Genomic DNA, 57671 nt, shown 5'->3' with positions numbered 1-57671 from the left:
ATGTACTTGATCAACGGACAACTTCACGCCGATTGCAACCTCGACAGTGCTCTGCACTTGCTCCAGCGAACGCTGGCGCACCATCTCGATACGCCACTGGAAAGTGCCACCGTCATTACCGCTGCGCAGATTTTTGCCCAGCAGTTGGAAAGCAACACAGCAGCGGTGAATGTGGATGACGAACAACGCCGAGCGCTACGCGACTTCTGTCAGCCTCAAGCGTTACGAATAAAGCTTGAACGAGAACTCGGCAAACAACCCCATTCCTTGCGGCGCATCAACTATCGACAAGCACATTTTGAAAGCTGGCGCCCGTTGGGATTGGTCGTGCACATCACGCCCGCAAACGCACCACTATTGGGGTTCTGCGCAATGATCGAAAGCCTGTTGGCCGGTAACGTTAACTGGTTGCGTCCCAGCAGCAGCGACCAAGGCCTGACAGCGCACTTGCTCAACGCATTTCTGATGTGTGACCCCAGCGGTCAACTGTGTCACTACGTTGCGGTATTACCAGTGGCGACGTCGCAGATCGGTGTACTTTGCAGTTTGGCCAACGGCGTTGCGGCTTGGGGTGGAGAAACGGCGCTGCAAGCCATTCGCCAGCAGATCCCGCCCGGATGCCGCTGGATCGATTGGGGTCACCGCATCAGTTTTGTCTACCTGACACCGGATGCTGCATCGGACCAGGTTCTGGACGCGCTGGCCGATGAAGTCTGTCGCCTCGATCAGCAAGCGTGCTCCAGCCCGCAGTGGTTACTGGTGGACAGCGACAACCCGGCCATCCTCAGCGACATCGGAGCAGCCTTGGCTAACGCTTTCGAACGTCGGGCCGGGCAATGGCCTGCCCTGACGCCGACGCTACAGGAGTGGTCGCAAATCACCACGCATGTGGCGATGACACGTTTGGACAAGAGTTTTTCCGGACAGAGCGCAGAAATCTGGAGCGGCGCGCGATGGCGTGTAATCTGGAGCCACGACCAGGAACTGACGCCCTCGCCGCTGTTTCGCACGCTACTGCTCAAACCGCTGCCGCGTGCTCAGATCACCCAAACCCTGCTGCCGTGGCGCAACGTCCTGCAGAGCTGCGCACTGACATGTAGTGCATCGCAGACGGGCGAGCTGTCGCGAGCGCTGATCGCCGCGGGGGTTACGCGCATCGCGCCGCTGAATGCAATCCACTGCGGCTACGACGGCGAACCCCATGACGGGGTCTACGCGTTGCAACGCCTGAGCCGTCGCGTATCGGTGAGTGTCTCGGCGACACAATTGCACACCCACATGACGCTTGATCGACCGCGCTGCGCCCCGCCGCTGGCGGACCTTTCGATCATCGATAAGCAGACGCTTATCAAGCAGCCTGTCGCCCCGACGGCGCAGTTGTTTTTCCGCTCTGGTGGCAGCAGCGGCACACCGACACTGTCGGCCTTCAGCTATCACGACTTCGAGCGGCAGATGCGGGCAGCGGCCGATGGTTTGTTCGCCGCAGGCCTGAACCCGAATCGAGACAAGGTGATGAATCTGTTTTACAGCGGCGGGCTGTACGGCGGCTTCTTCAGCTTCTCCAAAGTACTGGAAATACTGGGCGCCACACACCTGCCAATGGGTGCACCCGGCGACGATGACTACAGCGAAATTACGAAAATGATCGTCGAACAACGCGTCAACGTACTGATCGGTATGCCGAGCACGCTGCATCGATTGTTCCTCAACGAACAGCAAACACTGCGCTGCTATGGGGGACTCGAGAAAGTCTTCCTCGGTGGCGAGCACCTCAGCGAACACACTCGCGAACTGCTGCAAAGTTGCGGCGTTACCTGCATTCGCTCGGCGCTTTACGGCAGCGTCGATGCAGGGCCGTTTGGGCATGCCTGCGCATCAACCGCCGATGGCGAGTTTCATTTGATGAGCGAAATCCAGCATCTGGAAATCGTCTCTTTCACGGCTGACATACCGGTCACAGGCCGTGAAGTCGGACGGCTGTTGTTCACCTCGACAGCACGCGAGGCCCAACAAATTCAGCGCTACGACGTCGGCGACAGCGGACGCTGGTTGACCGGTGAGTGTGCCTGCGGGCTGAAAACTCCGCGCTTTGAGTTACGGCAGCGGCACGGCAGGCTGGTGCGTATCGGCACTGACTTTATTTGTCTCGATGAACTGGCCCGGCACCTGCAAGTCCCGTTTCAGTTATTCCTTGATCACGCCGCCGATGGCTTGGAGCGCCTGCGATTGCGCACTCCCGATCAACCAATGCTGATCAATGCACGACTGCAGAACTATCCAAAGTTGGCCGAATTGATCCTGGCCCGGTTACTCACTATTGAAGTTGAAGTGTGCCAGCCCGCGCAGTTCTGCAAAAACAAGCACAGCGGAAAAACGCCACTGTTAATCGACTCCCGCCGTTGATCCCTGTCACATTTCAAGAGTTACGTATGAACATCACCCAAGAATTAAATAAGTTGGTCAGTTTTGTCCGACTGCACTCCAGTTATTACGCCAGGCTTTACCAGAACGTTGCACAACACCTAACAACACTTGAAGAACTGCCTTTGGTTGATCCGACAGCGTATTGGCAAACAAGCCAGAACATCAATCAATGGCCCGTACTCACCGCTGCGGTAGAGAGTGCACTGGTATTTAAAACAGGTGGAACAACTACCGCCGGCAAACTCTCCGTCTTCACCCGTAAGGAGTGGCAGACATTCGTGAGCGACTTTGGAAGTTTTCTCACCACGCAACTCAATTCAGGAGATCGGTTCGCCAACCTTTTTTTTGTCGGGGATCTGTATGCCAGTTTCATATTCATACACGACGCATTGGCCCACGAAATAGCAGGCGTCACCGAGTTCCCTTTTACGGGCAATGTCGATTCTGCCGTATTGGCCGATTCGATCGTGCAGCACCAGATCAACGTTCTGGCCGGGGTGCCCGCGCATCTGCTGACGTTTGCCAATTGGCTGGAGAGCCAGTCACGCACCCTCGACGGTGTCGAAACCCTGCTTTATGGCGGTGAAAGCCTATTCAGCGGACAACTGCAGACGCTACGCCGGGTATTTCCCAATGCCCGGATCGCCTCAATCGGTTATGCCAGCGTCGACGCGGGGCTCATCGGAGGCACGGCTCGCGACTGTGCGCTGGGTGAACACCGCATGCTGGAACAGCACAGCGTGTTGGAGATCCTTGATGAGCACACCGGCAAAGTGATCGACGACTGCGGCCGTACCGGCCGGTTAGTGATCACCAACCTCACACGCTACCTCATGCCCCTGATCCGCTATCCGGTAGGCGACCTTGCCTGCTGGCAAGAACCCGACAAGACACCGATGCGCAAGTTTGCCCTGATGGGACGATGCGCGAACAGCCAACGTGTCCGGGTGGGCATTCTGACACTGATGATGGATGACATAGACGCGATCGTACAGCCCATCACTGGTAGCCATGACTGGCAATTGGTAATCGACCAGTCTGCAAGCCGGGACGTTTTGAACCTCAAATGGCTGCCTGATGCGCCAGACCGCGAGACAGCCCGGAAAAACACAACGCTGCGCGCGGCACTTGTCCGGCGCTACCCGTTGATCGAGCAACTCGCCGCTGATCACCTGCTCGATCTGCACGTTGTCGATTGCACGGCCGATGACCTGATCCGCCATCCGCGCTCCGGCAAGCGTCAGCGGATAGCGGACCTTCGCCGCTACGACATTCCCAACCCGGAGCAACGTCCATGGACGACCTGACGCTGCGCAGTTATCGCAATACCGATGCTGGCGCCGTCAGTCGTCTGTTCCGGGAAATCTACGGTGACCACTACGTTCAACCCCACGTGTATCTGCCGCTGATGATCAGCCAGAATCATCACGACGGCCGCTGGCACTCGCTGGTAGCCGTGTCGGGTAAAAAACTGGTAGGGCATGCGACACTGTTCAGGAGTGCGGGAGCAGACACCGCCGAGTTGGCGTTGAGCGTGGTTCATCCGACGACCCGAGGACAGAACGTCGCTACACGACTGGGCAGGCATTTGCTGATTCATGCGCAGGCACTGGGTTGCCGAGGTGTGACAATCAAGCAAGTCACGCAACACCCCTACACTCAGCGCATGGCAGACACGCTTGGTTTCTGTAGCACCGGTGTGTTGCTTGACTATGTGCCTTCACCTTTTGGCGAACCACTGCCCGAGTCGATCATCATCGGCTATACCCCCATCAATGACTACCATCGGCCACTTCCGGCTCTGGAATGGCCAGAGAGCAACCGCGTCTTCATGCAGCATTTGTGCAGTATTTTCGGAACCCAGGAAAAGGAAGTTCGCTGGATTGGCCCAGCGCTACGTTTTGAACATGTGATGGGACGTTATGACGTGGTTCTTGAGAAACTCGACAGGCAACTGGTAAGACAGCTGCGCCAATTGCCGCGACACTGGATGATTTCACTCAAGCTCAGGCTGGCTCAAGGTCTTGCGAGCGCGATGCAGGATTTGTCGACGATGGGGTTCGTCTTCACCGGCATTGCCCCGGATGACCGATGCGAAGGATGGGTGGCGCTGTTTCATCGGGGTTACCGCCCGCGCAAGCTGACATTGCACTGCCCACACATGCAGCGGCTGCATGATCAGGCTCAACAACATGAGCGTTGACTGAGTGCAACACTCAATCCCGTGCGACAAACGAATGTGGCCCGCTCGACTGTGTAGCGGGCCTCTATATCCGCCTCTCATCAAGCCTTGGTCTGGAAAGCGCCGTCGTTCGCAATCGGCGCGTTACCTTCGCCGTAAGTCTTCAGATTCTGAAGAACGTAAATGGCTTTTTTATATTCAGGGATCAAATTCTTGCCGTAAGCGTTGCCATTGAGGCCGTTATTCTGAATGGCGTCGAGTTGAGTGGCGAAGTACTCCAGTGCGTTGAATTTGGCATCAACGTCGTTTGTCACGCCAAAACGATCGAACTTGTCACCGGCATTCATCAGCGTGAAGGACGTGATCTCGGAGATCAATCCTCGACCGCGCAAGAAAGCGCTCAGGTTGCCCAACTGCTTCGCCGAAACGTTTGCAGGGTCGAAGCCCTTGATCTGCTTACGCAGATTCTGCTTGTCCATTTCAGCCGTGTTCAGCGCGTTCGGATCGTTGCCGACCATGGTCAACATCTGCTGCACCTTGACGCTCTGGGACACCTGCTTTTTTGCGCCCGTATTGCGTACCAGAACCCCAGCCTTACTTTCCCAGCCGCCGGCAAACCCGATTGTCATGAGAAAACTCCCTGCAAAATGACCATGAAATGTCCCTGTTGAACGATTTGAGTGGAGCAAGTATCCCCCTGACAACTAATGGCACCAAGCTTTTAAATCCATGCACTTACAATTTATGTACATTTTCGATACAACCCGGAATAGGCCTACAGCGATTTGACTTGGCTACGTACGTCGAATCTTGGCGAATGGTTTTTTGCTCGAATTATTAGGTTCGCCAGCTTCTTTGTATCTCACCTGATACTTGCCGCTGGTCGATTCAGGTTTTTCTTGCACGAAAGTACCTAAAGCTTCGCAACTCGCCGACGATACGCTGGAATAGCCCCGCCACTTTTCCGCCCCCACAACAAGAAACGCAGCTCAAGGACCGGTCTCCATGCCCGCATTGCGCACTATTCAGGCCCGCTACACACTGTTTCTGGTTCTATTCATTCTGGCGTTATCGATACTGACCGTGGTCGGCATCAGTCAACTGGTCGCCCCCAAACTGCGTCATACCGAAGAACAGGTTGTGCTCAACCGTATCGCCGAAGTCGCCGAGCAGATTCAGGGCGAGTTGAACAAGGTTCAGGCGCAACAGCGCAGCATCACCCAAACCATCCCGTTGCTCGACAGCGCTGCCATCGATACGGTATTGCCAGGCCTGGTGGATCAATACGGCGAGCCGAAAGTCTTCGGCGGCGGGATCTGGCCGCTGCCGGGGCTGCGTGAGGCCGCGCGCAACAAATTCAGCACCTTCTGGCACCGCGATGCCTCGGGCAAACTGGCGGTCAACACCTTCTGGAACAGCGACGCCGCGCCCAACTATTACGACCAGAGCTGGTACAAGGGCGGCATGCAGACCCCGCGCGGTCAGTGCGCCTGGGCCGCGGCCTATAAAGACGACGCCAGCGCCGAACCGCGCACCAACTGCGCCATGGCCATCCAGAAAAACGGCAGTGCCTGGGGCGTGTCGACCATCGACGTGACCCTCGGCTTCTTCAATGATCTGGTCGCCCGCAAGGAAAAAGACCTCAACGCCGAGATGCTAATCGTTGAGGCCGACGGCAAGATCATCAGCAACAGCTCGCGCATCAGCGGGCCGATCGTGCTGAAAAACATCAGTGAACTGGCCGCCAGTTCGACCTTCGCCAGCCAGGTCAAGGCTGGCCTGCAAAACCGCGATCAGGCGCAGCGCGTCGAGTTCGACAACAACGGTCAGGACAGCACCTTCTTCATGCGGCCGATCGAAGGCACCCCTTGGTTCCTCGCCACCGCCCTGCCGACCAAAATGCTGACCGCCCAGCGTGATGACGTACTCAGCACACTGAGCCTGCTGCAGATTCCGCTGGTGCTGCTGCTGGTGCTCTTGCAGGTTTATGCCATCCGCCAACTGGTTTCGCGCTTGAAGGCGTTGAAAGCCAACATCGACTTGCTGTCCAGCGGCGATGCCGACCTGACTCGCCGCATCACCATCCGCGCCGAAGACGAACTGGGTGCCATCGGCCACGCGGTCAACACCTTCATTGCCTATCTGCAAAACATGATCGGGGAAGTCACGCAGGCCACAGGGGCCATGGCCTCAAGCCTCGACAACCTGCAACGTACCTCGGCGCATACCAGCCAGATCCTGCTGCGCCATGCCTCGGAAACCGATCAAACCGTCACCGCTATCACCGAGATGAGTTCCACCGCGGAAAGTGTGGCGCAAAATGCCGCCGAAACCGCAGCGTTTACACAGCGTGCCAACGAAAACGCCGATCGCTCTCGCGTAGTGGTGGGCGAAGCGACCAACAGCGTGGTTGCACTGATTGACGAAGTGGCCAGTGCCACACACAAAGTTGAAAACATGCAGCAGGATGCTCAACGCATCACCGAGATTCTCGGGGTCATCGGAGCGATTGCCGGTCAGACCAACCTGCTGGCGCTAAACGCCGCGATTGAAGCGGCCCGCGCCGGCGAGCAGGGTCGTGGTTTTTCAGTGGTCGCTGACGAGGTACGCGCCCTCGCCGCCCGTACCCAAGCCAGTACCTCGGAAATCAACGAAATGTTGGCCCGTCTGACCCAAGGGGTGAGCTCATCGGTCAGCGCGATGGAAAACACTCAGGCCAGTTGCCAGTCCGCCGCTGACGCTACGGCGCGGGTCAACTCCGGGCTGGACGAAATGGCTGGCTCGGTCAGCCACATCAACAGCCTCAGCACTCAGATCGCCACTGCCGCCGAACAGCAAAGCGCAGTGACCGAAGAGATCAACCGCAGCATGGTGCAGATCCGTCACATGGTCGATGAACTGGTGAAAAGCGGCCAGGCCAGCGAACTCAACACCCGTCAGTTGCTGGAAGCCAACAGCCAGGTGAGTGCGATCATGGGGCGGTTCAAGGTGCGCTGACAGGCCTGTGGCGAGGGCGATTGCGGCCTCGCCACCTCGGGTGTCTACCGCCCTTGCCCGGCGGCTCAACTGACAGATTTGTAATCTCTCGCTCATCGGGCTGTCAGCCTTGATCTACGATCATGCTGACGGCCTGCCTCGTAGCAACTGGAAACAATCCGTTGATGCCTGCCAGGAAAAACCGGTCAAAATGCGTTCTTTTTTGACCGTCAATCCGAGTCGAGAAGCCATCATGCGAACCCCTTTGCGTCTGGTCGCCCTGAGCGCCCTGTTCATCTCCTCCCTCGCCCAGGCTGGCGACCTGATCCCGATCGAAGTCCATCGCGACGCCAACTGTGGCTGCTGCAAAAAATGGATCAGCCACCTGGAAGCCAACGGCTTCAAGGTCGAAGATCACGTCGAAAGCGACATGAGCAGTTTCAAGCAACAGCATGGCGTGCCGCCGCGTCTGGCGTCGTGTCACACCGCGATCATCAACGGCAAGTTCGTCGAGGGCCATGTGCCGGCCGAACAAGTGCTGGCTCTGAGCAAGCGTGACGACTTGCTCGGTGTCGCTGCGCCGGGCATGCCGATGGGCTCGCCGGGCATGGAAATGGACGGCATGAGCGATGCTTATCAAATCATCGGCCTGAACAAGGACGGCGCTGACGTGGTGGTGGCAGACTACCCGGCCCATTGATGGGCGCGGCGTATATCGGGCTGTTCTTCGCCGCATTCGGCGCCGCAACATTGCTGCCGTTGCAGTCAGAGGCGTTACTGGTTGGCCTGATCGTCAGCGATCGTCATTGGCTCTGGGGGTTGCTGGCGGTCGCCACGCTGGGCAACGTCCTCGGTTCACTGGTCAACTGGTGGTTGGGATGTCGACTTGAACGGTTTGAGCATCGGCGCTGGTTTGCGGTCAGCCCCAAACACATGGCCACGGCGCGCAAGCACTACGAACGTTACGGGCATTGGTCGCTGTTGCTCAGTTGGCTGCCGATCATCGGTGATCCGTTGACCCTGATTGCCGGCGTGATGCGCGAGCCTCTGGGGCGGTTTCTGGTGATCGTCAGCCTCGCCAAGGGCGCCCGCTATGCCGTGCTGGCAATGCTGACACTGGGCTGGCTCGGTTGAACGTTCGGGCCTGGGCATTGCCTGTGTTTAACATCGCCCTAATCCGGTCGTTCCAGCATCAGCCGATTTTCACTGGAGTTTGCACCCATGTCCGTTACGTTTTCCCGCTGGCTGCCCAGCCTGCTTTTGAGCGCTGCGCTGCCACTGCTCGCCCAGGCCGAAACAGCACCTGCGCCAGAAGGCCCCGAATACGGCCCGCAACTGGAAGGCTTCGAATACCCTTACACGCTTAAACACTTCGCCTTCCAGTCCCAGGGTAAATCCCTGCAGATGGGATATATGGACGTCGCCGCCCACGGCAAGGCCAACGGTCGCACCGTGGTGTTGATGCACGGCAAGAATTTTTGCGGCGCCACCTGGGATAGCTCGATCAAGGCTTTGAGCGAGGCGGGTTATCGGGTGGTCGCGCCGGATCAGATCGGTTTCTGCACGTCCAGCAAACCCGACAACTATCAGTACAGTTTCCAGCAACTGGCGACCAACACTCACCAATTGCTCAAAGCGCTGGGCATCCAGAAAGCCACCCTGCTTGGCCATTCCACCGGCGGCATGCTCGCCACCCGTTATGCGCTGCAGTTCCCGGAACAGGTCGATCAACTGGCGCTGGTCAACCCGATTGGCCTGGAAGACTGGAAAGCCCTCGGCGTGCCCTATCGCACTGTAGATCAGTGGTACCAGCGCGAACTGAACGTCAGTGCCCAAGGCATCCGCGAGTACGAACGCAAGACCTATTACGAGGGTCGCTGGAAACCCGAGTTCGACCGTTGGGTGGACATGCTCGCCGGTCTGAACAAAGGCCCGGGCAAAACCCAAGTGGCGTGGAACTCGGCGCTGATCTACGACATGATTTTCACCCAGCCGGTGTACTACGAATTCAAAAACCTGAAGATGCCGACCCTGTTGCTGATCGGCACCAGCGACACCACCGCCATTGGCAAGGACATCGCGCCGCCCGAAGTGAAAGCGAAAATCGGCCACTATGAGGTGCTCGGCAAACAGGTGGCCAAGCTGATCCCGCAGTCGACGCTGGTGGAGTTTCCCGGCATGGGCCACGCGCCGCAAATGGAAGAACCCGCGCAGTTTCACAAAGCGCTGTTGAGCTGGCTGGGCAAAAACAATCCCGTTCGTTGATGAGGTATGGCTGATGGCGGTGCAGATTGCAGTGATCGATGACTGGCAGGACGTAGCCCGAGACGTGGTCGACTGGTCCGCCCTCGATAGCGTCGGTGAGGTGACGTTCGAGCATGAGTATCCGGCGGACAACGCCACGCTGGCCGAACGTCTGGGCAAGTACCAGGTGATTTGCGTGATGCGCGAACGCACCCGGTTCGACGAAGACTTGCTCAAGCGATTGCCCAATCTCAAGTTGCTGGTCACTGGCGGCCTGCGCAACGCGGCGCTGGACATGCAGGCGGCAGCAAAACTGGGTATCAAGGTTTGTGGCACCGACAGCTATAAACACGCGGCACCGGAACTGACCTGGGCGCTGATCATGGCGGCGACCCGTAACCTGGTGAACGAGGCGAACTCGTTGCGCGCCGGCACCTGGCAAAAAGGGCTGGGTGGCGATCTGCATGGCAAGACCCTGGGCATTCTCGGCCTGGGCAGCATCGGCCTGCGTGTGGCGCAGTTCGGCCAGGTGTTTGGCATGCGGGTCATCGCCTGGAGCGAAAACCTCACCGCCGAGCGCGCCGAACAGGCGGGCGTGACGTATGTCAGCAAGCAGCAACTGTTCGAACAGGCCGATGTGCTGTCGGTGCACCTGGTGCTCAGCGACCGCAGTCGCGGGCTGGTCGATGCGCAAGCGTTGGCGTGGATGAAACCGACAGCACTGTTGGTGAACACCGCACGCGGGCCGATCGTCGACGAGTCAGCGTTGATCAAAGCCTTGCACAAGCGACAGATCGCCGGGGCCGCGCTGGATGTGTTCGAGCAAGAACCGTTACCGGCGTTGCACCCGTTTCGCACGCTGGACAATGTGCTCGCCACGCCCCATGTGGGGTATGTCAGTCGGCAGAACTATGAGCGGTTTTTTTCACAGATGATCGAGGATATTCAGGGCTGGGCGGCAGGAGCGCCCCTTCGATTACTGAATTGAGTCCGAGGGCTGCGTTGCTCCAGCCTGCGTCTTCGCGAGCAAGCCTGCGCCCACAATGATGCGTGTCCGACTGATCACCAGTGGAGCGCTTGCTCGCGAAGGGGCCATGAAAGCCCCTGCTACAAATTGCCCGCACCACAACAGTGCGTCCCGCCTTTCCGCTAGCACACATCCGTGACCGACCAGTCACTGTTTTGGCTCTTCCCCGCAAAAAAACCTGCACTTCGTCGGTGCGTTTACCCTGCCTGATCACGGTTTTCATTAAAGGAAACCGATTGTCGAACAATTTAGCCATTTGTTGTGGCCCGCTCTAGGATCTGGCCTAGACTGGTTTTCGCGGGTCAAAACCTGCCGGTCACACACCCGCAAAATAATCGAAACTTTTGCTGACGGCGGTGGGTCATCTGAAAGGCAGGGGAACGCGGCTGGTTCATTCCTTGCAATGGCCTCTTCACCCATTCTGCTTGCGCGTGTCGGGTAGCGTTTGCTCAGCGATGCGTGGTGCGTTTGCGCCCGGCCACAGGACGTTGGCCATGGACATCGCCTGCTAAAGACAAGAATCAGATCAACAAAACGGGAGTTTCATATGATCAGTGCGGCATTGGATATTCAGGGAGAACGTGCTCAGCAATCGATAGGTGAATCGAGCACCGTCAGCGTTCCCGGCAGCCGATCGATCAACGCCCCCGGCACCAAGACGCTGGCTCCGGTAGCGAGTCAGAATCCCAACAAGAAAAAAGTGTTGTTCGTGACCTCGGAAATCGCCGACCTGGTGAAGACCGGCGGTCTGGGTGACGTTTCCGCCGCCCTGCCCCGCGCCATGGCACATCTGCACGATGTGCGCGTGCTGATCCCCGGCTACCCGCAAGTGATGCACAGCGAAAACCCGATTCACATCATTGGCGAACTGGGTGGCTATGCCGCACTGCCACCGTGCAAGATCGGTCGCATGGACATGCCTGACGGGCTGGTGATCTATGTGTTGATCTGCCCCGAACTTTACGAGCGCGAAGGTTCGCCTTACGGCGCCAACAACGGCCGCGACTGGCCGGACAACCACATTCGCTTCGCCCGCTTGGGTCTGGCCGCTGCGGACATCGCCGCCAACCTCGCGCAAATCCACTGGCGCCCGGATCTGGTGCACGCCCATGACTGGCCGGCCGGACTGGCACCCGCTTATATGCATTGGCGCGGGCAACGCACGCCGACGCTGTTCACCATTCACAACCTTGCCTACCAAGGCGTAACCAGCCTGGGTTCCTGCCCGGAACTGGGCATTCCCAACCATGCCCTGCAACAGGAAGGCATGGAGTTCTACGGCAAGATGTCGTTCCTCAAGGCCGGTATGGCGTATTCGAGCCACATCACCACGGTCAGCGCCACTTACGCGCAGGAAATCACCACCCCGGATTTCGGTTGCGGTCTCGACGGATTTCTTGCCGCCAAGACCCAGCAAGGTTTGCTCAGCGGCATCCCCAACGGCATTGACGAGAGCTGGGATGCGGCCACCGATCCGCACCTGTTTGCACCTTTCGCCATTGGCGATTGGGAAGGCAAAGCGGTCAATGCCGCGCATGTTCGCGAGCTGTTCGGTCTGGACCACTCCGAAGGGCCGCTGTTCGCGGTCGTATCGCGCCTGGTTTACCAGAAAGGTCTGGACCTGACCGAAGCCGTCTCGGAGTTCATCGTGCAGAACGGCGGCCAGATCGCGATCATCGGTCGTGGCGAACCGGAGGAAGAACAAGCCATGCGCGAACTGGCACTGCGCTTTCCCGGCCAGATCGGCGTGCGGATCGGCTTTAACGAAACCGACGCCCGCCGGATGTTTGCCGGCAGTGATTTCCTGCTGATGCCATCACGGTACGAACCGTGCGGCCTGAGCCAGATGTACGCCCAACGCTTCGGCTCGCTGCCGGTGGCGCGCAACACTGGCGGACTGGCCGACACCATCGAGAACGGCGTCACCGGTTTCCTCTTCGACGAATCCACACCAGACAGCTATCGCGAGGCCCTGAGCCGCGCGTTCAAGGTGTTCGCCTTCCCGGAACTGCTCAATGCCATGCGTTGCCGAGCCATGGCCGCGCCTTTCAACTGGTGCAAAGCGGTTGAACCCTACGCTGAACTGTATGAACAACTGGTCGCCAAGGCGCTGGGTAAAGCCGTCCACAAATAATCAGGGAGTTTCAACGATGCCGTTACGGACCCAAGAAACCTGGCCCCACGGCGCAATCATGCTGGATGCCGAACACACGCAGTTCGCGCTATGGGCGCCGGATGCGTTTTACGTCAGTGTCGAACTCGAAGACGGACGTTCTGTGCCGATGCTGCCTCAGGCCGATGGCTGGTTTGTGATCCAGACCCACTGCCCGGCAGGCAGCCGTTACCGCTACAACATCGATGGCGAACTGGAGGTGCCGGACCCGGCCTCCAGAGCGCAGGATGGCGACCTTGATCGCCAGAGCGTGGTAGTCGACCCCCTCGCCTACCCATGGCAACACAGCACCTGGCACGGCCGGCCCTGGAGCGAGGCGGTGATCTACGAGTTGCACGTCGGTGCGCTCGGCGGTTTCGCTGAAGTCGAGCAACATCTGGAGCGCCTCGCCGCGCTGGGCATCACGGCCATTGAACTGATGCCGCTGGCGCAATTCCCCGGTGCGCGAAACTGGGGGTATGACGGTGTCCTGCCCTACGCGCCGCAAGCCTCCTACGGCACCCCGGAACAACTCAAACATTTGATCGACAGCGCTCACGGCCATGGCTTGGCTGTGATTCTGGATGTGGTTTACAACCACTTTGGCCCGGACGGCAATTACCTGCACCGCTACGCCAAAGGATTCTTTCGCGAAGACAAACACACGCCATGGGGCGCAGCGATCGACTTTCGCCGTACCGAGGTCCGTGATTTCTTTATCGAAAACGCCTTGATGTGGCTGCTCGAATACCGTTTCGACGGCTTGCGTCTGGACGCGGTACACGCCATAGACAGTCCGGATTTCCTCCCCGAACTGGCCCAGCAGGTACGCCAGCAAATCGACCCGAGTCGCCATGTCTGGCTGACCGTCGAAAACGAGCTGAATCAGTCCAGCCTGCTGGAAGAAAATTACGATGCGCAGTGGAATGACGACGGCCATAACGCCCTGCATGTGCTGCTGACCGGCGAAACCGACGCCTATTACGCCGACTACGCCCAACAACCCACCGAGCAACTGGTGCGTTGTCTGAGCCAGGGTTTCGTGTTCCAGGGGCATATCACTCGCCATGGCGAACCCCGGGGTGAGCCGAGCGAACATTTGCCTTCCACCGCGTTCGTGCTGTTTTTGCAGAACCACGACCAGATCGGCAACCGCGCCTTCGGCGAACGTCTGCATCAGCTCGCCGATCCGCGTGCACTGCAAGCGGCAACGGTGTTGCTGCTGTTGTCACCGATGATTCCACTGATGTTCATGGGCGACGAGTTTGCCGCCGAGCAGCCGTTCCTGTTCTTTACCAGCCATCACGACGAACTCGCGCAGTTGGTGCGCGAAGGCCGGCGCAACGAGTTTGCCGCGTTCAGCGCCTTCACCGACCCACACAAGCGCGAGCAAATTCCCGATCCCAACGCCTTGCAAACCTTCCACGCTTCACAGCCACGTTTGACAGGCAACGGTACTGCCAAACAGCAGGAAACCCTCGCGCTGTATCGGCAACTCCTGCAATTGCGCCATCAGCACATCATTCCCCACCTTCCCGGGACGCAAGCGTTGGGCGCGCACCTGCTCGGCCACGGCGCCGTCAGCGCACGCTGGCGCCTGGGCAATGGCAGCGAACTGCGAATTGACCTGAACCTCAGCAATACGGCGGTGGTCAACCCTCCACGAACCGACGCGGTGTGGCTGTTTCAACAGCCCGGTGCCGTCGAGTTATCGGATGAGGGCCTGTTGCCCCCGTATTGCGCGCTCGTCAGCCTCACGGCCGCAACCCCTTTGCAACCTCTGGATGGAGAGCGCCTATGAGCGATGCGCAACTGGAAATTCTTGCAAGCCGCGCCGGCCTTGCCGTCGACTGGATCGACGCCAACGGCCGCCCGCAAAAAGTCGCTCCGGCGGTGTTGCGCAATGTCCTGATCGGGCTCGGCCACCCTGCCAGTACGACGCAGGAAATCGACGCCAGCCTGCTTGAACTGCAACAAGTCCAGCAAGACCGTCACCTGCCCCCGTTGCTGACCAGCGATGTCGGCGCTGGCGTTGATCTGGCGCGCTATTTCGCACCTTTAACGCCTTGTGAGATTCACCTCGAAGACGGTTCGCGACTGAACCTGAAACTGGATGCGCAAGCGATACTGCCCGGGCTGATTCCGGTCGGTTATCAGCAAGTGCACATCGGCGATCAATATTTCACGCTGGCCGTCGCCCCCGAACGCTGCTTCAGCGTCGGCGATGCGGTGGACAACCCGATCCCGCGTGTGTGGGGCCTGAGCGTGCAACTGTATTCGTTGCGCCGCCCAGGTGACGGCGGCTTCGGCGACACGCAAGCCTTGGAAGCACTCGCTCGCGTAGCCGGTGAACGGGGCGCCGAAGCCTTGGCGATCAGCCCGCTGCACGCGATGTTCAGCGCCGACACCGGACGCTACAGTCCTTATTCGCCATCCAGTCGCCTGTTCCTTAACGCCCTGTACGCCGCACCGGGGGCGATTCTCGGCGAGCGCGCCGTGCGTGATGCCATCGACGCCGCAGGTCTGGCAGAGCAATTTACGCAACTGCAAGACCTGAAACTGATCGACTGGCCAGCCGCCGCCGACGCCAAACAGCAATTGCTGCAAGCGCTGTACGAAGGCTTTGTCGCCGGCGAGCACCCCTTGCATCCGGACTTTGCCAGTTTCCGTCATGCCGGTGGCGAAGCGCTGGAAAACCACTGCCGCTTTGAAGCGATCCAGGAAATGCGCGCCGCCCGTGGCGAAAGCCTCGACTGGCGCGAATGGCCCGAGCACTGGCACGACCCGCGTGGCGCTGCCCTGGAAGCCTTTGCCGAGGAATACGCCGAACGCATCGCCTACTTCGCCTTCTGCCAATGGCTGATCCACCGCTCGCTTGAGCGCGCACAAAGCGCCGCCCGCAGCGCCGGTATGGGCATTGGCCTGATCGCTGACCTTGCGGTGGGTGCCGACGGCGCCGGCAGCCAAGCCTGGAGTTTTCAGGATGAACTGCTCGCTTCACTGACCGTGGGTGCGCCGCCCGATATCCTCAATCGCGCAGGACAAGGCTGGGGGATTTCCGCGTTTTCCCCCGAAGGCCTGATCCGCAATGGTTTTCGTGCGTTCATCGAAATGCTGCGCACCAACTTTGCCCACGCTGGCGGCCTGCGCATCGATCATGTCATGGGCCTGCAACGTCTTTGGGTCATCCCCAACGGCGCGGCGCCGGCCGACGGCGCGTACCTGTATTACCCGGTCGACGACCTGCTGCGCCTGCTGACCCTCGAATCCCATCGCCATCAAGCCATCGTGCTCGGTGAAGACCTCGGCACCGTACCGGAGGGGCTTCAGGAAAAACTCATCGCTCGCTCGATTCTGGGCATGCGCGTGCTGCTGTTCGAACAGGACAACACCCGTTTCAAACCGATCCTCGACTGGCCGGACAATGCGCTGGCCACTACCAGCACCCATGACCTGCCGACACTCAATGGCTGGTGGCATGGTCGCGACATCGACTGGAATGCGCGTTTGGGTTTTGTCGATGCCAATGGCGAAATCGAATGGCGTCATCACCGTCAACGTGAACGCGAAGGCCTGCGCAGCGCGTTGAGCCAGGACCCGCAGAATTTTCGAGAGGAGTCCCACGAGGCCGACCAAGTGATCGATGCCAGTGTGCGTTTCCTCGGCCATACCCGCGCACCGCTGGTGTTGCTGCCTCTGGAAGATGCGCTGGGCATCAATGAGCAGGCGAACTTGCCCGGCACGATCGATACCCACCCCAACTGGTCGCGGCGCTTGCCGGGCAACAGCGAAACGTTGCTCGATGGCGCAGATGCCGCGCGACGTCTGGAACTCCTGGCGTGTGCACGTCTTCAGGCTGCCGAGCGTGACCAATGAATCAAACGCTCATCCAACCGCTACGCGCCACCCTGCGACTGCAATTTCACAAAGGTTTTACCCTTGAACACGCGGTGCCCCTGGTGCCGTATTTCGCCCGGCTCGGCATCAGCCATATTTACGCTTCGCCGCTGCTCGCCGCGCGGGCAGGCTCCATGCACGGTTACGACGTGGTCGACCCGACTCAAGTGAACCCGGAACTGGGCGGCGAACCAGCCCTGCGGCACCTGGTCAGCACCTTGCGTGAACACAAGATGGGCTTGATCCTCGACATCGTGTCCAATCACATGGCCGTCGGTGGCAGCGACAACCCGTGGTGGCTCGACCTGCTGGAATGGGGGCGATTGAGTCCCTATGGGGAATTTTTCGACATTCAATGGCACTCGCCTGACCCGCTGATGGAAGGCCAGTTGCTGCTGCCGTTTCTGGGCAGCGATTACGGCGTCGCGTTGCAGGAAGGCACCCTGAAGCTGCATTTCAACGCACAAACCGGCAGCTTCCACGTCGAGCATTACGACCATCACTTCCCGATCTGCCCGAATGATTACGGCGAGCTGCTCAAGCCTGATGAAACACTGAAAACCCTCGCGGATCGTTTCAGTGCCCTCAGCTATCAAACCGACGCCCATTCGCTGGCGGCTCCACTTAAGGAAGAGTTGCAACAGCGAGCGAGTGATCCGCGGACACTGGCAGCCATCCACAGCCATCTGGCGCATTACGACTCCACCACCGAAGAAGGCTTTCACAAGCTGCATGAGTTGCTGGAGCGCCAGAGTTATCGCCTGGCCAGTTGGCGCACCGCCGCGGATGACATCAACTGGCGGCGTTTTTTCGACATCAACGAGCTCGGTGGTTTGCGTGTCGAACGGCCGGCCGTGTTCGAGGCCACCCACGGCAAAATCTTCCAGTTGGTCGCCGAGGGGTTGGTCGACGGCTTGCGCATCGACCACATCGACGGCCTCGCCGACCCACGCGGTTATTGCCGCAAGCTGCGCCGACGTCTGGATCGGTTGGCGCCGGGAAGGCATTTGCCAATCTACGTCGAGAAAATCCTGGGTGCCGGCGAAACCCTGCGCCGCGACTGGGCAGTGGACGGCACCACCGGTTATGAGTTCATGAATCAGTTGTCCCTGCTGCAACACGATCCGGATGGCGAACACGTGCTCGGTGAGCTGTGGCAGCGGCGCACCGAACGCCCGGCTGCGTTTATCGAAGAGGCGCAGCTTGCCCGTCAGCAGATCCTCAACGGTTCGCTGGCCAGCGATTGCGAAAGCGTCGCTCAGGCGTTGCTGCAAGTGGCCCGCGATGACCTGATGACCCGCGACTTGACCCTCGGCGCAATCCGCCGGGTCTTGCAGGCGTTGATCGTGCATTTCCCGGTGTATCGCACCTACATCAGCGCGATGGGTCGTTCGGCGCAAGACGATGAAATTTTCCAGCATGCCATGGACGGTGCCCGGCAGACGCTGGGCGAAGGCGACTGGCCGGTGCTCGACTGCGTGGCGGCCTGGCTCGGTGGCACGCCGTGGCGACGCAAGCCCCGCGGGCGCTCGCGCAAAATCCTAAAGCATGCCTGCGTACGCTTTCAGCAACTGACGTCACCGGCGGCCGCCAAAGCCGTGGAAGACACTGCGCTGTACCGCTCGGCCGTGCTGCTGTCGCGCAATGATGTGGGCTACAACACCGAACAGTTCAGCGCACCGGTCAGTGATTTCCATGCGGTCAATCAGCAACGCCTGACCGAGTTTCCCGACAACCTGCTGGCCACCGCCACCCACGATCACAAACGCGGCGAAGACACCCGCGCACGCCTCGCGGTGCTGAGCGAGCGCAGCCACTGGTACGCCGAACAGATCGAGTTGTGGCGCGCCCTCGCCCGCCCGGTGCGCCTTGATGATCAAATGCCGTCGACCGGCGACGAACTGATCCTCTACCAGGCGCTGATCGGTAGCTGGCCGCTGGATTTACAGGATGACGATCAGGCCGGTTTCGCCGACTACGCCAAACGCATCTGGCAGTGGCAACAGAAAGCCCTGCGCGAGGCCAAGCTGCAAAGCAGTTGGAGCGCGCCCAACGAAGCCTATGAAAACGCCACGCAGGCGTTCACCGAAAAACTGCTGACCGGCGATGAAGGTGAGTTGCTGCGCGCTGCACTGAGCAAGACCGTCAACAGCATCGCTGCTGCCGGCGCGCTCAACGGCTTGGCGCAAACCTTGCTGCACATGACGGTACCGGGGGTGCCGGATCTGTATCAAGGCAACGAGTTCTGGGACTTCAGCCTGGTTGATCCGGACAACCGCCGGCCGGTGGATTACGCCGCTCGCGAGCAGGCCTTGCCGGCACCCGCGCCGACCTCGGCGCTGCTGACCGATTGGCGTGACGGGCGTATCAAGCAAGCCTTGATCGCTCAAGTGCTGAACCTGCGCGCTGAACACGCGGAGCTGTTTCGGCGTGGCGCGTACCAGGCCCTTGAGGTACTGGGCAGCCAGGCGCACAACGTACTCGCGTTTGCCCGCGAGCATGAGGACAGGCAGGCCATCGTGATCGTGCCGATCCGTTGCGCAACACTGCTGGAAAACAGTGCTGTACCTCAGGTCGATGCGCTGCGCTGGGGCGACACTCGGGTGGTTTTACCGTTCGCCGCCTCTGACGCAAACCTGAAGGGACTTTTTTCAAGCAGCGCAGTCACAAAAAACAGGGAGCTGAATGTCAGCGACGCGCTGGGGGATGTCCCGGTGAATCTCTTTATCCAACACTTAACGTAAGCACGAGTTCAGTTCAGGAGCATTACGATGAGCACCGACGATAAACGCATCCGCGAATTCGCCTATCAGATCTGGGAATCCGAAGGTAAACCCGAAGGTCAGGAAGCGCGTCACTGGGAGATGGCGCGTAAATTGGCCGAGGCTGAAGCGCTGGCACCGAAGAAATCGCCGAAGGCTGCCGGCAGCAAGACTGCTGCCAAGACCGCCGAGGTGAAAGCGCCGGCAGCCAAGCCCAAAACCCCGGCCAAAGCCAAGCCAGCGAGCGCCGCAAAAGTCGTACCGCCGGGCGAAAAAACCGCCGAGAAAAAGCCGCGCGCACCGCGCAAGCCTCCGGCGAACTGACGCTCTCGCGATTATTGAACTCAATGATCCTGTGGCGGGCTTGCTCGCCACAGAGGGGGCGTTCGCCCTCAAGAAACATGCACAACCCCGCGTGTCAGCCCAGAATTCATCCGTTTTGCAGGAGCAATCATGACCCATCCAAAGAAAGCCGAGCCCACACAGCACGCCGAACCCTCGAGAATCCGCGAAGGCCTGCCCTTCCCGCTCGGCGCGACCTGGGATGGCTTGGGGGTGAACTTTGCCCTGTTCTCCGCCAACGCCACCAAAGTTGAACTGTGCATTTTCGATGATGCCGGTGAAGTCGAGCTCGAACGCATCGAACTGCCGGAATACACCGACGAGATCTACCACGGCTACCTGCCCGACGCACATCCGGGGCTGATCTACGGCTACCGTGTCTACGGCGCGTATGACCCGGCCAACGGCCACCGCTTCAACCACAACAAGTTGCTCATCGACCCGTACGCCAAACAGCTGGTCGGTGAACTCAAGTGGTCGGAGGCGCTCTTTGGCTACACCATCGGCCACCCCGACGCCGACCTCAGCTTCGACGAACGCGACAGCGCCCCCTTCGTGCCCAAGTGCAAAGTCATCGACCCGGCGCACACCTGGGGCAACGACCAGCGCGTCAGCGTGCCGTGGGACAAGACCATTATTTATGAGACCCACGTGCGCGGCATCAGCATGCGGCACCCCTCGGTTGCGGAAAACGTACGCGGCACTTTCGCCGGGCTGATGAACGACGATGTGCTCAAGCACATTCGCAGTGTCGGGGTTTCGAGCGTTGAGCTTTTGCCAATCCACGCGTTCGTCAATGACCAGCACCTGCTGCACAAGGGCATGACCAATTACTGGGGCTACAACAGCATCGCGTTTTTCGCCCCCGACCCGCGCTATCTGGCCAGCGGCAAGATCGCCGAATTCAAGGAGATGGTCGCGCACCTGCACGAAGCCAACCTCGAAGTGATCCTTGACGTGGTCTACAACCACACCGCCGAGGGCAACGAACAAGGCCCGACCCTGTCGATGCGCGGCATCGACAACGCCTCCTACTACCGCTTGATGCCGGATGACAAACGCTTCTACATCAACGATTCCGGCACCGGCAACACGCTGGATCTGAGCCACCCGTGCGTGCTGCAAATGGTCACCGACTCGCTGCGCTACTGGGCCAGCGAAATGCATGTCGACGGTTTCCGCTTCGATCTGGCGACCATTCTGGGCCGCTACCACGACGGGTTCGACGAGCGTCACAGCTTCCTTGTTGCCTGCCGCCAGGATCCGGTGCTGCGTCAGGTAAAAATGATCGCCGAGCCCTGGGACTGTGGCCCCGGAGGCTATCAGGTCGGCAACTTCCCGCCGGGGTGGGTGGAGTGGAACGACAAGTTCCGCGACACCGTGCGTGCGTTCTGGAAAGGTGACGACGGCCAGGTGGCCGACTTTGCCAGCCGCATGACCGCTTCGGGCGAGATGTTCAACCAGCGCGGACGACGGCCGTATTCGTCGGTGAACTTCATCACCGCTCACGACGGTTTCACCCTCAACGATCTGGTGTCGTACAACGACAAACACAACGAAGCCAACGACGAGAATAATCAGGACGGCAGCAACAATAATCTGTCGTGGAACCACGGCGTCGAAGGCCCGACTGACGACCCTGACATCAACGCCCTGCGCCACCGGCAGATGCGCAACTTCTTCGCCACCCTGCTGCTGGCCCAAGGCACGCCGATGATCGTTGCCGGTGACGAATTCGCCCGAACCCAGGACGGCAATAACAACGCCTATTGCCAGGACAGCGAGATCGGCTGGGTCAACTGGGACCTGAGCGAAGACGGCCAGGCGTTGCTCAAATTCGTCAAACGTCTGATCAAGCTGCGTCTGGCGTATCCGATCCTGCGCCGTGGACGTTTTCTGGTCGGCGAGTACAACGAGGACATCGGCGTCAAAGACGTGACCTGGCTCGCGCCGGACGCCACCGAGATGACCACCGAGCATTGGCACGACGCGCACAACCGCTGCCTGGGCATGCTGCTCGATGGCCGCGCACAGGAAACCGGCATCCGTCGCAAAGGTGCTGATGCGACGCTGCTATTGGTGGTCAACGCGCACCACGACATCGTCAACTTCACCTTGCCGGAGGTTCCTGAGGGCAGTTTCTGGACGTGCATGGTCGATACCAATCAACCGTCGATTCGTGGCCAGGAACGCTTCGAGTTCGGTCATGAATACTCGGTCACTGGCCGTTCACTGCTGCTGTTTGAATTGCAACGCGAAGAAGAAGACTGACATGGACTTGCAAAGCTATCTCGCTCGCCGTCCGCCGGACTACGCAGACACAGCCTCGCTCGGCCTGTGCCTGCGGGCGATGGTCGAGGCCGGGCTGGACCGATTGCCGTTACCCGGCAGCGGCAGCACGCTGGAGCGATTTCAGCGTCTGGCCGATGTTGGTGGGCATGATCTGGGTTTGTGCAAACTTTACGAGGGCCACACCGACGCGTTAGCGATCATCGAGCAACTGGCAGGCGCGCCAACGCCCGGCAGCACGTGGGGCATGTGGGCGGCAGAACCGCCGCAAGCGCGGGTGCAGGTGCGACCCGCCGGGCATATGGTGGAACTGAACGGCCGCAAGGCCTGGTGTTCCGGCGCCGCGGTACTCAGCCATGCGCTGCTCACCGCGTGGGACGCTGATGATCAGCAGCAACTGGTTGCCGTGGCCCTCGATCAACCCGGCGTGACCATCACCGATCAAGGCTGGCAGGCGGTGGGCATGGGCGCCACGGGCAGTGTCGAGGTGCTGTTCGACGGCGCCGAAGCTCAAGCCATCGGCAATCCCGGCGATTACCTGCAACGACCGGGTTTCTGGCAAGGCGGGATCGGCATTGCTGCCTGCTGGTACGGCGCCGCGCGGCAGATTGCCGAACGCCTGCGCCAGCCATGTGCGCAACGGCAGGAGCCGCATGCCCTCGCCCATCTGGGCGCGGTCGATAGCGCCTTGCAGGCAGCCGCCGATGTCTTGCGTTTCAGCGCCCTGCAGATCGACGCGCATCCGCAAGCCGATACTCAGTTGCTGGCCCGGCGTGCCCGGGCCGTGGTTGAACAGTCTGTCGAACAGGTGATCCGCGAAGTCGGCCGCGCCTTGGGGGCCGGGCCATATTGCAAGGATCGGCACTTCGCCCGGTTGATCGCCGATTTGCCGGTGTTCCTGCGCCAAAGCCACGCCGAACGGGACCTCGCCGCCCTCGGCCAAATGATTGCCGCGCAACCTGACGGAGCATGGGCGCTATGAAAACCAATCCCATCGTCGGCCAAGGCACGTCCTTGCAGCAATGGCAGAGTTCACAGCATCTGGCGGACATGCAAAGCATCAATATCCTCAGTCTGGTGCCTCCGGGTGCTCGCGCGGTGATTGTCGCGCCGCACCCGGACGATGAAGTGCTGGGCTGCGGCGGCCTGCTGCAAGTGCTCGCCGCTGCCGGCCGCTCGTTACAACTGATCTCGGTCACCGACGGCAGCGCCAGCCACCCCGGTTCCACGCGCTGGCCGGTGGAGCGCCTGAGCGTGATCCGGCCACAGGAGTCCGCTGAAGCGCTGCGGCGCCTCGGTCTGCCGATGCATCGTTTGAAATGGCTGCGCGGCGGTTTCAGCGACACGCAGGTGGCGGCGCGAGAATCCGAACTGAGCGCGTTTATCGAACACCATCTGCGCCCCGATGACGTCATTTTTACCACGTGGATCGAGGACGGTCATTGCGACCACGAAGCCGTCGGCCGCGCCAGCGCTGAAGCGGCGCGCAGAGTCGGCGCGACGTGCCACGAACTGCCCGTATGGACGTGGCACTGGGCAACGCCCGAAGACGCGCTGGTGCCCTGGCAGCGGGCGCGCAAGATTCTCCTGTCACCGGTTCAAATCGCCCGCAAACGCCACGCCGTCCATGCCTTTGCCAGCCAATTGGAGGGTGATCCCGAGGCAGGGCTCGCGCCGGTACTGGCGCCCTATGTGCTTGACCGCTTACTGCAACCTTTCGAGGTGGTATTCCTATGAGCGTTGAAGATCGTTATTTCGAAGGCTTGTTCGCCGGCAACGACGACCCGTGGGCATTTCGTCAGCGCTGGTACGAACAGCGCAAACGGGCGATCACCCTCGCCGCACTGCCTCGTGCGCACTATCGGGCGATCTTCGAACCGGGCTGTGCGAACGGCGAACTGAGCGCCGAACTGGCGACGCGCTGTGATCGACTGTTGTGTTGCGACACCGCCAGCGCGGCAGTGACACTGGCACGAACCCGTTTAAGTCTTTTTGACCACGCCCAAGTGCGTCAAAACCGTCTGCCCGGTGACTGGCCGGAAGAAAAATTCGACCTGATTGTATTTAGCGAAATCGGCTACTACCTCGACGGCAAGGATCTGACAGAAGTGATTCGCCGGATCAGTGATTCCCTGACCGCCGACGGCCAACTCCTCGCCTGTCACTGGCGCCCGCCCATCGACGGCTGTCCGCTAAACGCCCGACAGGTTCACGACCTGATCCATGAGCAGTTGAATCTGCCACGCGTGGCACTGCATCAGGAGGCTGATTTCATTCTTGAAGTATGGAGCCGCGAGCCGCGCTCGGTGGCGGCGTTGGAGGGTTTGCGATGATTGGCATTTTGATCCCGGCGCACAACGAAGAAGACCTGCTCGACGAATGCCTGAGCGCGGCCATGCGCGCCAGCCGGCACGGTTTGCTCGCCGGTGAGCGGGTCGAAGTGTTGGTGGTGCTCGACAGTTGTACCGACCGCTCGGCGCAGATTGTCAGCGGTTATCCGGTGCTGAGCCTGAATATCGACGCACGCAATGTCGGTCAGGCCCGCGCCGTCGGCGCTCAGTTGCTGCTGGAGCGCGGGGCACGCTGGATCTCCTGCTCCGACGCCGACAGTCGCGTCGCCGACGACTGGCTGGTGGCGCAAATCGGGCTGGGCGCGGATGCGGTGTGTGGCACGGTCACCGTCGAGCACTGGCATGAATCATTCGATGAAGCGGCGCAAATTCGCTATCACCGGCACTATCGGGCCAGTGAGGGCCATCGGCATATTCATGGCGCCAATCTGGGCGTCAGCGCCGATGCCTATCGGTGGGCCGGAGGCTTTAAACCGCTGGCGTGCGACGAAGATGTGCACCTGGTGCGGGATCTGGAACTGACCGGTGCGAACATCGCCTGGAGCCATCGTCCGCAAGTCCATACCAGCGCTCGTTTCGACAGCCGGGCCCGGGGTGGATTTGGCGACTACTTGCGAAACCTGGCACAGATGTAATAAAAAAAACCGTATCAGATTGATCTGTGGCGCGACGAACGTCACTTCATGAGCAATACTGTGCTGCGCGGCAATCCAGGGTTCGGAGCGTCGTATGGCAATCAACCAGCCTTCACGGGTCGGCCGCGTCACAGGTTTATGGCTGTGGGCACGATTGAGGGCGAAACAACACAAGGACGTCGCACCCATGAAACCGTTATCGCTCATCGAAAACAGCCCGTCGGCGCAAATCTGGAACAGCGCCCCGCAACTGCACAACATTCCCGTCATCAACACCCGCAGCCTGGTGCTACCCGGTGCCCGCGCCGTGGTGATCGCCCCGCATCCCGGCGATGAGGTGGTGACGTGCGGTGGCCTGCTGCAATCACTCTCAAGCCTCGGTCATCCGCTGCAACTGCTCTCGATCACCGACGGCAGCGCCAGCCATCCCGGTTCACGACAATGGTCGGAAAAACGCCTGAGCGTGTTCCGCCCGCAGGAAAGCGTCGAAGCCCTGCGCCGCCTCGGCTTACCCATGCACAGCCTGAAATGGGTACGCGGCGGTTTCACCGACAACGCACTGAGCGATCAGCACAGCCAATTGGCCGGGTTCATCGGCCGTTACCTGCGCCCCGGCGACGTGGTATTCAGCACCTGGCGCGGCGATGGCAACGACGATCATGAGGCGGTCGGACGTGCTGCCGCCGAAGCCGCCGAACTGGCCGGGGCGACCTTCCACGATGTGCCGGTCTGGGCGTGGCACTGGCCTGAGCGCGATCAAAAACTGATCCCCTGGGATCGCGCACGCAAACTGCGCCTCGACACCTGGACCGTGGCGCGCAAAAGCCACGCCACCCACGCCTACGCCAGCCAGCTCAAGGGCGAACCGGCGATTGGCATCGCGCCGATGCTGCCGCCGGTGATTCTGGAACGGATGCGTTTGCCCTATGAAATCGTTTTCGTCTGAAGGCCACAGGTAGCACCTTCGCCAACATCTTTCGTGGGCGGGCTTGCCAGCGATCGCGGTGGGTCAGCCAATCAGATGCTGAGTTGCGTACCCTCATCGCTGGCAAGCCCGCTCCCCTAGGGGCTAACCCGTGTGTCTGAGGGAAGATTTTCCCCTTCCCGACCGCGTAACCATTCGTCCGGAAACCGCGCGCACCTGTCAGATCTGACAGGTGACAAACATTGCTGATTAGCGTCACCTGTCGCCATGGCATTTTCCTATTCAGCCTGGAGTTGGCGATGACCAGCACCCGCACGATTGACCCCTTTGCACTGCCCCTTCCGAAAGCACCCAAGATGATCCCCCTCGTCCCTGCCAGTGAGGGAGTCCACGGTGGCGTTGCCTTCGACGACGCGAGTGAGGAAGAGGGATTTCAGATACTCATGCTGGCGTATGACAACCAATCAGAAAACGACAAAATCACGCTTTGGTTGAACGATGAAAAGGCGGATGACACCACCATTGCCAAAGGCAAGGAGCGTGACAACACGCCACTTTACATTCCGCCGGAATGGTTTCAAAAAGGCCTGAACAAAATCAAGTTCAGCGTCAAACGTACTTCCGGCAACTGCGATTTCACCGATGAACTCATCCTGCTTCACCGCACCTCGCCACCCGGCGACACGCCCCCGGTCCTGAACCTCAGCGTCAGCCACTCCAGCATCGGCCCCGAGCAAGCGAACAAGGTTTCGGTCACGGTCAACTACAAGAACATGAATTGGTACGACACGATTTCTATTTATTGTAATGGCGCGCGTGTCACCCACACATTGACACCAGACAGCACGTCTCCCCTACCGCCGGTTCCGCAAAGCGTGGTGATCCCGATCCCTAAAGAGAAGCTGGAACAAGGCGGCGACGATTCCGACTTCGAATTCAAATTCCGCGTGGTCGACTATCTGACCAATCCGTCCGGCCCTCCGACCTGGTCGGATGTAGTGACGGTGGACGTGCATTTGAATCGCCTCACGTTGCCCGCCCCAACCGTCAAGGGCCAGACCGGCAACAACTTCAGCCCGACCCAACCGGAAGTCCGGGTGCTGGTGCCGCAGGGTTCGCTGCTGCCTGACGATAAGCTGAACGTAATCTGGCAAGGCGCAGCCGAGACACCGGCTGCGGGCACCTACACCAGCCCTCAACGGCTTGTCAGCGCCGGTCTGGAAATCGCGGTGCCGCGATCAGTCCTGGCTTACAGCCTTGGCAAACCGGTGACCGTCATCTATGTCATCGAACATAATGGCGCCTCCAGTAATTCCCTGCCGCTGTCTCTGAACATCCTGACGCTACCGGCGACGGCGCTGATCCCGCCGAAGATCGTCGAGGCCGATGCCAACAACGTCCTGGACGTGAACGCGTTGGGCAGCAAAAACGCGACCCTTCACGGGTTGCTCCACACACTGATCGAGGCGGGCCAACAGGTCTGGATGAGCCTGGAAGGTCAGAAGGCCGACGCCAGCCCTCACAACCTGACAATCTGGAACGGCGGAGACGCCAATGTCAATGCGACGTGGGTCAGCCAGGGCTTCTGGCCCGCAGCACTGGCCAACAGTTACCTCAAAGAACTCGGGCACGGCACCACGCTGAAAATCAAGTACAAGGTGTCGATGGACAAGAGCGACAACCCGGCAACGGCCACGGTGTTTCCGGATCGAACTTACAGCATCAAGTCGATAGAGCTAGTGGTGCCGACGCTGGTGAATGTGCTGGATGCGAGCAATAAAGAAGTGCCGGAGGGCACGTCCACCATCAGCACCACGCTGAAACTCAAAGGCAAGGCCAGCAAAGGCCAGACCGTCGAGATTTTTGATGGCAACGGTGCGTCTGCCGTGTCCAAAGGGACTGCGCCCGCCCATGAAACAACAGGCGAATGGGAGAAAACCATCGCCGTACCAGAGGGTAGTCGCCGGTTGTATGCAAAGGCACTGTATGCCGTAAGCCCGGTGTATTCGAATGTTCGGTTACTGACCGTTATAGCCGCCACCGCACCGACGATCACCTCGGTCAAAGGCTCGCCGAGCGGCGTGGAAATCCCACCCGGCGGCACCACCGCGGAAACAGCCGTGACTCTGACCGGCAGTGCCGCCAAGGGCCAAAAAGTCGATATCCTCGATGGGATCACGTCCAAAGGTCAACCCGACACGGATCAAGCAACAGGGATCTGGACATTAACCGTTACAGGCCTGAGCGTAGCGGCGCACAGTTTTACCGCCAAGGCGTTGTATGGCGATGGTGCGACCTCCGAAGCCTGGACGGTGAATGTAACGGCGAATGTACTTTCTTTTATAAATCAGCCCTATCGATCGTCACCCGGAGTACGGCTGAAAGATATTGAGATATTCGCAAGCAAACTGGATGGCACGCCTCGTCCAGAGGCACCTGTAATATTGACACTCGCCAGTGGAATGTTTTTCGCCGATGGCACTGGGGGGGAGCGTGAATTCATAGCTGATGGGCAAGGCCTTGTAATAGTGAAGGGCGTACAGGCGTCTATGGTTCCTGGAGAGTACGCGCTGAATGCTGTCAGTGAAGGGGCAATAGCATCCGCGAAGGTAACGGTCTTCCCCGAAATCTCTGAGGGGGACATATCAATCGGAACGGGTGGCACTGAAAAAGCTTTAAGCCCCGACGGGCTTACGCTTTATGTCCTTGTTCCCTCGGCTTCTTTGGTTAAAGTCGTAGATCTGATTTCAAGGAAAGTTTTAAATCATATTCAGACTCCCCCTATCGCCCTCTCATGGCCAAGAATGGCCATAAGCCCTGATGGAAAGCAGTTATTTATTGGATACACACACAGCGGAAACATCACCATTATTGACACGACCAACCTAAAGATTATTGGAGATATAAAGGTAAATCAATCACCCCATTATTTAGCGGTGAGTCCGGATGGCAAATCCCTTGCGGTCGGATATGGCGGTATAAATTCAAGCCTCTACAATATTCAGGCAGCGATAGTTGATATATCAACGCAAAGAATTACTCGCGAAATAACTGAAGCAGGAAGCAACACCAAAATGATTGATTACACTCCTGATGGCGAATATTTATATATTGTGATCTGGGTTGGCAATGCTGGCACACTGGCTATCATTGAAAAAAAAACGCACTCAACTGTCGCCAGAACAATCATTAACGGCCGCCCTTACACATTGCACTTTAATGCATCAGGAACTCGCGCTTATGCAATTGGAAATACTTTATCCTGGACACCAACCATAACAGTTGTTGATGTTCTACAAATGCAACCCATCAGGACAATCAGCCCTTTAAATGAAATTAAAGCAACCGCATTTGTCATTAACGCTAGCGAAACCCAAATAACATATAGCGAGGGCACTGTGATTGATGCCGCCGGAGGTCGGACTTTGAAAAAATATCCTTTTGAAACGGGGTGCGGGCCTGTTGACTATCGAAACAACCGCCTATATGCGTCCGGCACTGACACTATTAAAGTTATTGCCATGGATCCATGACTTGAAGTTCAATGCAAATTACTTGTATTGAGACGCTCTTGACAAAGAAAACAAAAGGCGATGAGTTTATTTTTCGCCTTTTATTCAATCTCTATAAACAACCAAGAATACTTCGTTTACGATCCTCAACGCTTTGGAATGGCCAATACATGTTAAACGGGGCCAGCCCCTGAGGGATCCCCACAAATCTACTCCAGGCTCTGCGCCTGATGATGCACCTCATCGCGCAGAGCTTTCTCCAATTTTCCCCAGTCTCCGCTGCCTCCGAACTCTATGCACCTACGCCAGTATTCCAGGCCAAGCCGCCACATGGATGTGTTGGGCGGCAGATTCGATTGCGCGTCTGATGTAGAAGCTGCCGAAGGCTGCGATCATTTGATCCAGAACAACAAGACCAAATGATCGCAGCCTCGTTTCACTCGACAGCTCCTACACTAGTTGGCGGTGTTGATTCAGAAGGAACCGCCACCCCCACCCACCAGTCGCATGAATACGCACTCAGGATTCACAGGAGTCACCGTGTCCAGCGCCCCCAATCGTCACGTCGTCGACGATTCAGTCATCCATCGCCTGCGCGTGCTGACGGTCAATACCCACAAGGGTTTCACCGCACTCAACCGACGTTTCATTCTTCCGGAGTTGCGTGAAGCCGTACGCAGTACTTCGGCCGATCTGGTGTTTTTGCAGGAAGTGGTGGGTGAACACGAACGGCATTCGAACCGCTACAACGAATGGCCGCAAACCTCGCAATACGAATTTCTCGCCGACAGCATGTGGAGCGATTTCGCCTATGGGCGCAACGCGGTTTATCCCGATGGCCATCACGGCAATGCGCTGCTGTCCAAATACCCGATCCGCGAGTACCGCAACCTCGACGTGTCGATCACCGGCCCCGAGCGCCGTGGCTTGTTGCACTGCGTGCTGGATGTGCCGGGGCATGCCGAAGTCCATGCGGTCTGCGTGCATTTGAGTCTCCTGGAAAGCCATCGCCAATTGCAGTTGCAACTGCTCTGCCAGTTGCTTGAATCCTTGCCTGATGACGCGCCGGTGATCATCGCCGGAGACTTCAACGACTGGCAGCTTCACGGCAACGTCGCCCTCGCCCGGCGCGACTATTTGCACGAAGCCTTCGAGCGCCATCATGGCCGCCCTGCCAAAACCTATCCGGCGCGTTTTCCATTGCTGCGACTGGACCGGATCTACCTGCGCAACGCCAGCAGCCATGACCCGCAGATCCTCGGCAACAAGCCGTGGACGCACCTGTCGGATCACTTGCCGCTGGCCGTTGAAGTGCATCTGTAGCTGCCGAACGGACAAGCCTGCTTTTCGGCTCTGCGTGATGACTCACCTGGACGTTTCGCTCCGGGCGATTGTCGTAACTCACGCCCTTGGTATCCGGCTAATATTCGAAATATTGACAGCAACGGCTTATGCGGTGCGTTCGGCAATGTCGGAACCTGGATCAACCGAAAAACCGTCCGTCAACAATACATTCCCTCTGCATCGGGGTTTTCACTGCCGCGACCCACACAAACAACCACTTGGTTATATTCAAATAAACAAACAGTTACAAAACCTAAATAACACCGACCACTCATCGATCAATTTCTTGACGCATGCCTGTGGTTCTTCTTATCTCAACCTTACTACCCCCGGAATAACCCTCCGGGCCGAACCATCGGACACTCGCGAAATCGAGCGGCCATGGATCTGCCCGCTCCATTCGGTCGCCCCTCGTTCGGGGTAGGAGAGACGCCACATCGAGATGCCGCATGCGCTTGCAAGGTAGGCCTCCATGAGAACTTCAATCACCCCACGCGAGATCAAAATTACTTTCTGCACAGTCTCGAGTTTTCTCTTGCTGTGCTCATCCATGGAGGCGCAGGCAGCCCCTGCGGCGGATGAAGCGACACCGTGGTATCGAGAGAACGTCCCCGTCATCACATTGCCTGCGACGGTCATCACCCCGGACCGGCAACGGTTCAATCCCCTATCTGATCGGCAAATTGCGAGGCTGATCACCGAAGAACTCGCGCCAGGCGCCTGGGACCTGCTCTACGGACAAAGTGCCCGAAAGGCGCAAACCGATGTGGTGTCTTCGGGTTTCGCGATGCCCGGCGGCTCTGACTGGAAGGGCCCCGCCGTACTGACTCTGCAAAGCGGCGGCGGCCCTACGCAGAAAATCGGCCTGATGGGCGGTCCGAACCAGATTCAAGCCAATGGCAATGGGCAAATCATCAGCCGCGCCCTGGCCGACCCGACCACCGACACCCTCAACCTGCAAGGCCAACGCCTGGGGGCCTATTACAGCCTGATCGGTGCACGGGGATGGCACGTCGACTTGTCGGCCAGCGGTGGACGAGTCAGCGGATTCAGCCGCGATCAACGAGGTGCGCGGCAGGCCACAGAAGGCAGCGCCATGACGTTCTCGGTCGAAGGCGGTTTCCCGATTGGTTTGAATGAAAACTGGGTGATCGAACCCCAGGCGCAATTGGTCAACCAGCGCATCACCCTCGACACCCCCAACGCTGGCTCAGGCCACGCAACGTCCAAAGACCTCTCAGCCTGGAGCGGCCGCGTCGGAGCACGCTTGAAAGGTAGCTATCACTTGAGTGGTCTGCCGGTCGAGCCGTACCTGCGCACCAATCTCTGGCACACGGTCTATACCGGCAGCACGGTGACTCTGGATAAGGTCGACAAGATCAGCAGCAGCCGCAAATCATCGACCGTCGAGTTGGGACTGGGGCTGGTGGCTCGGGTGACGCCGGCGGTGAGCCTGTATGTGAGTGCCGATTACAGCAGTGATGTCGATGACAATGATTTGAATGGCTTGATTGGCAGCCTCGGCGTACGGATGCTTTGGTGAGGCTTCGGTTTCCCGGCGTCTGAGCTGACACCTTCGCGAGCAAGCCCGCTCCCACATCTGGAATGCATTCCTCTGTGGGAGCGGGCTTGCTCGCGAAGGCAGCGACTCGGTGTGGGATCAACCCTCAGGCTTGAGGATCAACACCGCCAGCGGCGGCAAATTCAGCTCCAGCGACAACGCCTGGCCATGGCTAGGCACTTCTTCGGTAAACGCGCCGCCACCGTTGCCATAGTTGGAACCGGCATAAGTATCAGCGTCGCTGTTGAGCAACTCGCTCCAACGCCCGGCGAACGGCACACCCACACGATAGGAATGACGCGGCACGGGGGTGAAGTTGGCCACCACCAGCACGGGTTTACCGTCCTTGCTCCAACGCAGCCAGGCATAAACGCTGTTGATCGCATCGTCGCCAATCAACCACTGGAAACCCTGTGGCGCGTCATCCTGATCGTGCAATGCCGGCTCTTCGCGATAGAGACGGTTGAGGTCGCCCACCAGTTTCTGCACGCCTTTGTGCTCGGAATACTGCAACAGATACCAATCAAGCTGTTGATCGTGATTCCACTCGCGCCACTGGCCGAACTCGCAGCCCATGAACAGCAGCTTCTTGCCCGGATGGGTCCACATGAAACTCAGATAGGCCCGCAGGTTGGCGAATTTCTGCCAGCGATCGCCGGGCATCTTGTCGATCAACGAGTGTTTGCCGTGGACCACTTCATCGTGGGAGATCGGCAGAATGAAACGCTCGGACCAGGCGTAGACCAGGCCGAAACTCAACTCATTGTGGTGATGGGCGCGGTACACCGGGTCCTGCTGAATGTAATGCAGCGAATCGTGCATCCAGCCCATGTTCCATTTGTAGGCAAAGCCCAGACCGCCCTGCTGCGTGCTCTGACTGACGCCCGGCCACGCCGTGGATTCCTCGGCGATTACCAGTGCACCCGGGGCCTCCAGGTCGACCACGTCGTTCAAGTGCCGCAGAAAATCGATGGCTTCAAGGTTTTCCCGCCCGCCATGCCGGTTCGGCACCCATTCGCCGGCCTTGCGCGAATAGTCGCGATAGAGCATCGAAGCCACCGCATCGACTCGCAGGCCATCGATGTGGAAATGCTTCAACCAATGCAGCGCCGACGCCAGCATGTAACCGTGTACTTCGGTGCGCCCGAGGTTGTAGATCAACGTGTCCCAATCCTGATGGAAACCCTCCAGCGGATTGCCGTACTCGTACAGCGCGGTGCCGTCAAATTGCGCCAGGCCGTGGGTATCGGTGGGGAAATGCGCCGGTACCCAATCGAGAATCACGCCGATATCGGCTTGGTGGCAGGCGTTGATGAACTCGGCGAATTGCTCCGGCGTGCCGTAACGGGCGCTCGGCGCAAATTGCGACAACAACTGATACCCCCAGGAACCACCGAACGGGTGCTCCATGATCGGCATCAACTCAATGTGGGTGAAACCCAGTTCCTTCACATACGGAATCAATCGCTCTGCCAATTCCGGCCAGGTGTACTGGCGCGCTACTTCACCCAGATCGTCCAGTTCACACTGCCAGGAACCGGCGTGCAGTTCATAAATAGACAGCGGCGCCGAATGTTGCTGCCGCTCGCGACGGCTGCTCATCCAGTCCTGATCCTGCCAGTCGACGTGCAGCGGCGCGGCGACTTTCGACGCGGTATCCGGCGGCAGGCTGGTGGCGAGCGCCATCGGGTCAGCCTTGAGCGGCAGAATCCCGTGAGTGCCAAGAATTTCGTATTTGTACAACTCCCCCGCTTGTAGGCGCGGGATGAATAACTCCCATACCCCGGACGGATGACGCAGGCGCATCGGGTGCCGGCGCCCGTCCCAGACGTTGAAGTCACCGACAACCGAGACCCGTCGGGCATTCGGCGCCCACACGGCAAACCGCACGCCGTCGACGCCATCCACGGTGGTCAGTTGCGCGCCGAGGCACGAACTGAGGTCGCGGTGATTGCCTTCGGCAAACAGATACAAATCCATTTCGCCCAGCAACTGACCGAAGCTGTAGGGGTCTTCCGCCACCTGCTCGCCACCGGCCCAACGGGTACGCAATTGATACGGCCGTGCCTGATCGAAGTGGCCGACAAACAGCCCCGGCGTTTCAGTCTGCTCAAGCGCGCCGCGCTCTTGCCCGGTCTCTTTGTCCAGCACCGAAACATTCAACGCACCGGGCAGATAAGCGCGAATGAATTGTCCGCCGGCGCCATCGCCGTGCGGGCCAAGAATGGAAAACGGATCGTGATGCTCAGCACGGACCAGGGCGTCGATGTCCTTCGCCGTGGGCAGCAATGCGTCTTTGACTTGACCCTGTTCCTTGTTCGAGAAACTCATGACTACTCTCCACCAAGATCGGAAAAGGGTTTAAGCCCCGTCAATAACCCATACAAACCGTGCAACGGCACGGGCAGCCACGCGGGGCGATTTTCGGCTTCATAGGCCACTTCATAGGCCGCCTTCTCCAGGCCGAACAACGCCAGTGCGGCGTCGGCACCTTCAGGATCTTGCCAAGCATGATCAAGACTAGCTGCCGCCCGGCGATATGCCTGAACAAATGCCTCTCGCGCCTCCTGCAAATAGCGGTCCGCCACACGATGACGTGAGGCTTCGGATTCGGCGCTGTGGTCGACGTTGTGCACGTTGATGGTCATGGCTGCCGCGTAATCGAAAGAACGCAGCACACCGCTGACATCCTTGTACGGGCTGTGTTTGCCGCGACGTTCGCTCAATGGCCGTGCAGGTTCGCCCTCGAAATCGATCAGAAAGGCATCGCCCTTGATCACCAGCACCTGACCCAAATGCAGGTCACCGTGGACACGGATCCGCAAACCTCCGACAGCTTTTTTCGCCAGATCCTGCACATGGGCAAGGATGGTTTTTTTCTCGTCGATCAGTCGTTTAACCCGCTTCTGATCCGCCGCGCTGAGTTCGCCCTGATGCTGCTTGAGCAGTTTCAGCGCCTGTTCGACCTGAGCGGCGACGTCCTTGCCGGTGGCCTGCATGTCCTTGGCTGTACTGATTTGCGGTGCAAAGTCGGGATTGTCGGTCGGCGCCGCCAGCACTTGATGCATTTCGCCCAGGCGCTGACCGAGCATCCCGGCAAAATCCTTCAACTCCCCCAAGGCGTTGTAATGCTGTTCCTGCTCGGACATGGCATCGGCCAGCTCATCGCGCAATGCTCGTTCGAGGTTGTTTTGCGTCCATTCCCACGCATCGCCCTGATTGCTCAGATAGCCTTGGGCGATCATCAACAGATTGTCTTCGCCCTGCGCATCATGGCGGATCACCGAGCCCAGCAGCGGGGAGATATTGGCAAATCCGGCAGCGGTCAGGTAAGCGCTCATCTCCAGTTCCGGGTGTACGCCAGAAGCGACTTTGCGGATCAGCTTAAGGACTACGCTGTTGCCAACGACCACCGAGCTGTTTGATTGCTCGGCCGACAGATAACGCACCTCGGACTCACTGCCCAACCCCAGTTTCTCCAACAGCGGCGTTGGCGCGAAACGGATTTGACCGTCCGCCGATTCGAGCACCGTGTTGTTCTGCATACCCTGCAATACCGCGCGGATAAACGCTTCGAGACTGAATGCGTCTGTAATCAAACCGACCTGACGCACCCGACGCACGCGGGCCAATGCCAGTTGCTGAGGCAGCGCCGCGCCGACCTGATCCTCTGAGATAAAGCCAAACGGCAGTTGATAACGGTGGGTCTGGCCGCCGCTGGTGACTTCGATCTCGCTGAGCAGCACCGGATGTTCGGCGTCGCCGAACCGCACGCCGTAGGCCAGATGCACCTTGTCGATGGCAGCATCCTTGCCGGCGAACCAACGGCGGTTTTGCAGCCAGCTCGGCAGAATGCCCTGCTCCAGGGTTGCGCGGGCTGGCGCCTCGAGCAGTTCCTCCATGCGTTTTTTCAACACCAGGGTGGTGAAATCCGGCAGGCTCTGCGCCGGTTCCACATGCCAGCTCGGCATCTGGTTTTCCGCCGCGAGGGCGAACCAGTAAAAACCGTACGGTGCCAGGGTCAGGAGGAAATTCAACTGACCGATGGGTGGGAAGGCGTTACCGCCGAGCATCTCCACCGGGACCATGCCGACGTAGGCCGACAAGTCGAGTTCCGCCGCCTGGGCGCTGCGCGACACGTTGGCCACGCAGAGAATGATTTCGTGTTTGCCATCGGCGTCGGTGAATTCGCGGGTATACGCCAGAATCCGTCGGTTGCTCGGCGAGAGCATTTTCAACGTGCCACGGCCAAACGCTTTGGATTGCTTGCGCACGGCGAGCATGCGCCGCGTCCAGTTGAGCAACGAATGCGGGTCGCCGGCCTGAGTTTCGACGTTGACCGACAGATAGCCGTATTGCGGGTCCATGATCGGCGGCAACACCAGGCTGGCCGGGTCGGCGCGGGAGAAGCCGCCGTTGCGGTCGATGGACCACTGCATGGGCGTGCGCACACCGTCGCGGTCGCCAAGATAGATGTTGTCGCCCATGCCGATTTCATCGCCGTAATACAGGGTCGGCGTGCCCGGCATCGACAGCAGCAGGCTGTTGAGCAACTCGACGCGGCGACGGTCACGCTCCATCAACGGCGCCAGCCGCCGACGAATGCCGAGGTTGATCCGCGCCCGGCGATCAGCGGCGTAGTAGTTCCACAGGTAATCGCGCTCCTTGTCGGTGACCATCTCCAGCGTCAGCTCATCGTGGTTGCGCAGGAAAATCGCCCATTGGCAGTTGGCGGGGATTTCCGGGGTCTGGCGCAAAATATCGGTGATCGGGAAGCGATCTTCCTGGGCCAGCGCCATGTACATGCGCGGCATCAGCGGGAAGTGAAAGGCCATGTGGCATTCGTCGCCATTCAAGCCGTGCGCGTCGGTATCGCCAAAATACAACTGGGTGTCTTCCGGCCATTGGTTGGCTTCGGCCAGCAGCATGCGGTCGGGGTAATTGGCGTCGATCTCGGCGCGGATCTGCTTGAGGACGTCGTGGGTTTCCGGCAGGTTTTCGTTATTGGTGCCATCACGCTCGATCAGGTACGGAATCGCGTCGAGGCGCAGGCCGTCGATGCCCATGTCCAGCCAGTAGCGCATCACTGACAGCACGGCTTTCATCACTTGCGGATTATCGAAGTTCAGATCCGGCTGATGGGAATAAAAACGGTGCCAGAAGTATTGGCCGGCGACCGGGTCCCAGGTCCAGTTGGACTTTTCGGTGTCGAGAAAGATGATCCGCGTGCCGTCGTATTTCTGGTCGTCATCCGACCATACGTAAAAGTCCCGTGCGGCCGAGCCCGGTTTGGCTTTGCGCGCCCGTTGAAACCACGGATGCTGGTCGGAGGTGTGGTTGATGACCAGTTCGGTGATCACCCGCAAGCCACGCTTGTGCGCCTCGGCGATAAAGCGCTTGGCGTCGGCCATGGTCCCGTAATCGCTGTGCACGCCACGGTATTCGGCGATGTCGTAGCCGTCATCGCGACGCGGCGATGGATAGAACGGCAACAGCCATATGGTGTTGACGCCGAGTTCGGCGATGTAATCGAGTTTGGCGATCAGGCCGGGAAAGTCGCCGATACCGTCGTTGTTGGAGTCGAAAAACGATTTGACGTGAACTTGATAAATCACCGCGTCCTTGTACCAGAGCGGGTCTTTGATAAAGGTGGCAGCCTTGGGTTTCTTCGCCATGTGAAACTCCTGTTCGATTCAGGAAAACAAATTATTCCCTGTAGAAACTGGTCACTGTGGAAGCCGGCAAAGCAGCGCCCACATCTGATCTTCGCCAACCTCAGGAGGCGGTTATCCGCCAAATCCCGAACGGCTGGTACGCGGGGTCAATCCGCATGAACTGGTACTTGCCGTACCACTCCCAGCGATGCCCGCTCATCAAGTCTTCGCCATGGGTGGTCGCGTCGTCCGGCAGGCCCATCTCCCAAAGCGGCAGCTCGAAATTCGCTTCCTGCACGTTGTGCGGGTCAAGGCTGACCGCCACCAGAATGAAGTTGCGGCCGTCCGCGCTGCGTTTGCCGAAATACAGGATGTTGTCGTTCCAGGCGTTGTAGACCTTCAGGCCCAGGTGGGTGTGCAACGCCGGGTTTTGCCGGCGGATGCGGTTGAGCTGGGCGATCTCGGCAATGATGTTGCCGGGGGCGTTGAAATCGCGGACACGGATCTCGTACTTCTCCGAATCCAGATACTCCTCTTTGCCCGGTACCGGCGCCGCTTCGCACAGCTCGTACCCCGAATACATGCCCCAAAGGCCCGAGCCCATGGTCGCCAGCGCGGCGCGAATCAAGAACCCAGGCCGGCCCGAGTCATGCAGGAACGCCGGGTTGATATCCGGCGTGTTGACGAAAAAGTTCGGCCGGTAGCATTCGCGCCACGGCGACTCATTGAGTTCGGTGAAGTAAGCCGCCAGTTCTGCCTTGGAGTTGCGCCAAGTGAAATAGGTGTAGCTCTGGGTGTAACCGACCTTGCCCAACCGCGCCATCATCGCCGGCGTGGTGAACGCTTCCGCGAGGAAGATCACCTCCGGATGCAGCGCGCGCACATCAGCAATCAGCCATTGCCAGAACGGCAGCGGCTTGGTGTGCGGGTTGTCGACACGGAAGATCTTCACGCCCTCCTCGACCCAACCGACGATGATGTCACGCAGCTCAACCCAGAGGCTCGGTAGCGCGTCGGGCGCGTAAAAATCAACGTTGACGATGTCTTGATATTTTTTCGGTGGGTTTTCCGCGTATTTGATCGTGCCGTCCGGCCGCCAGTTGAACCAGCCCGGATGCTGTTTGAGCCAAGGGTGATCCTGGGAGCACTGGATGGCAAAATCGAGGGCGATCTCCAGCCCATGATCGGCGGCAGCCACCACCAGCCGACGGAAGTCTTCGCGGGTGCCCAGTTGCGAGTGAATGGCCTCGTGCCCCCCCTCTTCGCTGCCAATCGCGTAAGGGCTACCAGGATCCTGCGGCCCGGCGCTCAGGGAATTGTTGCGGCCCTTGCGATGGGCGCGACCGATCGGGTGGATCGGCGTGAAATAGAGGACGTCGAAGCCCATGTCCTGAATCATCGGCAACCGCGCATGCACGTCATTAAAGGTGCCGTGACGGTCGGGATCATCGGTGATCGAGCGCGGAAACAACTCATACCAACTGGCAAACTCGGCCAGTTCGCGCTCGACATCCATGGGAAATTCGGCGCTCACGCTCAAATAGGCGCGGTGATCGGCCTGGGCCATCAAATGCGCACTGCGTGAGTGCAGAAACAGCGCAACCTGCTCGGTTTCGAGCAGGCCGGACAGTTCATGGTGCAGCGCAGCGAGTTGTTCGCTGAGCGCACCTTCACTGCGTTCGGCAGCCTGTTGCACCATGCTGCGGCCCTCTTGCAGCTCAAGTGAGACGGGCACCGCCGCGTTGTGTTTCTTCTCCAGTTCATACTGAAAACTGGCGAAATGGTCGATCCACGCTTCGATGCAATACACATAACGGCCCTGATCTTCCGGGCGGAAGCGGCCTTGCCAGCCGTTGTTGCCCAGCTCCGACATGACCTCCCTTTGCCACGTCTCTTTGCCTTCCTCGCGCCAGCGAATGCGCACCGCCAACTTGTCGTGACCGTCGGCGAATACCTTGCTGGTGACCTCCACATCGCGCCCGACAATGGATTTGACGGCAAATTGACCGCCATCGAGAGTCGGCATGGTGTTTTCAATGACGATGCGCGGCAGCAGCAAAGCTTGCGACAGCGGCATGTGCGGGTTGTAGTTCAGTTCAGAAGGTTTTTCAGCAGTCATTGAGCATCTCTCCTTAACGCCCCAAGGACGCTCTTGTGCCGGATCAGTGTTCACAACGAGGCACCTGCCCCGATATGAACTCACTTAAGTTCCGAGCGACCGGCGCCGGGAAAAGTTCACAGGGATTTGCCTGAGCAAAAAAGCGGATCGAATCCGCTGCGAGGTGGTCAACTCACTTAAGCACTTCTCACGCCATGTGCCACACGGAGGTCATCAGATGAGTATCCCGATTCCGGCCGAAACGCCTGATCCGAACATCGATAAACCCACTTTGCCCGAGACCGAGCCGCAGCCGATTCCCGATCAGGAACCGCCGGGCACGACGCCACCGCCCAGGGAGGAACCGCCAACGACCATGCCGCCAGTGATTGTTGCGCCTGATTGATGACGGTCCGTCATCGGTGATCCCTATCAAAGGGTTTTGCGATGCGTGGCATCACGTTGAAGAGCGCCGCCATGAGCAGGCGACCATTAATCGGTTGCGCAGAACGACCAGCAAAGCCTGCGCCCTAACCTTTCAGGCAACTCTGAAAAAGGACCGTCCCATGCCCGTTCGAATCGAAAACCAGACCTGTTTTTTCACCACTGAAAACGGCGAAGAAATCCGCCTGTGCGGCGACTTGACCGTGATCACCGACAGCGAGAAAGCCATGTCGGCCGTGGAGATCGAAGGCCAGCGCCTTTACCTCACCGAAGCAGAAGCCGACGCATTGACCGTTGCAGGCGCCAAGGACGGACGCAAGCATTTGAAGGCTGACGAGAGTGATTCGGTGATTTGACTGACCTTGATCAACACAGCGCGCAAACCCTTGAGATAGGGGTTTGCGCCTGCGCCTGCGGGCTGCTTCAAGTTGTCGCAGGCAGGCCGGCAAACACCATCTGATACGCTTTTTATTGAAATAGCTGAGTCTGTTATGCAAACAGATCGGCGCTCATAGTGCATCGGCCTGATGGAGGCTGATGAGCGAACGACCATGAGCGAACAAATCCCCGTCCGAACCGTAGAAGTTGAACCACCCCACATAAAAAGTGTGCCGGGTCGCCCAATGAAGGCGAGAAACAAGTCCAGCGATAACCAGATCCACACCCGCAGCTTCACCGGCCTGTTTCGAACCCTGCGCATGAGTGGCGCGGGGTTCCTGTTTTTGCTGTTTTTCGGCACCGTGTGGCTGAACTGGGGTGGGCGTCAGGCGGTTCTCTGGGACCTTGGCGAAAGCAAGTTCCACATCTTTGGCGCGACCTTTTGGCCGCAGGATTTCATCCTGCTGTCTGCCCTGCTGATCATTGCCGCGTTCGGCCTGTTCGCCATCACAGTGTTCGCCGGCCGCGTCTGGTGCGGTTACACCTGCCCGCAGAGTTCGTGGACCTGGATCTTCATGTGGTGCGAGAAGATCACCGAAGGCGAACGTAACCAGCGGATCAAGTTGCAAGCCGCGCCGTGGGGGCTGAACAAACTCGCGCGCCGCGCCGCCAAACACACGCTATGGCTGGCGATCAGCGTGATGACCGGCCTGACATTCGTCGGCTACTTCACCCCGATCCGACCGTTGGCCGAGGAGTTGCTGACCCTGCAAATCGGTGGCGTCAGTCTGTTCTGGGTACTGTTCTTCACCGCCGCCACCTACATCAACGCCGGCTGGCTGCGCGAAGCGGTGTGCATGCACATGTGCCCTTATGCGCGGTTCCAGAGTGTGATGTTCGACAAGGACACCCTGGCCATTTCCTACGACGTGGCCCGTGGTGAGAACCGTGGCCCGCGCAAACGCGACGTGAAACCGGCCGAGGCCGGGCTGGGCGATTGCATCGATTGCCAGTTGTGCGTACAGGTCTGCCCGACCGGCATCGACATTCGCGACGGTTTACAGATGGAATGCATCGGTTGCGCGGCGTGTATCGACGCCTGTGATTCGATCATGGACAAAATGAACTACCCACGCGGATTGATCCGTTACAGTTCCGAGCGCGAATTGCAGGGTGGCAAGACCCACCTGCTGCGGCCACGGCTGATCGGCTACACCGTCGTGTTACTGCTGATGATCGGAGCGCTGGCCCTGGCGTTGGTCGAGCGGCCGATGGTGTCGCTGGACGTGACCAAGGATCGCGGCCTGTTCCGCGAAAACGGTCTGGGCCAGATCGAGAACATCTACACCCTCAAAGTCATCAACAAGACTCAACAGCGCCAGGACTACAACCTGAGTCTGGTGGACGGCGACGGCTTCCAGTTGCAAGGCAAGACCGAACTGAGCCTGGCCCCCGGCGAGATTGTCGATGTGCCGGTGTCGGTGGCCATGACCACGGAACGCCCGAGCAGCAGTTCACAGACCCTGAGTTTCAAGATTGCCGACAGCGATGAACCTGAGGTTTACAGCGTGTCGAAGAGCAGGTTTGTGGCGCCGATGAATCGCTGATCCCTTAAACTGCGGCGCGGCCATTGGCGAGCAAGCCCGCCCTCACATTTGGAATGCATTCCTCTGTGGGAGCGGGCTTGCTCGCGAATGTAAGCAACGCGGTCTTCCAGAATGAAATCAATCCGGACCCAAGATGAAACGCTACGAAAAATTCGCCGACGACATCGCTGAACTGATCCGCTCCGGCGTCCTTGGCCCCGGTCAGCGCGTGCCCTCGGTGCGCTACGCCAGCCAGACTTACGGCGTCAGCCCGTCCACTGTGTTTCAAGCCTATTACCTGCTCGAACGCCGCGGTCTGATCCGCGCCCGCCCGCGTTCCGGCTACTTCGTCAATACCCACGCGCCGAGTCCGTTCTCGGAGCCGGTGATCAGCAGTCACGTCAACGACTCCACCGAGGTCGATGTCAGCGAACTGGTGTTCTCGGTGCTGGACTCGATCAAGGATCCAAGCACCGTCCCCTTCGGCTCAGCGTTCCCCAGCCCGACGTTGTTCCCGCTGCAACGCCTGTCGCGTTCCCTGGCCAGTGCGGCGCGGGAGATGGACCCGCGCATGGTCGTCACCGACATGTCGCCGGGCAACCCGCAACTGCGCCGGCAGATTGCCCTGCGCTACATGGTCGGCGGGCTGATGCTGCCGATGGAAGAACTGCTGATCACCAACGGTGCCCTCGAAGCGCTGAACCTGTGCCTGCAAGCCGTGACCGAACCGGGTGATCTGGTGGCCATCGAAGCCCCGGCGTTCTACGCCAGCCTGCAAGTGCTGGAACGCCTGAAACTCAAAGCCGTGGAAATCCCCGTGCATCCGCGTGACGGCATCGATCTGGGTGTACTTGCGCAGACCCTCGAACGTCACCCGATCAAAGCCTGCTGGTGCATGACCAGCTTCCAGAACCCGATGGGCGCGACCATGCCCGAGGCGAAGAAACAGGAACTGGTCGAACTGCTGCGCCGCCACCAGGTGCCGCTGATCGAGGACGACGTCTACGCCGAACTCTATTACGGCCAACAAGCGCCGAAACCGGCCAAGGCCTTCGACACCGAAGGGCTGGTGATGCATTGCGGTTCGTTCGCCAAAAGCCTGGCCCCCGGCTACCGCATCGGCTGGGTCGCTGCCGGACGTTACGCGCAGAAAATCGAACGGCTGAAACTGATGACCTCGCTGTGCGCCTCGATGCCGGCGCAGGCAGCAATTGCCGACTATCTGCAACACGGCGGCTACGACCGGCACTTGCGCAAACTGCGGTATGCGCTGGAGGAACAGCAAAGTGCGATGCTCGCCGCGATTGCCCGTTATTTCCCGGCACAGACACGCGTCAGCCAGCCGGCCGGCGGCTACTTCCTGTGGCTGGAATTACCACCGCAGATGGATTCGTTGAAGTTGTTTCAGATGGCGCTGGCGCAAGGCATCAGCATCGCGCCGGGGCCGATTTTTTCACCGACCCAACGGTTCAGGAACTGCATTCGCTTGAATTACGGCAGCCCCTGGACTGAGGACTCGGAGAAAGCGATGGAGACGTTGGGGCGGATTGTCCGGTCGTTCTGAGTTTTTTATGTTGATTGAACGGGTTCCATCGCAGGCTTGCCAGCGATGGAACCCGCCCAGACGCTTGAGTCCCTGAATTCAACGCCCGCCGCCGAGATCAACAAAGGTCCCGGTGGCATAAGAAGCTTTGTCCGACAGCAACCAGACAATCGCCTCAGCCACTTCGTCCGGCCGCCCGCCTCGAGCCATCGGAATAGCCGACTCAAGCTTGCTGACCCGATCCGGATCGCCGCTCAGCGCATGGAAATCGGTGTAGATGAAGCCCGGACGCACCGCGTTGACCCGAATCCCCTCGCCCGCCACTTCCTTGGACAAACCGATGGTGAACGAATCAAGTGCGCCTTTGGACGCGGCGTAATCCACGTATTCGTTAGGCGACCCCAGGCGCGATGCGACCGACGACACGTTGACGATACTGCCGCCCTGCCCGCCGTGTTTGGGCGACATGCGCAGGATCGCGTGCTTGGCACAGAGGATCGGCGCCAGGACATTGGTTTTCATGGTTTTGAGAATGCGGAATTCGGACATTTCGTCGACCCGCGATTTATGCCCGACGGTGCCGGCATTGTTCACCAGTGCGGTGACCCGTCCCAGTTCGGTATCGACCCGATGAAACAGCGCGACCACTTCGTCTTCAATGCTGACGTCGGCGCGCACCGCGATGGCTGTTGCGCCAAGCGCTCTGACTTGCTCCAGCACGCTTTGCGCGGCCTGTTCGTCTGACTGGTAGTTGATGCAGATCCGATAGCCCTTCCCGGCAGCCAACAAAGCCGTAGCGGCGCCAATCCCGCGCCCGCCACCGGTGATCACAATGACTTTATCCATGCCGGCCTTTCCCCCAAATTCACACGTAACAGTCGGGGAGAAGAATAACCGCCATTGGCAGGTTTTGCATGAGCCGTGTCAACGGCTGGGTCTGCGACAACAGCAATGGCGAGGCTGAAGATGTTCTTGTGAGGGTTAACTCAGACGGCCGCCTGCTTCTCGCCCCGGGCAATGTCCTGCATGAATTTGTCTGCCGGCATCGGATACCCCAGCAGATAGCCCTGCAACGAATCACAGCCCAGTTTTGTCAGGAAGTCCTGCTGCACACCGGTCTCCACACCCTCAGCCACAATCCGCAGCCCCAGCGCCTGTCCCAGCGCAACAATTGCCGAGACAATAGCCGCATCGTCGCTGTCGTGCTCCAGATCCCGCACAAACCCACGGTCGATCTTCAACTCATTGGCTGGCAGACGCTTGAGGTACATCAGGCTCGAATAGCCGGTGCCGAAGTCGTCGATCGACAGGTCAACGCCCATGTCCGACAACTCCTGCAACACCGTCATGCTCGCATCGGCATCGCTCATGGCCGTGGTTTCGGTGATCTCCAGGGTCAGGCTGTTCGCCGGCAAATGGTGCGTCGCCAGCGCCTTGGCGACGCTTTGCACCAGGCCGCCATGACAGAACTGCAAGGCCGACAGGTTGACCGCGATACGCCAGTCGGTATAGCCAAGCACATACCACTCGCGCATCTGACGGCAGGCCTCGTTAAGCACCCACTCTCCGATCGGAATGATCACGCCGGTTTTCTCGGCCAGATCGATGAATTTGTCCGGCATCAGCAAACCGTGGATCGGGTGTTGCCAACGCAGCAGTGCTTCGGCACCGACCGGGCGCCCATTGGCAGCGTCGAACTTGGGCTGGTAATGCAGGGTGAACTGGCTGTGCTCCAGGGCCGCACGCAAGTCCTGCAGTAACTGCAACTGCTTGCGTGCGTTGCTGTTCATCGACGCGTCAAAGAAGCTGTAACCGTTCTTGCCGGCACCCTTGGCGTGATACATCGCCGCATCGGCGTTCATCAGCAGTTCCTGAGCGGTCCGGCCATTGCCGGGGTACAGGGCGATGCCAACACTGGCGGAAATCTGCAAGTCATGCTCGGCAACGCGAAACGACTGCGCAACCAACCCGACCTGACGTGCCGCCAGCCCCACTGCGTCGTTGGGTTCGGTCAGGCGCACCAGCAGCACAAACTCATCGCCGCCGATCCGCGCCAGCGTGTCCTGGCTGCGCAAGTCTTCCCGCAGGCGCACACCAACTTCGCGCAACAACTGATCGCCCATGTGATGGCCGAATGCATCGTTGACGGGTTTGAACCCATCCAGATCGATGAACATCAAGGCAAAACAGCCGCCCTGTTCATCGACCTTTTTCATCGCCTGATTGATCCGGTCGTCAAGCAACATGCGGTTAGGCAGACCGGTCAAGGTGTCGTGCAGCGCCAGTTGCGTGAGTTCGCGGTTGGCCACGGTCAACGAATGCGCCAGCCCGGCGGTGCGCGTTTCAAGCCGAGCGTCGAGAATCGAGGTCAGCAAGGCAATCGACAGCACCGCCAACGTGGTGATCAGCACCAGACTGTCGAGCCCGTTGCCCTTCAGGCCATTGAGCGTCGCGCCGCAAAAACTGCCGTCAGGGAATTGCGCGGCGGCCATGCCGGTGTAATGCATGCCGACGATGGCGATGCCCATGATCACCGCGGCACCACCGCGAATCAGACGAACATGGGGCGAATGCTGGCGCAGGCGGAAAGCGATCCACAACGCCGCCGCTGAGGCACCGACAGCGATCAACAGGGACGCACCGAACAACGCAGGATCGTAATCGATCCCCGGCGTCATTCGCATCGCCGCCATGCCGGTGTAATGCATGGCGCTGATGCCGGCGCCCATGATCAGCGCACCGAACGCTAATTGAGCAATCGGTAGTTTCGGCTGGCTGACCAGCCACAAGGCGAAACCGCAGGACAGCACAGCGATCAGCAGCGACAGCGCCGTGATGTTGATGTCGTAGCCCAGATCGATCGGTAGCCTGAAGGCGAGCATGCCGATGAAGTGCATCGACCACACGCCAACGCCCATGGCCAATGCACCACCGGCGGTCCAGAAATGCACGGAACGGCCTTTGGCAGTGGCGATGCGTCCGGTGAGATCGAGCGCGGTGTACGACGCGAGGATCGCCACACACAACGAAATGAAAACCAAAGTGGAGGAATAGCTACCAATGAGCATAGGGTTTCTCGTCGTCTCCCTAACCGGACTGCATCGATTCTCGGTCGGGCAAAATCAGCGATTGTACTGATTGCGCAGAAGAACGCACTGACAAAGTAACCAAATTGCCATCAAGTCGATGAAACGCTTGTTCGATCGTTCTGAAAGGCTCTGGGTCGACGCTCATTTGCTGCGGGCTTGCTCGCGAAAACAGTGTTTCAGGCAGTGAAATGCCAAAAGTTGCGACGCTTTCGCGAGCAAACCTACCGGTCTAACGGCTGTCGCTGACATCGAGTTGCCCATCCCAACCACCGCCCAGCGCGGCAATCAACTGCACACTGGCGATCAATCGACTCTGCAATAGGCTCAGCACGCTGCGCTCGTTGCTCAGTGCAGTGGCTTGCACCACGACCACGTCGATGTAGGCAATCAACCCGGCCTTGTACTGGTTTTCCGTCAGGCGTAGCGAATCGCGCGCCGCATCGAGTGCTTCCTGACGCACAGCCGCTTCGTCCTCATACACTTTTAGCTGCACCAGATAGTTTTCCACTTCACGCAAGCCATCGAGTACGGTCTGCCGGTACTTGGCAACGGTCTGGTCGTAGACCGCCTCGGTGCGGTCGACTTCAGCCGAGCGTATGCCGCCGTCAAACAGCGGCAAGTCCAGTTTCGGCCCTACCGACCAAAAGCGGTTCGGCAAGCTGATCAGGTCTTGGGACTTACTGCTGCTGTAGCCGCCACTCAGGCTCAGGGACAGATCCGGGTAGTACGCCGCTTTCGCCACACCTATTTTGGCGTTGGCGGCAATCACCGAGCGTTCGGCCGAGGCGATGTCCGGACGGCGCTCCAGCAACTGCGATGGCAGGCTCAAAGGCACTTGCGGCAGATCGGGAATGGTTTGGGTTTGCGCGATGCTGAAATCCGCTGGCGCTTGCCCGGTCAGTACGGCGATGGCGTTTTCGAACTGCGCGCGCTGCCAGGTCAGGTCGACCAGATCGGCCTGGGTACTTTTGAGCTGTGTCTGTGCCTGAGCCACCGCATCACGCCCGGAAACACCGGCGCGGTATTGGTTCTGGGTCATTTTCAGCGAACGTTCATACGCCGCAACGGTGGCTTCGAGCAAACGTTTCTGTTGATCGATGACCCGCAATTGCAGGTAGTTCTGCACCAATTCCGATTGCTGGCTCAGGCGCATTGCCGCCAGATCGGCGAAGCTCGCCTGGGCACTGGCCTTGTCAGATTCTAGCCCTCGGCGCAATTTGCCCCAGATATCCGCCTCCCAACTGACGCCCAGTTGCGCGTTGTAGGTGTCGCGAATACCGCTGGCGGAACTGCTCAGACTCGAACTGCTACTGCCGGTGCCCTGACTCGAGCGGGTCTTGCCCAGACTCAAGTCGACACTTGGATAAAAAGCGCCACGCGCACTGCGCACCAAGGCTTGGGCCTGTCGGTACTGGGCTTGCGATTGCGCAACCGTCTGGTTGGAACTGTTGAGCTTCTCGATCAGCCCGTTGAGTTGCTGATCGCCATACAGCTCCCACCAAGCGCCACGGGCCAGCGAATCGCTCGGGTTGGCCTGACGCCAGCCTTCGGCTTCCTTGTATTGCGCGATTTCAGCCGTCTGCGGGCGCTGATAGTCCGGGCCGACAGCGCAAGCACTGAGCATCGCCACGCACAGCGAAAGGCTCAACAGACGCGAGCCGCGAACAGTGGCCAGATTGATAAGCGAACGGTCAGTCATAGCGGAGTTTCCAGAGCGGCGTCAGTACGCACGCCACGCCATTTATTGAAGCGATGGCGCAGCTTGTCGAGATAGAGGTAAACCACAGGCGTGGTGTAAAGCGTCAGCACTTGGCTGAAAATCAGCCCGCCGATGATGGTCAGGCCCAACGGCTGGCGCATTTCCGCGCCTTCGGCCCGGCTGAGCAGCAACGGCAAGGCACCGAGGATCGCTGCCAGTGTGGTCATCAGAATAGGTCGCAGACGTTGCAAGCAGGCACTGCGGATCGATTCCTGCGGCGTCATGCCTTGATGCCGTTCCAGTTGCAGCGCCAGGTCGATCATCAGGATGGCGTTTTTCTTCACCACACCGATCAACAGAAACAGCCCGAGCAGTGAAATCAGGCTGAACTCGCCGCCCAGCGCATAGATCGACAACAGCGCGCCGACTCCGGCAGACGGCAGCGTCGACAGAATCGTCAGCGGGTGGATGTAACTTTCGTACAGCACACCCAACACCAGATACACCGCCAGCAACGCACCGAGAATCATGAACGGCTGGCTCTTCTGGGTCGCGGCGAACGCGTCGGCGGTACCGGCCATTTTCGCAATCACGTCTTCCGGCAAACCGAGTTTGGCAATCGCTCGTTCGATGGCGGCACTGCCCTGCTCTACCGTCACGCCTTCGGCCATGTCGAAGGAAATGTCTTCCGAAGCAAACTGCCCTTCATGGCTGACCCGGTCGTCTTCCAGGCTGCTCTCGTAGTGAGCGATGGTCGATAGCGGAATCCGCGCACCGTCAGCCGTGATCACTTGCACCTGCTTGAGCGTCACCGGGTCCTGGGCGTACTTCGGATTGACCTCCATCACCACCTGGTACTGGTTGAGGCTGTCGTAGATCGTCGAGATCTGCCGCTGGCTGTACGCGTTATTGAGCACCGAGGTGACCATGTCCATGTCCACACCCAAGCGTTTAGCCTGATCACGGTCGACGATCAATGTTATTTGCTGCGCGCCCTTGCCTTCACGGGCATCAATTGCGGTCAGCTCCGGCAGTGCGCGCAAAGCAGCCACCACTTTCGGATACCACTGGCGCAGCTCGCCCAGATCACCGCTTTGCAAGATGTAGCTGTACTGCGAAGTGGTCTGTTCGCGGCCACCGCCAAATTGCAGGTCCTGATCGGCCATCAGCATCAATCGCGCGCCAGGCACTTGCGGCATTTCCTTGCGCAGGCGCTCGATGACTTTCTGTGCCGACAGGTTGCGCTCCTTGATCGGTTTCAGGCGCACCAGCATGAAGGCGTTGTTGGTGCCGTTGTTGCCGCCAATGAAACCGGCGACGCTTTCAACCGCTTCGTCCTTGAGCACAGCGCGACGGAAGATTTCCATTTTCGGCTGCATCACGTTGAACGACAGACCGTCGTCACCGCGAACGAAACCGATCAACTGACCGGTGTCCTGCTGCGGCATGAAGGTTTTCGGCACCACCACATACAGGGCGACGTTGACGCCAACGGTCACCAGCAAACTGAGCAAGGTCAGACGACGATGGCGCAACACCCAGTCGAGGCTGGTGGCGTACCTGGCGACCATCCAGTCGTTGGTCTTGCGGCTCCAGCGTTGCAGGCGGTTTTCCTGCCCGGGCGTGTGCGGCTTGAGCCAGCGGGCGCAGAGCATCGGGGTCAGCGTCAGCGAGACCACCAGCGAGACGACAATGGCCGCTGCCAACGTGATGGAGAATTCGCGGAACAGACTCTCGATGATCCCGCCCATGAACAGAATCGACAAGAACACCGCCACCAGCGACACGTTCATCGACAGCAAGGTAAAACCGACTTCCTTGGCCCCGAGATACGCGGCCTGCATCGGTTTGACGCCGTCGTCGATGTGCCGGGAAATGTTCTCCAGCACCACGATGGCGTCGTCCACCACCAGCCCGGTGGCCAGAATCAACGCCATCAGCGACAGGTTGTTCAGCGAGAAACCATAGAGGTACATCACCGCGAAGGTGCCGACCAGCGACACCGGCACTGCCAGCGTCGGAATCAGGGATGCACGGAAATTACCGAGAAACAGGAACACCACCAGAATCACCAGTGCCACAGCGATCAGCAGGGTCATTTCCGCTTCGTGCAGTGTCGCCTTGATCACGGGGGAGCGATCCATGGCCAGGTTCAGCTTCACGCTGGCCGGCAGCACCGCTTGCAGCGCGGGCAATTGCGCTTTGATCTCCTTGACCGTCTCGATGATGTTGGCACCGGCCTGCCGGTTGATCACCAGCAACACCGCCGCGTCATCGTTGAAGAAACCGCTGTTGTAGCGATCTTCGACGCCATCGCTGACCTTGGCCACGTCCTTGAGACGCAACGCCGCACCGTCAGCGTAGTGGATGATCAGCGATTCGTAATCCTTGGCTTTCTCCAACTGGTCGTTGGCCTGGATCTGCCATGACCGCTGCCCGTCCTCGACCGAACCTTTGGGTCGGCGCACGTTGGCGTCGGCAATGGTCTTGCGCACATCGTCGAGTGCCACGCCGTACTGGTTCAGTGCCTGCGGTTCGAGTTCGATGCGTACTGCCGGCAGGGAGCTGCCGCCGATCTGCACCTCACCCACGCCCTGCACCTGCGACAGACTCTGGGACAGAATGGTCGAGGCCAAATCGTAAAGCTGCCCCTTTTCCAGCACATCCGAGGTCAGCGACAGCACCATGATCGGCGCCTGCGACGGGTTGACCTTCTTGTAGGTCGGCATGCTGCGCATCCCGCTCGGCAACAAGTTGCGCGAAGCGTTGATCGCGGCCTGTACCTCCCGCGCGGCACCATTGATGTCGCGGTCGAGGTCAAATTGCAGAATGACCCGGGTCGAACCCTGGCTGGAACGGCTGCTCATGGTGTTGACGCCGGCAATCGCGCCGAACGAGCGCTCCAGTGGCGTCGCCACCGTAGACGCCATGACTTCCGGGCTGGCGCCGGGCAGGCTCGCCTGCACAACGATTACCGGGAAGTCCATTTGCGGCAGCGGCGATACCGGCAGCAGACCGAAGCTGACACCACCCAACAGCATGATCGCCAGGCTCAGCAGCATGGTCGCGACCGGGCGTTTGATGAAAGGGCCGGAGAGGTTCATGGCTGCTCTACCGGCTCCACGGCCGAAGGCGCCCGCCCCCAGCGACGACCGAGACGGTCGAAATACAGGTAGATCACCGGCGTGGTGAACAACGTCAGCACCTGGCTCACCAGCAAGCCGCCAACCATCACCAGACCCAGCGGTTGGCGCAGCTCAGCACCGGAACCGGTGGCGAGCATCAACGGTACCGCGCCGAACAATGCGGCCAGCGTGGTCATCAGGATCGGCCGGAAACGCAACAGCGCCGCCTGATAGATCGCCTCCTGCGGCGCCATGCCCTGATTGCGCTCGGCGTCGAGGGCGAAGTCGATCATCATGATCGCGTTTTTCTTGACGATACCGATCAGCAAGATGATGCCGATGATCGCGATCATGCCCAGGTCATTGCCGCTCAGCAGCAACGCCAGCAAGGCGCCAACCGCCGCTGACGGCAGAGTCGAGAGAATGGTGATCGGGTGAATGTAGCTCTCGTAAAGCACGCCCAGCACGATGTACATGGTCACAACCGCCGCCAGAATCAGCAGCAAGGTGCTCGACAGCGAGGCCTGGAACGCTTCGGCTGCGCCCTGGAATTGTGTCTGCACGCCAACCGGCATGCCGATGTCTTTCTGCACCTGTTCGATGACATCAACCGCATGCCCCAGCGCCACACCCGGCGCGAGGTTGAACGACATCATCACCGCCGGGAACTGGCCGATGTGAGTGATCGCCAGTTGTGCCTGACGCTGTTCGACATGGGCCAGACTCGACAACCGCACCTGCACGCCATCGGTGGTTTTAACGTGAATCTGATCCAGCGCCTGCGGGCCGATCTTCTCTCCGGCCTGGACTTGCAGCACCACACGGTACTGGCTGGCCTGGGTGTAAATGGTTGAAATCTGCCGCTGGCCGAAGGCGTCGTACAGCGCATCGGTGATGTTCGCCACCGAAACGCCGAGGCGCGAAGCCGCATCACGGTCGATCACCAGGTAGACCTGCAAACCTTTGTCCTGCAAATCGCTGGCAACATCGGTCAGTTCCGGACGCTGCGCCAGTGCCTCGACCAGACGCCCGCTCCACAGGCTCAGCAGTTCGGAGTCCGGCGACGACATGCTGAACTGGTACTGGGTGCGGCTGACCCGGTCCTCGATGGTCAGGTCTTGCACCGGCTGCATATACAGGCGGATACCGACCAGTTTGGCGAGTGGCGGTTGCAGCCGTGCGATCACTTCGGTAGCCGACAGATCGCGCTCGCCGTGAGGCTTGAGATTGATCAGCAAGCGACCGCTGTTCAGCGTGGCGTTATCGCCGTCGACACCTATGTAGGACGACAGGCTTTGTACCGCCGGATCTTCAAGAATCACCCTCGCCAGTTCCTGCTGACGCTCACTCATGGCGGCGAAGGAAATCGATTGCGGCGCCTCGGAAATACCCTGAATCACCCCGGTGTCCTGCACCGGAAAGAAACCCTTGGGCACGACCAAATAAAGGAACACAGTGAGCGCCAACGTGCCGATGGCTACCATCAGCGTCAGCGACTGATGCTTGAGCACCCACTGCAATTTGCGCCCGTAGGCCGCAATCATCCAGTCGATGCACGCGCCGCTGGCTCGATAAAAACGCCCCTGTTCATGGGGCTCGGGTTCACGTTTGAGCAAGCGTGCGCACATCATCGGCGTCAGCGTGAGCGAGACAACAAGCGAAATCAGGATCGCCACCGCGAGGGTGATAGCGAATTCGCGGAACAGTCGCCCAACCACGTCCGCCATGAACAACAGCGGAATCAGCACCGCGATCAGCGACAACGTCAGAGAGATCAGGGTGAACCCGATCTGCTTGGCGCCCTTGAGCGCAGCTTGCAGGGGGCTATCGCCCTCCTCGATGAAACGCGCGATGTTTTCCAGCATCACGATCGCATCGTCGACCACAAAACCGGTGGCGATGGTCAGGGCCATCAAGGTCAGGTTGTTGACCGAGAACCCGGCGAGGTACATCACGCCGAACGTACCGATCAGCGACAGCGGCACGGCCACCGATGGAATGATCGTCGCACTGGCACGGCGCAGGAACAGAAACGTCACCATCACCACCAGCGCGATGGCGATCAGCAGTTCGTGCTGCACGTCGGTAACCGAGGCACGAATGGTTTGGGTGCGGTCAGTCAGTACCGTTACATCGAGCCCGGCCGGCAGGTTGTCGGTGATGCTCGGCAGCAGCGTCTTGATCCGGTCGACCACCTCGATCACGTTGGCGCCCGGTTGACGCTGGATGTTCAGCAAAACCGCCTGATTAAGGTTGGCCCACGCCGCCAGACGTTCGTTTTCTGCGCCGTCGACGATTTGCGCGACATCCTTGAGCCGTAACGGCGCGCCGTTCTTGTAGGCGAGGATCAGGTTGGCGTAGTCCTTCGGCGAGGTCAGTTGATCGTTGGCGTCGAGCATCGACACCCGCGTCGGGCCGTCGAAGTTGCCTTTGGGCTGGTTGACGTTGGAGGCGGCGATCAGGGTGCGCACGTCCGACAGGTTCAAGCTGTTGGCAGCCAGAGCCTGCGGGTTGACCTTGATCCGCACGGCCTGACGTTGACCACCGGCAATACTGACCATACCGACCCCGCTGATCTGGGCGATTTTCTGCGCCATGCGCGTATCGACCAGATCATTGAGTTTGGGCAGGAGCATGGTTTTCGAGGTAATCGCCAGGGTCAGCACCGGGGTGTCCGCCGGGTTGACCTTGTTGTAAACCGGTGGCGCCGGCAAGTCGCTTGGCAACAGATTGGTCGCGGCGTTGATCGCGGCTTGCACCTGCTGTTCGGCGACGTCCATGTTGATGTCGAGGCTGAAGCGCAGGGTCAGCACCGAGGCGCCGCCGGAACTGGTTGAAGCCATTTGAGTGAGGCCCGGCATTTGCCCGAACTGACGTTCAAGCGGCGCAGTGACGGCACTGGTCATCACGTCCGGGCTGGCACCGGGATAGAGGGTCATGACGCGGATGGTCGGGTAGTCGACCTGGGGCAGCGCCGACACGGGCAGCAAGCGGTAAGCGATCAGGCCGGCCAAAACAATGGCCAGCATGCTCAGGGTGGTGGCTACCGGACGGAGGATGAACAGCCGCGAAATGTTCATGCGCCCTTCTTGGCCTTGTCGGTGACAGCGGCGTCAGCAGGCGTGGCAGCGGATTGGCCTTGCAAGTGCTCGGTCGGGGTGGTGGGCACCTGATTGCTGTCGTTGACCACCTCGACCTCACTGCCCTCTTTCAGACGGTCGGTGCCTTCGAGCACCACACGATCACCAGCGGCGAGGCCTTCGTTGATAACCGTGTTTTCGCCGTCACTGGCGCCGACCTTCAATTGGCGAATAGTGACGTTCTTGTCGCCATCAAGCGCGTAAGCGAAGGTGCCGTTAGTGCCGAATTGAACGGCGGCGGACGGTACCAGCACCACACCTTTAAGGGTGTCGGCCAGCAAGTGAACGTTGACGAACTGGTTGGGAAACAGCGCCTGATCACGGTTATCGTAGCGGGCCTTGAATTTCAGAGTGCCGGTGGCCACGTCGATCTGGTTGTCGAGGCTTTGCAGTACGCCGCTGGCTTGCAGTTTGGTATCGCCGCGATCCCAGGCCTCGGCTGGTAGTTTGGCGCCGCTTCGGTAGCGGGCAAGCACGGTTTCGAGGCTGTTTTCCGGCAGCGTGAAGGCGACGCTGATCGGTTGCGTCTGGGTGATTACCGCGAGGGACGTGGTGTCGTTGGCGGTCACCAGATTACCGACGTCTACCTGACGCAAGCCGACACGACCGGTAATTGGCGCACGGATCTTGGTGAATTCGAGATTGAGTCTGGCGTCGTTGACTGCCGCCTGATTGGTCTTGACCGTGCCCAGATACTGGCCGACCAGCGCCTCGGCGGTGTCCAGGGTCTGCTTGGCGATGCTGTCTTCTTTGTACAACCCACGATAACGCTCGACATCGACCTTCGCGTTTTTCAGTTGCGCCTGATTTTGCAGCAAGGTGCCCTCGGCCTGGAGCAAGGCGTTCTGGTACGGACGCGGATCGATCTCTGCCAGCAAGTCGCCAGCCTTGACCATCTGGCCTTCTTCAAAATTGATCTTGACCAGTTCGCCACCCACCCGGCTGCGCACGTTGATGGTGTTGAGCGCGGTCACCGTGCCCAAAGCCTTGTAATACAGCGGGAAGTCGCCCGTGACGGCCGGCGCCACCCGCACCGGAACAGGCCCCGTGCCACCGCCGAAGCCCGGTCGCATCATCCCGGAACGCCCGGTATGACCGGCCGCCGCTTTCTCGTCACCCTCCTTGTGGGCTGAACCGGCAGGCCAGAATTTCCAGCACAGGACGGCAATAACCAACAAGACAAGCAGGCTGATCAGCCAGCGACGGGCGTTGCGTGGGGACGATTGCATGGAGTGATTAACCATTGGGCGCGTGGGCTTCTTTTACGGGAGGCTGAACGATAAGCACTGGTGGGGATTTAGCAAAGCAGCTTTACCGGCAATTTACCTTCAACTTACGTTTCAAGGTGTGAGGCAAAACACTGATACACAAATGAAAACGGCCTGGACAGTGCCAGGCCGTTAACAATTGTAAAGCGCTTGTTTCAGAACATTTATTTCAAGACGGCCAGGGCCGCTTCGTAATTAGGCTCTTCAGCGATTTCCTTGACCAGTTCGCTGTGCAGAACGTTGTCGTTTTCGTCCAGAACCACCACGGCACGAGCGGTCAGGCCTTTGAGTGGGCCGTCAGCGATGGCCACACCGTAGTTCTCGATGAACTCGACACCGCGCAAGGTCGACAGGTTCTGGACATTTTCCAGACCTTCAGCGCCGCAGAAGCGAGCCTGAGCGAACGGCAGGTCAGCCGAGATGCACAGCACCACGGTGTTGCTGATGTCGTTGGCCTGAGCGTTGAACTTGCGCACGGAGGTGGCGCAGGTCGGTGTGTCGACGCTTGGGAAGATGTTCAGCACTTTGCGCTTGCCGGCGAAGTCTTTCAGGGAGACATCCGACAGATTGCCGGCAACCAGGGAAAAGGCTGGCGCCTTGGAACCGGCTTGTGGCAACTGGCCGTTGACTTGAACCGGATTGCCTTTAAGGGTGACTTGAGCCATGACTTGAGTCCTTCTGAACGTTGTTGTTGAGCATGCAAGAGGCCGAAGTTAAGCACGAAATTGTCCGACGACCTATGCCTTGACTGAAATTGTCATGTGCCGAAACGCAAAACTGCATACAACCCAAGTACTCAGTAGGCAGCTACACCGTTCCTGTTGAAACTGAAATCGTATTGAGGAATGTTCCCGCATTCTTCAGCGAGTCTTCCTACATAGATTTTTTTCTGCCCTTGTTACCGTGCCCGCCAGTTCTCGCGAGCACAAACCAGGGACGGTTTCGACATCGCGCTCTTTTCCTCTTTGCTTAAGGATAAGCGTATGTTCCGGCCGGCCAATGCGGCGCATTTCTCGTTGCAGAT

Annotated in this window: 36 protein-coding genes and 2 pseudogenes; 27 read left to right on the top strand and 11 right to left on the bottom strand. The window is 59.4% G+C overall.

Annotated features, from left to right (window positions below; genetic code table 11):
* From AACY50_RS18100 to AACY50_RS18090, 3 genes are read left to right on the top strand one after another with little or no spacing between them, the layout of a single operon-like run.
* The gene (locus tag AACY50_RS18100; RefSeq protein WP_339465770.1) at positions 1 to 2403 is read left to right on the top strand and encodes an acyl-CoA reductase; all 2403 of its coding nucleotides are present in this window, start codon (positions 1 to 3) and stop codon (positions 2401 to 2403) included.
* A gap of 26 nt (positions 2404 to 2429) precedes the next feature.
* Positions 2430 to 3731 carry an AMP-binding protein gene (locus AACY50_RS18095; RefSeq protein ID WP_339465771.1) on the top strand — a complete coding sequence of 434 codons (1302 nt, stop codon included), beginning with the start codon at positions 2430 to 2432 and terminating at the stop codon, positions 3729 to 3731.
* A complete protein-coding gene (locus AACY50_RS18090; protein WP_339465772.1) occupies positions 3719 to 4627 on the top strand; it encodes a GNAT family N-acetyltransferase in 909 nt (302 codons plus the stop codon). Before AACY50_RS18095 ends, AACY50_RS18090 begins: the two co-directional genes overlap by 13 nt.
* A gap of 80 nt (positions 4628 to 4707) precedes the next feature.
* Here the strand turns inward: AACY50_RS18090 and AACY50_RS18085 are convergent, their stop codons facing one another.
* The gene (locus AACY50_RS18085; protein ID WP_339465774.1) at positions 4708 to 5235 is read right to left on the bottom strand and encodes a hypothetical protein; all 528 of its coding nucleotides are present in this window, start codon (positions 5233 to 5235) and stop codon (positions 4708 to 4710) included.
* A gap of 376 nt (positions 5236 to 5611) precedes the next feature.
* Here AACY50_RS18085 and AACY50_RS28810 point away from each other — a divergent pair.
* The 20 genes and pseudogenes from AACY50_RS28810 to AACY50_RS17990 form a co-directional block, all read left to right on the top strand.
* Positions 5612 to 6742 (top strand): annotated as a pseudogene (locus AACY50_RS28810) (HAMP domain-containing protein); the annotation flags it as partial.
* A gap of 333 nt (positions 6743 to 7075) precedes the next feature.
* A pseudogene (locus AACY50_RS28805) lies at positions 7076 to 7603 on the top strand (methyl-accepting chemotaxis protein); the annotation flags it as partial.
* Positions 7604 to 7835: 232 nt separating this feature from the next.
* Entirely contained in the window at positions 7836 to 8282 is a 447-nt protein-coding gene (locus AACY50_RS18075; RefSeq protein WP_339465777.1) for a DUF411 domain-containing protein, read from the top strand.
* Positions 8282 to 8716 carry a YqaA family protein gene (locus tag AACY50_RS18070; RefSeq protein ID WP_339495654.1) on the top strand — a complete coding sequence of 145 codons (435 nt, stop codon included), beginning with the start codon at positions 8282 to 8284 and terminating at the stop codon, positions 8714 to 8716. Before AACY50_RS18075 ends, AACY50_RS18070 begins: the two co-directional genes overlap by 1 nt.
* Positions 8717 to 8803: 87 nt before the next feature.
* Entirely contained in the window at positions 8804 to 9847 is a 1044-nt protein-coding gene (locus tag AACY50_RS18065; RefSeq protein WP_339538943.1) for an alpha/beta fold hydrolase, read from the top strand.
* 13 nt (positions 9848 to 9860) lie between these two features.
* Positions 9861 to 10814, top strand: coding sequence for a D-2-hydroxyacid dehydrogenase family protein (locus AACY50_RS18060; protein ID WP_339465781.1), 954 nt, complete (start codon positions 9861 to 9863; stop codon positions 10812 to 10814).
* Between the two features lie 586 nt (positions 10815 to 11400).
* The gene (gene glgA / locus AACY50_RS18055; protein WP_339538942.1) at positions 11401 to 12987 is read left to right on the top strand and encodes a glycogen synthase GlgA; all 1587 of its coding nucleotides are present in this window, start codon (positions 11401 to 11403) and stop codon (positions 12985 to 12987) included.
* A gap of 16 nt (positions 12988 to 13003) precedes the next feature.
* A complete protein-coding gene (gene treZ / locus AACY50_RS18050) occupies positions 13004 to 14806 on the top strand; it encodes a malto-oligosyltrehalose trehalohydrolase (RefSeq protein WP_339507679.1) in 1803 nt (600 codons plus the stop codon).
* The gene (gene malQ, locus AACY50_RS18045) at positions 14803 to 16881 is read left to right on the top strand and encodes a 4-alpha-glucanotransferase (protein WP_339495649.1); all 2079 of its coding nucleotides are present in this window, start codon (positions 14803 to 14805) and stop codon (positions 16879 to 16881) included. The genes treZ and malQ overlap by 4 nt, the downstream gene beginning before the upstream one ends.
* Positions 16878 to 19646: a malto-oligosyltrehalose synthase gene (locus tag AACY50_RS18040; RefSeq protein ID WP_339538941.1), complete on the top strand. Its 2769-nt coding sequence runs from the start codon at positions 16878 to 16880 to the stop codon at positions 19644 to 19646. The genes malQ and AACY50_RS18040 overlap by 4 nt, the downstream gene beginning before the upstream one ends.
* 27 nt (positions 19647 to 19673) lie before the next feature.
* Positions 19674 to 19988, top strand: a complete 315-nt coding sequence (locus AACY50_RS18035) for a DUF2934 domain-containing protein (RefSeq protein ID WP_339465788.1) — start codon at positions 19674 to 19676, stop codon at positions 19986 to 19988.
* A gap of 129 nt (positions 19989 to 20117) precedes the next feature.
* Positions 20118 to 22277: a glycogen debranching protein GlgX gene (gene glgX, locus AACY50_RS18030; protein WP_339495646.1), complete on the top strand. Its 2160-nt coding sequence runs from the start codon at positions 20118 to 20120 to the stop codon at positions 22275 to 22277.
* A 1-nt stretch (position 22278) separates the two neighbouring features.
* A complete protein-coding gene (locus AACY50_RS18025) occupies positions 22279 to 23277 on the top strand; it encodes an acyl-CoA dehydrogenase (protein WP_339465791.1) in 999 nt (332 codons plus the stop codon).
* A complete protein-coding gene (locus AACY50_RS18020) occupies positions 23274 to 24032 on the top strand; it encodes a PIG-L deacetylase family protein (protein WP_339465793.1) in 759 nt (252 codons plus the stop codon). Before AACY50_RS18025 ends, AACY50_RS18020 begins: the two co-directional genes overlap by 4 nt.
* Entirely contained in the window at positions 24029 to 24628 is a 600-nt protein-coding gene (locus tag AACY50_RS18015; RefSeq protein ID WP_339465794.1) for an SAM-dependent methyltransferase, read from the top strand. Before AACY50_RS18020 ends, AACY50_RS18015 begins: the two co-directional genes overlap by 4 nt.
* Complete coding sequence (locus AACY50_RS18010) at positions 24625 to 25281, top strand: glycosyltransferase (protein ID WP_339465795.1); 657 nt, start codon at positions 24625 to 24627, stop codon at positions 25279 to 25281. Before AACY50_RS18015 ends, AACY50_RS18010 begins: the two co-directional genes overlap by 4 nt.
* A 187-nt stretch (positions 25282 to 25468) precedes the next feature.
* The gene (locus tag AACY50_RS18005) at positions 25469 to 26227 is read left to right on the top strand and encodes a PIG-L deacetylase family protein (protein WP_339538940.1); all 759 of its coding nucleotides are present in this window, start codon (positions 25469 to 25471) and stop codon (positions 26225 to 26227) included.
* A gap of 278 nt (positions 26228 to 26505) precedes the next feature.
* On the top strand, positions 26506 to 29739 hold the full coding sequence (locus tag AACY50_RS18000) for a YncE family protein (RefSeq protein ID WP_339538939.1): 3234 nt from the start codon (positions 26506 to 26508) through the stop codon (positions 29737 to 29739).
* Positions 29740 to 30225: 486 nt separating this feature from the next.
* Positions 30226 to 31041 carry an endonuclease/exonuclease/phosphatase family protein gene (locus tag AACY50_RS17995; RefSeq protein WP_339495642.1) on the top strand — a complete coding sequence of 272 codons (816 nt, stop codon included), beginning with the start codon at positions 30226 to 30228 and terminating at the stop codon, positions 31039 to 31041.
* Between the two features lie 493 nt (positions 31042 to 31534).
* A complete protein-coding gene (locus AACY50_RS17990) occupies positions 31535 to 32605 on the top strand; it encodes an autotransporter outer membrane beta-barrel domain-containing protein (RefSeq protein ID WP_339495641.1) in 1071 nt (356 codons plus the stop codon).
* A gap of 117 nt (positions 32606 to 32722) precedes the next feature.
* Here the strand turns inward: AACY50_RS17990 and glgB are convergent, their stop codons facing one another.
* The 3 genes from glgB to AACY50_RS17975 form a co-directional block, all read right to left on the bottom strand.
* The gene (gene glgB / locus AACY50_RS17985; RefSeq protein WP_339507684.1) at positions 32723 to 34954 is read right to left on the bottom strand and encodes a 1,4-alpha-glucan branching protein GlgB; all 2232 of its coding nucleotides are present in this window, start codon (positions 34952 to 34954) and stop codon (positions 32723 to 32725) included.
* Positions 34955 to 34956: 2 nt separating this feature from the next.
* On the bottom strand, positions 34957 to 38298 hold the full coding sequence (gene treS, locus AACY50_RS17980; RefSeq protein ID WP_339507685.1) for a maltose alpha-D-glucosyltransferase: 3342 nt from the start codon (positions 38296 to 38298) through the stop codon (positions 34957 to 34959).
* 100 nt (positions 38299 to 38398) lie between these two features.
* Positions 38399 to 40396: an alpha-1,4-glucan--maltose-1-phosphate maltosyltransferase gene (locus tag AACY50_RS17975; RefSeq protein ID WP_339538938.1), complete on the bottom strand. Its 1998-nt coding sequence runs from the start codon at positions 40394 to 40396 to the stop codon at positions 38399 to 38401.
* 217 nt (positions 40397 to 40613) lie between these two features.
* Between AACY50_RS17975 and AACY50_RS17970 the strand changes: the two genes are divergently transcribed.
* The 4 genes from AACY50_RS17970 to mapR all read left to right on the top strand — a co-directional run bounded on the left by AACY50_RS17970 (position 40614) and on the right by mapR (position 44347).
* The gene (locus AACY50_RS17970; RefSeq protein WP_339465803.1) at positions 40614 to 40781 is read left to right on the top strand and encodes a hypothetical protein; all 168 of its coding nucleotides are present in this window, start codon (positions 40614 to 40616) and stop codon (positions 40779 to 40781) included.
* A gap of 160 nt (positions 40782 to 40941) precedes the next feature.
* Positions 40942 to 41175 carry a DUF3203 family protein gene (locus AACY50_RS17965; protein ID WP_339465804.1) on the top strand — a complete coding sequence of 78 codons (234 nt, stop codon included), beginning with the start codon at positions 40942 to 40944 and terminating at the stop codon, positions 41173 to 41175.
* A gap of 195 nt (positions 41176 to 41370) precedes the next feature.
* A complete protein-coding gene (gene ccoG, locus AACY50_RS17960) occupies positions 41371 to 42804 on the top strand; it encodes a cytochrome c oxidase accessory protein CcoG (RefSeq protein ID WP_339465805.1) in 1434 nt (477 codons plus the stop codon).
* Positions 42805 to 42937: 133 nt separating this feature from the next.
* Positions 42938 to 44347 (top strand): GntR family transcriptional regulator MpaR, encoded by a 1410-nt coding sequence (gene mapR / locus AACY50_RS17955; RefSeq protein WP_007919188.1) that lies wholly within the window; start codon positions 42938 to 42940, stop codon positions 44345 to 44347.
* A 78-nt stretch (positions 44348 to 44425) separates the two neighbouring features.
* Here the strand turns inward: mapR and AACY50_RS17950 are convergent, their stop codons facing one another.
* The 7 genes from AACY50_RS17950 to tpx all read right to left on the bottom strand — a co-directional run bounded on the left by AACY50_RS17950 (position 44426) and on the right by tpx (position 57312).
* Positions 44426 to 45172 (bottom strand): SDR family oxidoreductase, encoded by a 747-nt coding sequence (locus AACY50_RS17950; protein ID WP_339465808.1) that lies wholly within the window; start codon positions 45170 to 45172, stop codon positions 44426 to 44428.
* A gap of 140 nt (positions 45173 to 45312) precedes the next feature.
* Positions 45313 to 47394 carry a putative bifunctional diguanylate cyclase/phosphodiesterase gene (locus AACY50_RS17945; RefSeq protein ID WP_339465810.1) on the bottom strand — a complete coding sequence of 694 codons (2082 nt, stop codon included), beginning with the start codon at positions 47392 to 47394 and terminating at the stop codon, positions 45313 to 45315.
* A gap of 250 nt (positions 47395 to 47644) precedes the next feature.
* On the bottom strand, positions 47645 to 49114 hold the full coding sequence (locus tag AACY50_RS17940) for an efflux transporter outer membrane subunit (RefSeq protein ID WP_339465812.1): 1470 nt from the start codon (positions 49112 to 49114) through the stop codon (positions 47645 to 47647).
* Positions 49111 to 52218, bottom strand: a complete 3108-nt coding sequence (locus AACY50_RS17935) for an efflux RND transporter permease subunit (RefSeq protein ID WP_339538937.1) — start codon at positions 52216 to 52218, stop codon at positions 49111 to 49113. Before AACY50_RS17935 ends, AACY50_RS17940 begins: the two co-directional genes overlap by 4 nt.
* Positions 52215 to 55319, bottom strand: a complete 3105-nt coding sequence (locus AACY50_RS17930; RefSeq protein ID WP_339538936.1) for an MdtB/MuxB family multidrug efflux RND transporter permease subunit — start codon at positions 55317 to 55319, stop codon at positions 52215 to 52217. Before AACY50_RS17930 ends, AACY50_RS17935 begins: the two co-directional genes overlap by 4 nt.
* Entirely contained in the window at positions 55316 to 56623 is a 1308-nt protein-coding gene (locus tag AACY50_RS17925) for an MdtA/MuxA family multidrug efflux RND transporter periplasmic adaptor subunit (protein WP_339465818.1), read from the bottom strand. The genes AACY50_RS17930 and AACY50_RS17925 overlap by 4 nt, the downstream gene beginning before the upstream one ends.
* Positions 56624 to 56811: 188 nt before the next feature.
* The gene (tpx, locus tag AACY50_RS17920; RefSeq protein WP_339538935.1) at positions 56812 to 57312 is read right to left on the bottom strand and encodes a thiol peroxidase; all 501 of its coding nucleotides are present in this window, start codon (positions 57310 to 57312) and stop codon (positions 56812 to 56814) included.
* Positions 57313 to 57671 lie beyond the last annotated feature (359 nt).

This window comes from Pseudomonas sp. RA_15y_Pfl2_54 (assembly GCF_963971015.1).
GTDB lineage: Bacteria > Pseudomonadota > Gammaproteobacteria > Pseudomonadales > Pseudomonadaceae > Aquipseudomonas > Aquipseudomonas baetica_A.
The sequence above is the reverse complement of the archived record's forward strand: the minus strand, read 5'-3'. Positions and strand labels throughout refer to the sequence as shown.

What these genes read in the sequence shown, in the direction of transcription:
- AACY50_RS18100 (WP_339465770.1), top strand. Translation starts at nt 1, where the DNA reads ATGTACTTGATCAACGGACAACTTCACGCCGATTGCAACCTCGACAGT.
- AACY50_RS18095 (WP_339465771.1), top strand. Translation starts at nt 2,430, where the DNA reads ATGAACATCACCCAAGAATTAAATAAGTTGGTCAGTTTTGTCCGACTG.
- AACY50_RS18090 (WP_339465772.1), top strand. Translation starts at nt 3,719, where the DNA reads ATGGACGACCTGACGCTGCGCAGTTATCGCAATACCGATGCTGGCGCC.
- AACY50_RS18085 (WP_339465774.1), bottom strand. Translation starts at nt 5,235, where the DNA reads ATGACAATCGGGTTTGCCGGCGGCTGGGAAAGTAAGGCTGGGGTTCTG.
- AACY50_RS18075 (WP_339465777.1), top strand. Translation starts at nt 7,836, where the DNA reads ATGCGAACCCCTTTGCGTCTGGTCGCCCTGAGCGCCCTGTTCATCTCC.
- AACY50_RS18070 (WP_339495654.1), top strand. Translation starts at nt 8,282, where the DNA reads ATGGGCGCGGCGTATATCGGGCTGTTCTTCGCCGCATTCGGCGCCGCA.
- AACY50_RS18065 (WP_339538943.1), top strand. Translation starts at nt 8,804, where the DNA reads ATGTCCGTTACGTTTTCCCGCTGGCTGCCCAGCCTGCTTTTGAGCGCT.
- AACY50_RS18060 (WP_339465781.1), top strand. Translation starts at nt 9,861, where the DNA reads ATGGCGGTGCAGATTGCAGTGATCGATGACTGGCAGGACGTAGCCCGA.
- glgA (WP_339538942.1), top strand. Translation starts at nt 11,401, where the DNA reads ATGATCAGTGCGGCATTGGATATTCAGGGAGAACGTGCTCAGCAATCG.
- treZ (WP_339507679.1), top strand. Translation starts at nt 13,004, where the DNA reads ATGCCGTTACGGACCCAAGAAACCTGGCCCCACGGCGCAATCATGCTG.
- malQ (WP_339495649.1), top strand. Translation starts at nt 14,803, where the DNA reads ATGAGCGATGCGCAACTGGAAATTCTTGCAAGCCGCGCCGGCCTTGCC.
- AACY50_RS18040 (WP_339538941.1), top strand. Translation starts at nt 16,878, where the DNA reads ATGAATCAAACGCTCATCCAACCGCTACGCGCCACCCTGCGACTGCAA.
- AACY50_RS18035 (WP_339465788.1), top strand. Translation starts at nt 19,674, where the DNA reads ATGAGCACCGACGATAAACGCATCCGCGAATTCGCCTATCAGATCTGG.
- glgX (WP_339495646.1), top strand. Translation starts at nt 20,118, where the DNA reads ATGACCCATCCAAAGAAAGCCGAGCCCACACAGCACGCCGAACCCTCG.
- AACY50_RS18025 (WP_339465791.1), top strand. Translation starts at nt 22,279, where the DNA reads ATGGACTTGCAAAGCTATCTCGCTCGCCGTCCGCCGGACTACGCAGAC.
- AACY50_RS18020 (WP_339465793.1), top strand. Translation starts at nt 23,274, where the DNA reads ATGAAAACCAATCCCATCGTCGGCCAAGGCACGTCCTTGCAGCAATGG.
- AACY50_RS18015 (WP_339465794.1), top strand. Translation starts at nt 24,029, where the DNA reads ATGAGCGTTGAAGATCGTTATTTCGAAGGCTTGTTCGCCGGCAACGAC.
- AACY50_RS18010 (WP_339465795.1), top strand. Translation starts at nt 24,625, where the DNA reads ATGATTGGCATTTTGATCCCGGCGCACAACGAAGAAGACCTGCTCGAC.
- AACY50_RS18005 (WP_339538940.1), top strand. Translation starts at nt 25,469, where the DNA reads ATGAAACCGTTATCGCTCATCGAAAACAGCCCGTCGGCGCAAATCTGG.
- AACY50_RS18000 (WP_339538939.1), top strand. Translation starts at nt 26,506, where the DNA reads ATGACCAGCACCCGCACGATTGACCCCTTTGCACTGCCCCTTCCGAAA.
- AACY50_RS17995 (WP_339495642.1), top strand. Translation starts at nt 30,226, where the DNA reads ATGAATACGCACTCAGGATTCACAGGAGTCACCGTGTCCAGCGCCCCC.
- AACY50_RS17990 (WP_339495641.1), top strand. Translation starts at nt 31,535, where the DNA reads ATGAGAACTTCAATCACCCCACGCGAGATCAAAATTACTTTCTGCACA.
- glgB (WP_339507684.1), bottom strand. Translation starts at nt 34,954, where the DNA reads ATGAGTTTCTCGAACAAGGAACAGGGTCAAGTCAAAGACGCATTGCTG.
- treS (WP_339507685.1), bottom strand. Translation starts at nt 38,298, where the DNA reads ATGGCGAAGAAACCCAAGGCTGCCACCTTTATCAAAGACCCGCTCTGG.
- AACY50_RS17975 (WP_339538938.1), bottom strand. Translation starts at nt 40,396, where the DNA reads ATGACTGCTGAAAAACCTTCTGAACTGAACTACAACCCGCACATGCCG.
- AACY50_RS17970 (WP_339465803.1), top strand. Translation starts at nt 40,614, where the DNA reads ATGAGTATCCCGATTCCGGCCGAAACGCCTGATCCGAACATCGATAAA.
- AACY50_RS17965 (WP_339465804.1), top strand. Translation starts at nt 40,942, where the DNA reads ATGCCCGTTCGAATCGAAAACCAGACCTGTTTTTTCACCACTGAAAAC.
- ccoG (WP_339465805.1), top strand. Translation starts at nt 41,371, where the DNA reads ATGAGCGAACAAATCCCCGTCCGAACCGTAGAAGTTGAACCACCCCAC.
- mapR (WP_007919188.1), top strand. Translation starts at nt 42,938, where the DNA reads ATGAAACGCTACGAAAAATTCGCCGACGACATCGCTGAACTGATCCGC.
- AACY50_RS17950 (WP_339465808.1), bottom strand. Translation starts at nt 45,172, where the DNA reads ATGGATAAAGTCATTGTGATCACCGGTGGCGGGCGCGGGATTGGCGCC.
- AACY50_RS17945 (WP_339465810.1), bottom strand. Translation starts at nt 47,394, where the DNA reads ATGCTCATTGGTAGCTATTCCTCCACTTTGGTTTTCATTTCGTTGTGT.
- AACY50_RS17940 (WP_339465812.1), bottom strand. Translation starts at nt 49,114, where the DNA reads ATGACTGACCGTTCGCTTATCAATCTGGCCACTGTTCGCGGCTCGCGT.
- AACY50_RS17935 (WP_339538937.1), bottom strand. Translation starts at nt 52,218, where the DNA reads ATGAACCTCTCCGGCCCTTTCATCAAACGCCCGGTCGCGACCATGCTG.
- AACY50_RS17930 (WP_339538936.1), bottom strand. Translation starts at nt 55,319, where the DNA reads ATGAACATTTCGCGGCTGTTCATCCTCCGTCCGGTAGCCACCACCCTG.
- AACY50_RS17925 (WP_339465818.1), bottom strand. Translation starts at nt 56,623, where the DNA reads ATGGTTAATCACTCCATGCAATCGTCCCCACGCAACGCCCGTCGCTGG.
- tpx (WP_339538935.1), bottom strand. Translation starts at nt 57,312, where the DNA reads ATGGCTCAAGTCACCCTTAAAGGCAATCCGGTTCAAGTCAACGGCCAG.